The following is a 57,284-nucleotide window of genomic DNA, read 5'->3' as shown; positions in this document are numbered from 1 at the left end:
GGGGTCATCGGTTCACTGGAGCTGATGCAGACAGTACCGATGGACGGCGAGCTGGAGATGTATCAGCAAACGGCCTCTGCCTCCGCTCAGGACATGATGAGCATGATCAACGGCATCCTGACCCTGACCGAGCTTCAGGCCGGTGTGCTGTATGCCGAAAGCGATGCCTTCGATACGTGCGGCCTGTTTGAACAGTTGCGTGACCGTTTTCGCGGCGCAGCCCAGGCCAAGGGGCTGGAGTTGAGCTTTGAACTGGACGAGCAGATGCCGGAAAGCGTACGCGGCGATGTTCACAAGCTGTACCAGTGCCTTGAGTGCCTGCTGGACAATGCGATCAAGTTCACCAAGCGAGGCGCGGTCAAGGTACGCGCCATGTCTCAGCAGCATGACAACGATGTCCTGCTGCTGCGGGTCGAGGTGATGGACACCGGTATAGGCTTCAGCCAACTGGATGAAGCGACGTTGTATCAGCGCTTCTTCCAGGTCGATGGCTCCATGACCCGCGAGTATGGCGGACTGGGAATCGGCCTGGCGATCTGCCGGCAACTGGTCGAATTGCAGGGCGGAAGCCTCAGCCATCGCTCCGAGCCGGGGAAGGGCAGTTGCTTCACCTTGAGCCTGCCTTTGTTGATGGGCATACCGGGCGCCGTGCGCAGGGCTCCAGCCGCCAAGGCTCAATGGGGAATCTGAGGGGCGGAAAAAAGCCCGATCATTGGTCATGAACGGCACTGTTTAAAGCTCTTGTTGCGTGGTTCACTGCTGCAAACGCAGACAGGAGGCCACTCATGAACCTGCATCAATTCGCCGAAACCCATCAGGTGACCAACCAGCCGCCGTCACTGAACGGCGTCAACCTCTACCGCATCGACCTGCCACTGCAAACCTGGGTAAAACGTTTTGGCGCGGATTGGGCCGAGCCCCGCATCGATGTTTATGGTGCCTTGGCGGGCGGACCTCTCATGGAGGCCGGTTTCCTCGCCAATCAGAACAAGCCGACCTTCGCCAGTCATGACAGATATGGCAATCGCATCGATCTGGTCGAGTTTCACCCGGCTTATCACCAGTTGATGAGCACTGCCATCGACCATGGCATTCCCTCTTTGCCATGGACCGATCCGCAACCCGGTGCCCATGTAGCGCGGGCTGCGATGAGTTATCTGCACACCCAGGCCGACCCCGGCAGCGGATGCCCACTGACCATGACCTTTGCCAGCGTCCCGGCCCTCAGGCTGCAGCCTGAACTGGCGCAGATATGGTTGCCGAAAATCCTGTCCACCCGATACGACCCGCGTAATGTCGGTATCGCCCATAAAACCGGTGCAACCATCGGCATGGCCATGACCGAGAAACAGGGCGGCACCGATGTGCGCGCCAACACCACGCGGGCTTATCCGGTCGGGGCAGGCGGGCCGGGACAGGCTTATGAACTGGTGGGCCACAAGTGGTTCTGCTCCGCCCCCATGTGCGATGCGTTCCTGACCCTGGCGCAGACCGACAAGGGCCTGAGCTGTTTCCTGCTGCCACGTCATCGGCCGGATGACACCCGCAACGAGTTCTATATCCAGCGTCTGAAAGACAAACTGGGCAACTGGTCCAACGCCTCCAGCGAAATCGAACTGCGCGGCGCACTGGCCTGGATGGTTGGTGAAGAGGGCCGGGGTGTGCCGACCATCATTGAAATGGTCGCCATGACCCGTTTCGACTGCATGATCGGTTCCAGCGCCCTGATGCGTCAGGCCGTGACCCAGGCCACGCACCACTGCGCCCATCGCAAGGTCGGTGGGCGACTGCTCAGCGAGCAGCCGTTGATGCAGAACGTGCTGGCCGACCTGGCACTGGAAAGCGAAGCCGCGCTGGCGCTGACCCTGCGCATGGGGCGCGCGCTGGACCATCTGGATGACGATCATGAGGCGCGCTTTGTGCGGCTGGTCACGGCGGTGGGCAAGTACTGGATCTGCAAGCGTGCGCCGGCCATGATCAACGAAGCCGCCGAATGCATGGGCGGCGCCGGTTATGTCGAAGACAGCATTCTGCCGCGCCTGTATCGCGAAGCGCCGGTCAACTCGATCTGGGAAGGATCCGGCAATGTGCAGTGTCTGGACGTGTTGCGGGCGCTGTCGAAGGAGTCAGGCGTGCTGGATGCGCTGTTCGCTGAACTGGGCGACGGGCATGGTGACCGGCACCTGAAGGCGCATATCGAAAAACTGAAAGCCGCATTCACGGACACCCGCGATATCCAGTACCGCGCCCGACAGCTGACCGAAGATATCGCGGTGGGCTTGCAGGCCAGACTGCTGCTTGAAGCGGGCAATGCGTCTGTCAGTGATGGTTTCATTGCCGGTCGACTGCTGTCATCCGGACGGGTTTATGGCGCTTTGCCGGTAGGTGTCGATGCAGAAACTTTACTGGCTCGCTCTTCGCCGCAGGTGGCATAAGCACGCGAACCCGTTAGGATGAGGGTCTGCAAGATCAGACAGGACCTAAACCGTGACGCAAGCCTTTGTTGTTGTAGAAAGCGCCGAGCAAGCTGTGGAGCGGCTCGCAGAACTGCATGAACGTGCAACCAGTGCATTGAGCCAGGCGCTCAAGCGCTACCTGAAAGACCGCGTCGAACCCGACGCCGAGCAACGAGCGCTGTTCCGCTACCCGGAATTGCGCCTGACCTACGCCTATCAGGGCGATGTGCCGCTGACCACCCGCGCCTACGCAAAGGTGCAGTTGCCCGGCACCTATAGCGTCACCGTGACCCACCCCAAGGCATTCCGCAAATACCTGCTTGAGCAACTGCGGCCGTTGATGAGTGATTTCACCGTCACTATCGAAGTGGGCGTGAGCGAGCAGAACATTCCTTACCCGTACGTGGTCGAGCAGGGCGATGAACTGGCAGGCTCCGGCGTGACCGCCGCTGCGCTGGCCCGTGTTTTCCCCAGCACCGACTTGTCCGCCGCGACCGACGGCATCGCTGATGGCCTTTATGACTGGGCCAATACCGATCCGCTGCCGCTGGCACTGTTCGACGCGGCGCGGGTGGACTTCTCGCTGCGGCGTCTGGTGCATTACACCGGCAGTGACTGGCGTCATGTGCAGCCCTGGATTCTGCTGACCAACTACCATCGCTACGTTGACCAGTTCATCCTGCATGGCCTGGAAAAACTGCGCGACGACCCGCGTTTCGTGCGCATGGTGTTGCCCGGCAATGTGGTGGTCGACAAGAGCATGGGCGTCGAAGAGGCCCAGGCCATTGTTGCCAGTGTGGTCTGGCACCGTTACCAGATGCCGGCCTATCACCTGATCGCGGAAGATGGTCATGGTGTCACGCTGGTCAATATCGGCGTCGGCCCGTCCAATGCCAAGAACATCACCGATCACCTAGCGGTGCTGCGTCCGCATTGCTGGCTGATGATCGGCCACTGCGGCGGCCTGCGTCAGTCCCAGACCATTGGCGATTATGTGCTGGCTCACGCTTACATGCGCCGTGACGGCATTCTGGATCGCGTGCTGCCTCCGCATATCCCGATCCCGGCCCTGGCCGAAGTGCAACTGGCGTTGCAGGAATCGGCGGCGCAGATCACCGGCGAGCGTGGCGAAGGGCTTAAAAAGCGACTGCGCACCGGCACCGTCCTGACCTACGATGACCGGAACTGGGAGCTGCGCTGGGCACAGGAGCGACCGCTCATCAATCTGTCTCGTGCGGTGGCCGTGGATATGGAAAGCGGCACCATTGCGGCTCAAGGCTATCGTCTGCGCGTGCCTTACGGCACCTTGCTCTGCGTATCGGACAAGCCTCTGCACAGTGAAATCAAATTGCCGGGTTCGGCCAACGCTTTCTACGAGCGTGCCGTCAGCCAGCATTTGAAGATCGGCATTGCGGCCCTGGACTTGCTGCGTACCGAACTCAATTCGCTGCATTCGCGCAAACTGCGCAGCTTCGATGAGCCGCCTTTCCGTTAAGTGATTGGTATTTATGTAAAGGGCCACTAAAGTGGCCCTTTCTGTTTTCAAGTCTCTAAGCTCCCATGTCCCGCACTCAACGTCCTGTGTCTCGTCGTCCAGCCCCCAAGAATGCCAGCGCTGCCCGGCGTGTCGCCAAAGCGCCTCCGGCCGAGCCAAAGCTCATTCTGTTCAACAAACCTTTTGATGTGCTGACGCAATTCAGCGATGGCGAAGGCCGGGCAACGCTCAAGGACTTTATCGACATCCCCGGCGTCTATCCGGCCGGGCGTCTGGACCGCGACAGTGAAGGTTTACTGCTGCTGACCAACGACGGCCAGCTTCAGGCCCGTATTGCCGACCCCAGACACAAACTGCCCAAGACGTATTGGGTGCAGGTCGAAGGCGAGCCGAGCGAGGAGCAATTGCAGCAGTTGCGTAACGGGGTGGAACTCAACGATGGCCCGACCTTGCCTGCCGAGGCTCGTCAGTTGGACGAGCCGCAACTCTGGCCACGCAATCCACCGGTGCGTTTTCGCAAAAGCGTACCGACCAGTTGGCTGGAACTGATTATCAAGGAAGGCCGTAATCGGCAGGTGCGACGCATGACTGCCGCTGTGGGCCTGCCAACCCTGCGGCTGGTGCGGGTCAGGATCGGCGACTGGACACTGGAAGGGCTGGATCAGGGGCAGTACCGGGAGATCAAGCCCTGACCGAATCCGTTAAGGTCATAAATCACTTTGTGGGAGGCAGCTTGCTGGCGACTCAGAATATCTGCCGGTTTTGAGGCCTTTTTCGCCAGCAAGCTGCTTCCTACAAGTTTGTGTGTGCCTTAATTGATCGGGGTGGCTCATGAGCCATTCTCGATATAGGCAATCACCAGGCTTTTGATCACGAATGCCATGATGCCCAGGCCCAGCACGAAGAACAGGATGAAGGTGCCGAATTTGCCCGCTTTGGATTTCTTCGCCAGATCCCAGACGATAAAACCCATGAAACAGATCAGGATGGTGACCAGAATGGTCATCATCCACTCTTCAAAAAGCACGGGGTCCATCGTTTACTCCGTCTAGCTGCGTAGATGAGTCAAGGGCAACTCAGTGCTGGCCAGCACCTGATTGAGCACGAAGCTCGACTTGACGCTGGTGACGCCTTCGATGCGGGTAAGATGGCCCAGCAGCAGTTTCTGGTAGTGATCCATGTCAGGAACCACCACTTTCAGTTGATAATCGGCGTCCATACCGGTCACCAGACTGCATTCCAGTACTTGAGGCAGGCTGCGGATCTGTTGCTCGAAATGCTCGAATCGCTCCGGCGTATGTCGATCCATGCCGATCAGCACATAGGCAGTAAGGTTCAGGCTGAGCTTCTTGCGATCCAGCAAGGCAACCTGTCGCACGATATAGCCGTCGTCTTCCAGTTGTTTGACGCGGCGCGAGCAGGGCGATGGCGATAGCCCGATACGCTCTGCCAGTTCCTGGTTGGAAATGCGTGCGTCGCGTTGCAGTTCAGCCAAAATGCTCAGGTCATATCTGTCGAGCTTGCTCACGATGTTCCCCTTTGTGAGTTTAATTGCGCTGAATTATTGATATGAAGTAAAAAATTGCGCAAGTAATGTTTTTGTAAGTGATCTTCGCAATCTTTTGTCGGTCCGGCAGGCCTATTCTTTTCAACAGAATCACTGCCCGGACATAGCGTCCAGCGCGGCTCGCCCAATCAGGCAGTCGCGGCCTCCCACCCGACAGGGTCGGCGAGGCCCCCGGGCTACATACAGTCCAGAAGACGTATGAGGTGAGCCGATGTCATAAGCGTCGCGCCAGGACGAAGTATCCCAAGGGGGCCAGACAGGTCCCCTTTTCTTTGCGTCCTGATAAAGTGCGCAGAACGGCGCGCCACTATTACAGTCTTAACTACGTCTATCCGCGCCCTAGTGAGGAAAGCATGAAATCTGGCATCTGGAAGCTGACAGGGTTAAGTCTGCTGTGTTTGAGCATCAGCGCCCATGCATTGGCTGAGGATGACTCCTTCAAGGATCAGTATCGCGGCAGTTCCGGCGACAATGGACAGCAGCAGCGCAGAATCCAGCAACAGCAGCAGAACCAGCAGTTTCAGGGCGAACGTCAGCAACAACAGCAGATTCAGCAACAACAGAATCAGCAGCGTCAGGTTGAGCGCCAGCAACAGCAGCAGATCTACCAGCAGCAACAGAATCAACAACGCCAGATCCAGGATCAGTTGCAACAGCAGCGTAACGTCGAGCGCCAGCAGCAACAGCAAATCTACCAGCAACAACAGAATCAGCAGCGCCAGATCCAGGACCAGCAAAACCAGCAACGGCAGATCGAACGCCAGCAGTTTCAACAGCACCAGAACAATCTGCCGATTCAGACCGCACCTCGGGAATCCTGGCAAACCCAGCAACCACGTCAGGGTTATTACCAGGACAACCCGCGTGGCAATCGCAACTGGTCGGCCGGTAATGGCCGTCCCAATGATCGCTGGGAAGGTCGGCCCGACGGGCGCGGCAATGGCTGGGGGCCGGGCCCGCAGTATCGACCCGGTTATACGATAGACCGAGTTCCCGGTGGCTACGCGCGTGTTCCGTATCGCGGACAGGATTACTTCTATTCACAAGGCTATTGGTATCGCCCGCAAGGCCCGCGCTATGTGGTGGTGACGCCGCCTTATGGCTTGCGCGTGCGCAGCCTGCCGTCTTACTCGCAGGAAATCTGGATCGGCAGTTCGTTGCTGTTCCTGGCCGCCGGTACTTACTACGCCTATCAGGCCGACAGTCAGGAGTATGTGGTGGTCAACCCGCCACAGAATCAACCGACCTACAGCCAGGTGCCAGCGCAGAATGCTTATGACCCGGTTTCCTACCCACTCAATGGCCAAAGCCCTGAGCAGGTCGAGCTGGATCGTTACCAATGCTACCGCTGGGCCGTAGAGCAAAGCGGCTTTGATCCGGCGAACATTACTTCCCAGCCGCAGGCCGAGGTGGTGGATCTTTATCGTCGCTCGATGGGCGCCTGCCTTGCGGGGCGAGGCTATAGCGTCAACTAGGTTGTTGATGTTGCCTGAGCCTGTTTCACCACTTCCTGTGGATCGGCATGCACCAGCACTTCCGCTTTTGGATACTGCTGGTGTATGGCGTTTTCCACCTGATCGCACAGCCCATGGGCGACGCTGAGCGTCAGACTCCCCGGTAACTCCAGATGCAACTGCACGAACCAGCGATTGCCGGAAATCCTCGTACGCAGGTCATGTGCGCCCAGAACCCCCGGCACGCCGCACGCGAGCTCCAGCATGTGCTGGCTGACATCGGCTGGTAACTCTTCGTCCATCAGCACCGATACCGTCTCGCGAGCAATTTGAAACGCACTCCAAAGAATGTAGACGGCAATTCCCAGTCCGAAGTAGGCATCCAGCTGTTGCCAGCCGAATAACGTCAGCGTCAGAGCCAGCAGAATGCTGAAATTGAGCAGCAGATCGGAGCGATAGTGCAGCGAGTCGGCGCGGATGGCCGCCGAGCCGGTTTCCTTGATGACCCTGTGTTGCAGCCAGAGCAGGGCCATGGTCAGGATCAGTGACAGCACCATCACCGCGATCCCGAGTCCCGCCGCGCCCAAGGGCTCGGGATACTGGATACGTTTGATGGCCTGAAAGGCGATCAGCCCGGCACTGACGGCAATGAACAGCGCCTGAGCCATGCCCGACAGCGCTTCAGCCTTGCCGTGGCCATAACGATGATCCTCATCTGCCGGGCGCAGCGCGTAATGCACCGCCAGCAGATTGAGGAACGAGGCCGCGCCATCCAGCAGCGAATCGGTCAGCCCGGCCAGCAGGCTCACCGAACCGCTGAACCACCATGCCACGCCCTTGGCGATGATCAGGGTGCTGGCAACCAGCAACGATGCCCGCGTTGCAAGCCGCAGCAGGCGGGCATGTTCGGTGCTGGTGTTCATGGCGCTTCCTTTCTGTGGGCATCAAACTCTATGGGCATCAAGCCGCCGGGTGAAGGCCCAGTGTTGCCAGTTGCTCGACGCTGCCCTTGTACTGGATCAGGCGAGGGTCGTTGAGCGGCAGGGATTGGCCCAGCTCGCTTTCCAGAATGGCTTGCAGCTTGCTGTTGTCGACACTGCCGTCAGCATTGATCGCCGGTTGCAGCTTCTGCGGATCGACCTGCGCATGCCCGGTCGGCGTGTAGTAGATCGCGCCCGTGGTGAAGTCCACAGCCAGGGCAATGACGCCCGGAATCACATAAAACAACAGGCCAACGGCATCCAGAGCAAGAATGGCCGGGTCGATCTTGCCTTCGATCTGTCCGCGACGATCAGGATAGAAAATGCTGCCGCACGCAGAAATCTGAGTCAAAAGCGTGGCGACCAGAACGCCGCCGATAAAACGGGATGGAATGCGCATGGAGAACTCCTGAAGTGAGGTGGCAACTATACAAGGCAAAGGCTACGTCGCTAAGACTATTGCGTGTTCTGCAGGTTCTTCGAGTAAACATATATTCATCACGTTAGCTTGCGCCGCGAAAATGGGGCGATTGCTGTGTGAGAGCGGATTCATCCGCGAAGAAGCCGGAACAAACAACGCTTCCCTGGATAAATCCGCTGCTGCTGACCTTCTGCAAACGCCTGTGCAGCTTATAATCGGTCGCCTGTTCTGGAGCCGCCATGATTTCCTTGCCCATCGATGCTGTCCTGCCGGCCCTGCGCCAGGCGCTGATCTCCCGCCACGAAGCCATCCTCGAAGCACCGCCCGGCGCGGGCAAGACCACACGAGTGCCGTTGGCGATGCTCGATGAGCCGTGGCTGGCCGGGCAGACGATCCTCATGCTGGAGCCGCGCCGCTTGGCCGCCAGGGCTGCGGCCGAGCGGCTGGCCAGTGAGCTGGGGGAGAAGGTCGGGGAAACTGTTGGCTACCGGATCCGGCTGGACAGCAAGGTCGGCCCGAAGACTCGCATCGAAGTGGTCACCGAAGGGATTCTGACCCGCCGCTTGCAGGATGATCCGGCGCTGGAAGGTGTGGGGCTGCTGATTTTCGATGAGTTTCATGAGCGCAGTCTGGATGCCGATCTGGCGCTTGCCCTGAGCCTCAATGGTCGCGACCTGTTCCGTGACGAACAGCCACTGAAGATTCTGTTGATGTCGGCCACTCTGGAAGACGAGCGCCTGTCCGCGCTGCTGGACGGTGCGCCAGTGGTGCGCAGCGAAGGGCGCATGTTTCCGGTAGCGATGCAGTGGGGGCGACCCTTTCAGCCCGGCGAATTCATTGAGCCTCGTGTGGTGCAGGCCGTTCTCGACGCTCTGGGTAATGAGCCCGGCAGCCTGCTGGTGTTTCTGCCGGGGCAAGCCGAGATCCGGCGCGTCAATCAGCAACTGGCCGAGGCCCTGGGCGAACGTGCCGATATTCTGCTTTGCCCGCTGCATGGGGAGTTGGACCTTGCCGCTCAGCGTGCGGCCATAGAGCCCGCGCCCAAGGGCTCACGCAAGGTTGTGCTGGCGACCAATATCGCGGAAACCAGCTTGACCATCGATGGCGTGCGCGTCGTGATCGATGCCGGTCTGGCGCGGGTGCCGCGTTTCGATCCGGGCAGCGGCATGACACGTTTGGACACCCAGCGCATCTCTCGCGCCAGCGCGACCCAGCGAGCCGGTCGGGCGGGGCGTCTGGAGCCAGGTGTCTGCTATCGACTCTGGTCCGAAGCCCAGCATGACCAACTCGCCGCCTATGGCTCGGCGGAAATCCTCCAGGCGGACCTGGCCGGGCTGGCACTGCAACTGGCGCGCTGGGGCGTGATGCCGGCCCAACTGGTCTGGCTCGATAACCCTCCGACAGCGGCTTATGCACAGGCTCAGGATCTGCTGGTCCGGCTGGGTGCCTTGAGTGATTCGCAGGGCCAGTTGACCACCCACGGTCAGGCGATGGCACAAGTCCCGGCGCATCCTCGAATCGCTCATCTGTTGTTGCGCGGTCATGAACTGGGGCTGGGGACTCTGGCTTGTGATGTCGCGGCCTTGCTGGGCGAGCGGGATATCCTGCGCGGCGCCGGAGCCGACGTGCACAGCCGCCTGACCTTGCTGGCCGGAAGCGAGCGCGCCGTCCGTGGTGCTCAAGGCGGTGTGCAGCGGGCCAGACAACTGGCGCGTCAATATCGCGGTTACTTGAAGGGCGCAGCCACAACACCGGTCAGCGATCCCGATCATTCGCGCTGGCTGGGTTGCCTGCTGGCACTGGCCTATCCCGATCGTGTGGCACAGCAACGCCGGACTGGCGGTGCCGAATACAGGCTGGCCAATGGTCGTGCAGCTCTGTTCGCCGAAGTCGATGCGCTGATGAAAAACCCCTGGCTGGTGATCGCCGACCTTGGCAGTCGTCAGGGCCAGCGGGAAGAGCGGATCTATCTGGCGGCGGAATTCGATCCTGCGCTGTTCGATTCCGTGCTCTCTGAACAGGTGACCGAGTTCGATCAACTGGACTGGGATGAACGCGAAGGCGTATTGCGCGCCGAGCGTCAACGCAAGGTCGGAGAACTGATCCTCAGCCGCGAACCACTGACCGGCCTCGATGAGTCTGCCCGAGGCCAGGCCTTGCTGGGGCTGGTTCGACGCAAAGGGCTGGAACTGTTGCCATGGACACCCGAACTTCGCCAATGGCAAGCCCGCGTGACCTTGCTGCGCCAACTGGATCTGGAGAAACAGGACGCCAGCGAGTGGCCGGACGTTTGCGATGCGACCTTGCTCGACACCCTGGAGTCCTGGCTGCTGCCGTACCTGGGCAAAGTCACCCGACTCAGCCATTTCGGCAACCTGGATTTTTCATCGATCCTGCACAACCTCCTGCCATGGCCACTGCCCCAACGCCTGGACGAACAGGCTCCCCATCACCTGAGGGTGCCATCCGGCTCGTCAGTGCGTCTGGACTACAGCGAATACCCGCCAATCCTCGCCGTGCGCCTGCAAGAACTCTTCGGCCTGTCCGACACCCCGCGAATCGCCAATGGACGGCAAATCGTCAAACTGCACCTCCTGTCCCCGGCCCGCCGTCCGGTGCAAGTTACCCAAGACCTGGCCAACTTCTGGCGCAGTACTTATGTGGAAGTGAAGAAGGATTTGAAAGGGCGGTATCCGAAGCATTACTGGCCTGATGATCCGTTGGTGGCGGAGGCGACTGCGCGGGTTAAGCCGAGGAAGAGTTAGGAGGGAGATCAACTCCCGTGCTGAGTAGGAGCGGATTTATCCGCGAGACGTGATTGAAGGCGGTAAATTTCTTTGAGTGTACGGTGAGTTTTTACAGCTGGAGAGTGGCTGCATTATTTAAAGAGGACGATTAACTTACACTTAGAGTTAATACTGTCTCTGGCGGTTGTTGACTGCCGCGTGCGTATCATAAATACTATTTTGGCAGAGCTTGGCAGAGCTTGGCAGAGCTTGGCAGAGCTTGGCAGGGGCAGTGGTGCTGTGGTTTTTAATAAGTTGTTTGGTTTTTTTCTTGCTCAGTGTGTCGCGGAATGTATTGGCTTTGGCGCGGGGATGGCTTTGTGAATTAAAGTGGTTTGTGAAAGTTTGAGAGGCTTTTATAGTGTGTTCACTGGATGGAACAGGGATATGAAGCGTTTTGGGATGGCGTTGTTTTTATTTTTGGCTATTAGCTGCTCAGGCTTGAAGGCAGAAGAGTTTACTTACTGGGAATCGGGGCCGAATGGAAGTATTACTACTTTTTCAAAACCGTGGCAGGGGTGTGAGTACCTTGTTTATGAATATGTGCCTTGGTGGGGGCAGTCATATGCACCGCATTTGAATAGAGATACTCCATGGGGGTATGAGTGTTATTTATTAGTGACTGGAGGGTGGGGGCATCTATTTGCGACGATTGTTAAACGAACAATTTCTTGTGAACGCGGTGCTACTTTAAATTATACGACCGTGCAGTGCGGCTTTAATGGGCAAAAAGGTGCAGAAGACGATGAGTTGTACTGCAAAAGCCCCTCTATGCAAGTGGGTAATCCAATTAATGCCGCGACTGGTAATAAATTCCAATATGAGGAAGACTTTAGGGTTGGGGTCGTTAGTCCAATAGTTGTGGGGCGTTATTATAACAGTATGGATGGGCTTTGGAGGCATAGCTATTCAGGTACTCTAAATGTTGGTGCGGATTTTGTAGTTCTAGTCCGTTCGGATGGCCGAGAGTCTTTGTTTAAACTGGCTGGCGGTAAGTATTCATCTTCTACAGATCTGGGGTCGATGGTTGCTACTGATGCAGGATGGACTTTCAAGTCCCTGGATGGCTCGGTCATGAACTTTTCCGAAAGTGGTCAGCTGACCAAGGTCATCAATCAGCAAGGTTTGGTGCACAACGTTTCGCGTGATAAATATAATGTCACCGTCACTAATGAAGCAGGCCAGTCAGTAAAGTTTTCTGAAGATATTCTCGGTCAGCTAAAAACGCTTGAGTCTGGCGGGACGAAGATACAGTACCTATACCAAGCTCAGCGCTTAACCAGTCTTTCAAAAAATGTAAATGGGGTGGTTTCAACCCGAAGCTATCATTATGAAGATACGCGCAACGCTGGATTGCTGACGGGGATTACCGATGAGCGCGGTGTTCGCTTTGCTACATGGTCCTATGATGAAAGAGGCAGAGCCATTAGTAGCCAGCACAGCGGTGGAGCAGGGCTGACCCAGATTGCTTACAATGCAGATGGTTCCAGCTCGGTAACCAATGAGTTAGGCAAAACTACGGTGTATCGTTATAAGCAGATTGATGGTGTTAAGAGAATCATTGCAATCGAAGGTGAGCCAACTCCAAATTGCCCAGCCAGTAACTCGACCTACACCTATAATTCCCAAGGCCAGATATTGACCAAAACTGACGCCAAGGGACTGATTACAACCTACTCCTACAATGCTCGTGGCCTGGAGGCTAGTCGTACTGAAGCAGCTGGGACTGCTGTGGCTCGAACTACGTCAACTGAGTGGGATCCTGAACGATCATTACCAGTTAAAGTTATTGAACCCAATCGTATTACTGCATATAGCTACGACAATCAAGGACGGGAACTCACTCGGCAGGTCACTTCCCGATGAGTAATTATTGTCTGAAGGACCTGAGTATGTTTGCTTTTTCTTCGCGTCAGCTGATCGCAGGCCTCGCCTGCGCATGGCTTGCATGTTCTGCTCATGCCAGCACTATCAATCACACTTATACATCTTTGGGTCAGGTCGCAAGTGTCGACGGTGCCCGAACGGATGTAAGTGACATTACTTTGTATGCATATGATGCTCAAGGCAATCTTACGACTGTCACCAATGCGCTTGGCCATGTTTATACCCTTGGTAATTTCGACAGTTATGGCAATCCACAGATTGTCACCGATCCTAATGGAGTAGCCACAACACTTGGTTATACCCCGCAAGGATGGCTTGCCAGCCGAACAGTTGACTCATCGACCACGCAGTATAGCTATAATGAAGTCGGCGATATTCTGCAAATCACCATGGCTGATGGTAATTGGATAAAGTACCGCTATGACGACGCGCGACGCCTTATTGGGGTGACGAACCTGCTCGGTGAAAGCATTGACTACACGCTTGACTCGATGGGTAACCGCACTTCGGACACTATAAAAGACAGCAATGGAGCAATTGTTCACCTCCAGCGGCGAGTGTTCGACGAGTTGGGACGCTTGATCAAGGCGGTGGGTGCTGATAACCAGACCCGGCGTTATGATTACGACCTGAATGACAATCAGGCTGGCTCTACCACTGCGCGCGATCACAAAACGCAGCAGGCTTTCGATGCCCTGAATCGTCTCAGTAAGATTGTTGATCCCCTGCAGGGCGTTACTGCCTTGAGTTACAACCCTGATGATAAGGTCACACAAGTTGTCGATCCGCGTGGCGTAACGACACGATACACTTATGACAGCCAAGGCAATCAGACCAGCAGCATAAGTGCAGATTCCGGTACCAGTACTTTCGCTTATGATGAAGCCAATAACCTTATTCGCAGTACCGATGCCCGTGGCGTTGTAACCGACTATAAGTATGACGCGCTGAACCGCTTGGTCAGTAAAAGCTATCCTGCTACTCCTGCTCTTGATATCAAATTTCTCTATGATCAGACGGCGAATGGTAATTACGGTATCGGCCGCCGTACCGGTATTCAAGACAGCGCAGGCGTATTGACGTACACATATGATGCCAAAGGCAATCTGACCAACCAACACCGTTCGGTAGGTGTCAATGCTGGGGATTATTACGAAAATATAAGTTATGGCTATGATGCAGCCAATAATCTTGTTCAGATCGGATACCCGTCGAATATAGCTTTAACGTACACCCGCAACAGCGCAGCCCAAGTGACCGGTATCAAACTAACACTCGGTGGTAGAACAGTCACTCTGGCCAGTAGTATCGCGTATCTGCCTTTTGGCCCGCTGAAGTCCCTGACCTGGGGCAACGGCATCCTGCTGTCGAAAACATACGATCAGGACTATCTACTGACACAGCAACAAGTCGGTAACTGGCAAACGACTTATCGCTATGACGCTGACAGCAATATCAGTGCTACGACCAATAGCCTCTGGGGGGCGGTGCAGTACGAATATGATGCGTTGGGACGTTTGACTCAGGAGCAGACCAACACCACCAGGAAAGGTTATAGCTTCGACGCCACCGGTAACCGGACTCAGCGCATTACCAGCAACCTGAACAGCAGCGATAGCAGTGAAACCCAGTCCCTGGCTTACGCCGACGACAGCAATCGACTGGTCAGCCTCAATGGTTCGACATTAGCAACGGATCTGATCGGTAATCACACTCAACTCAACGGGCGACGCTATACCTATGACAGCCAAGGGCGGCTGAGCCAGGTTCATCAAGCCAGCATTTACCAAGTCGCCGAGTACAAATACAACGCCTTGGGGCAACGCATTACCAAGCGTACTTACGAAATGGGTAGCCAGGCGCTTGTAGGCACTACAGCGTATTTGTATGACCTGAGCGGCAAGCTCATTGGCCAGACGTTTTACGATGCTAACGGCCTGAAAACCAGCGGCCAATACTGGTTCTGGCTGGATGACATGCCTCTTGCTCAGTTGACGGCCAATTTCTCGACGCTGGGAGAGCTGAGCAGCAGCAAGCTAATCTATCTGCACACTGATCATCTGAATACACCACGGCTGGCCACTGATAGTACGCAGACCTTGCTGTGGCGCTGGAACAGCGATGCTTATGGCGTGGGTGCGCCTGAAGAAGATGTTGACGGTGATGGCAAGGCGACGATCGTAGCGCTCCGGTTTCCAGGGCAGATTTACGATGCGCAGACACAACTGAACTATAATTACTATCGTGATTACAATCCGGATACCGGGCGGTATGTGCAGAGTGATCCGATTGGGCTAAAAGGAGGATTAAATACCTATGGATACGCTCTTGGAAACCCACTGAAGTATTCTGATCCTAAAGGGTTAAATCCTCTAGTTTTATGTTTTGTTCCTGGAGTTGGTTGGGCTGCTTGTGGCGCTGCTGCTGAGACAGCTATAGCTGCTTGTACAGCTATTGGTTTTCGAATCGGAGGTTTTTTACTTGGGGGTTATCTAGCGAGTGAGGCTTCTCCAGAAATATCGCCAAGTGATGTGGCAGGAAAAACTCCCGAAGAAATTGATCAGTTGGCGAAAGAAAAAGGTCTAAATCCACAAGGGCCAGATCCTATGTCAGGTAAAGGCTCTTACACTGACCCAGTAACAGGTAAGCAACGTGTTCTGTGTCATACTAATTGTGACTCTCCGCATGCTCACGTAAATAATCCGCAAGGTCAGCGTCTCGATATCAATGGGAACGTTGTTGCGCCAGAGTCGCCAGCGGCACATTTACCAGTTAATTACTAATTGTTTGGTGAAGAAAATGCATGATTGGACCCTACAGTCGATTCACGTTGATTGGGCTCGTGGAGTGGCAAAAATCGAACTTAAGGACTCGATGTCCATGGTTAGATTTATCGAGATCAACGAGCTAAAGAGTGTAACCATACCAAGAAGGAATCCTTGGGGTGAAAGTGTTTCAATTAACGAGGCAATTTACCTTGTTAATGAGGGGGGGGAGCATGCTCTAATTGTTGAAATGCAATCGGGAGATTACATAAAAGTGGAAGCTGGATTTATAAGTAAGTTATAGTTTTTATAAATTTTACAGAGAGGGATTTCTCTGGCACCGGCTTTTTGCCGGTGTTTCCTTCGCTATATGTCTTTTGCCACCGCCTCTATATACTAGCTGTGAAGAGGACTGGAGGCAGAATATTCCAAGTGGTGGAGTTGTATCAGGGGGCCCAGGGCGCGCAGGAGTCTTGGCAGGAGCTCAGTTAAATCCGGACGGAACAGTATGCGGTTGGGGCGGTCTCATGGGAGGTATTCCCGGTCCCAATTGGAGTACTCGCCCAGTGGAGTTGGATAAATGATAGTATATGTTTTCTCGTTTTTTGATTTTTTCAACACAAGTTGTTTTAATATTCATTTAAAAAAGCAATCTCTTTAAAAGGATATTGTTAGACGTTAGAGGGGGGAGCTACACGGAGGCTCTTTTCGCTTGGTGATGTGGGTAAAGTAAGTTTTTACCTGCATATCCATAATGAGGGTAAGCCCAAAAGGGATTATGACCAGCCACACCAAGGCCATGAAACGCCGCACGTTCATGAATGGGAAAACGGGAGTGGAGAGCATCTCCGTCGTAACTACTCACCGTTGCAATAAAAAGGAGCTGATATGAACAGTTGGGGAGTTTTGGTCGAGTCAACTATTGATAGCGTACACGTCAATGCATTGAACAAAGAAATAAGAATCAATGTTACGTGTGCATGCGAAGGCAAAGGTAGACAACAGATTGTCGCAACTGGCGTCGATGATTTCGTTGCGAATGAAATGCGAATTTCTAATATTATTGATCGAGTAAATAGATTTGATGGCGACGATCTTGATAGGAGCAATTCAGATACATCAAAGCGTCTATTTTTTCTGATGAGAGGTAAGGCTCCAAGTTTATCTGAACTTGAATGGGGCGTTCTACAGAAAAAATTATCTTATATTCGTGACGGTAAATTGAGTCTTTTGGAAATTGAGCCAGTTTATGGGGCGACGATAATAATTTTAGCCAAGAGTTTCAGCCTTGAGCTTATAGCTTAGGCTTCGGATGCGGCAAACAATCCAGCAGAGCCGGACGAGAATAACTTAGACAAGATCAAAGGAAACAAAGCCGCAGATGCTGCGGCTCAGGACGCCGGATATAACGATGCTCACGATGCAAATAAGGGGCGAGGTGATGGTCGAGTGAATATCTATAACGATAAGACAACGGGGCAAAAGTGGATATGGGATGGTAAGAATGACTCAGGGAAAGAACAGTTATGAGTTCATTGTCCGTTAGAACGAAATCAGTTTCGTTGACATTCAGAGGCTTTGATCTCACTGCTGAGGAAGTTGTTGCTCTTGTAGGTGTGGCTGCATCAAGACTCGGAAATCGTGGTGAGCCAGTAAAACCTGGTGTCAAAACACGATTAACTCGATCTTACGCAATTTTCTCGTTGGACTTCTTAAATGACTACGAGTTATGCGAGATGCTCCCTGCGTTACTCACGCATCTTGGGGGAATCAATCATCTTTTCCAGATACAAAGTCAGATCCAACCAGAGTTTTCCGAGATTCATTTTGACTTACCGGTTGCTGCGTCCGATGAGTCACAAGAAGGATATTTGTCGACGACTGTTATTGCAGATGTCTCTCAACTTAAGGCCAGCATCTCATTCGGCTTTTTCTAAAGCCGTAAAGCCTTGTAGCGCGGGTCATTTGACCCGCGCTGGACGAAACGTTACGGCTCCCCAGGTCGTAGCGTTCCGTCCACAACCCTTCGCTTAAATGCAGCGGCGATATCCCCAATCCCCTGTTCACCGCTGATAGCGAAAGTTGTCCCAGATCTGTCCTATGTCACCGCCTCACGAACCCCACCTTCAAAACCCTGCACTGAACCCCGATGCTGGTCTCCCGAACTCTTTCAGGAGCCAGCCCCTCATGACGTCGTCCCGACGTTTGTAATTCCCTCGCCTTTATTAGTGCCGGTGGCTTTCACCAACAAAAGTCAGGGATGTAAACAGGCTGCGTTCCGAGATGTCTTTTTCGTCAACTGCCGGCACTCTGGCTTGGGCGGCAATAATGTTCAGCCCGTTGTTACGAATGACGATATTGGCACGCCCCTGCGCATCGGTCTTCGTGCTACTGGCATCCGACATTCCACGATAGTCATCGAGAAGGGCAATGTTGGCGGCTGGCTTGCCATCAATAGTCACTTCAACAGGTAGTGGGTTACCAACACCGACCTCCATTGGGTCTTTCAATGGGCGAATGACCATCGCTAGCTTCAAGTTATCGGGTATACGGGCGTGCGGTTCCAGAATTGCCAGGCTGTATTTGTAGCTGTGGCTGGCACTGACCGCGCCCGGTACTTCCGCCATCGGAGCATTGACGGACTTCCCATCCTTGCCCTTGCTCCATATGCCGTTGTCGAGTGCGACGGTCACGACTGCCGGGCTTGCTATAGGCACCAGGCGAGCGTGATCGCCCAGTCGCTCAACGGTGACGGGCACCCCCTTACCGTTCTGATCGTAGGCCCATACGCCTTTGATCTTCTCCGGTGCGTAGGCTTCATCCTCTGCGCCATGCCCATAAACGACCTCAAGATGGCCATAGCGTGTTTCCGTCCAGATGCCATGGGCAAAGGCTGATCCAGTGCTTAGAGCGCCCATTGCTACAGCCAGTGAAAGTGCAAATCTCATAGGTCTTCCTGATGTCATGAGTGAAGCTTTTCAAACGCCAGGGAAGCAAAAACATGCCTGCTCAGACCTGTGCCCACGCCTTGGTTTGAAAACGTGTCTAAATTGCTATTTGTTATAATGTAACATGTTGGTGGTAGCATGTTACTACATAACATCTTTAAGGAAGATAGCTTCATGTACAGATCTGCACATCGCGCCAGGGTTGGGGTTTTTACAAGTGCAGCGCTGACCGGCATGTTCTCGTGTGTATCGGTTGCGGCAGCGGAATCAGGGGCGGAGAGTCGCACTGAGCTGGATGCGATTGAAGTCGTAGGTGAAGGAAGCAGTTCCGGGCCTATCAAGCCGCTTACACGCAGTAAGGTGAGCAACGCACCGGAAAGCCTGCCGACGGCAGTGTCCACGATTACCCAGGAAGACATTCGCACGCTCAACGTCGACCGTGATATCTCCAACATCTATCGTCGTGTGCCGGGCGTGGTGGCCAACAATATTGACCAGGGTGACACTGGTAATGGTTTTCGTATGCGCGGCTTCACCACCAATGGCACTCACGGTGCTGACGTGGCGGTCACTGTCGACGGCGTACCGCAGAACATTCCATCGAGCCAGGGTGGGGCCGGTCACGGCCCGGTTTTCCTGGAATGGCTGACGCCGCAGATGATCAAGCGTGTCGACGTTATCAAGGGGCCTGTATCAGCGCTGTCTGGAGATCAGAACCGCGCAGGCTCGGTGAACATCGAGACGCTCGATGGCGGTGATGTGGCTTCAAGCATCGGCATGGACATCGCCAGCTTTGATGGCCGCCGTGCGAACCTGGTGCTGGGTGGAGAGCATGACGGCCTTGAATCGCTGTTCATCGCAGACGCCTACAAGACCAACGGCTATCGAAAGGCCGCCGAGACCAACCGCGACAACTACTTCTGGAAGCTCTCCAAGGTCATCGGTGATGCCAAGTACTCGGCCCGCTTCAGCCACTATGAGTCGGACTTCAAGAACGACGGCTATTTGAACCTCCCTGCTCTCAAGGCGGGCACGATCAGCCGTCGCGACACTGATAATTTGTATGGCTTCGGCAACGCCAACCGAAACACCTACGTCTTTAACCGGACCCCCGCAGAAGGAGAGGAAGGCCTGTCTTACACTGCGTACTTTGAAGATTTCAAGCGCGTGCGCGGCATCTCCAATGGCACCAACACCCACAACTATGGCAAGGATGACCGCGATATCTACGGCGGCCGCGTCGCCTACAACTTCGTTTACAAAGACTCGGCGGCGCTGATGGTCGGTGCCGATGTGCGCCGCGACAAGGGAGACGCTTTCCGCCAGCAGTACCGTAACTTCGAACCGACGCAGAACTACTACTTTGACTTCGATCAGGATCTGATCACTTACGGCGTGTTCGCCCAAGGGCAGTACAAGCCGGTCGATTCGTTGAAATTGCTGGCTGGCATTCGCTACGACCGCTTTGATTACGACATCAAGAATCTGAAGTTCCGCGATGCTGATACCGGTTACAACAGTTCAGTCACTACGCCGAAGCTTGGCCTGGTGTGGACGCCGACCGAGCAGTTCGAGCTGTTCACCAACGCGGCTCAAGGCTTCCGGTCACCAGCGGCGGAGTACATCAGTTCAGGAAGCAGCAGCGCATTGCCACTGAGCGAGACTGGAGGCCGGATCAACAGCAGCGTTCGACCAAGCAAAGTCACGTCCTATGACATCGGCTTCACTGTGCGTCCTACCGAGCGCCTCTCCAGTACCACCGAGTTCTATTACATCCAGAACGACAGCGAAACGCTGCAAACCTCGCCCGGTGTCTTTGAACAGGTCAGCGACACCACGCGCAAGGGCGTGGAGACCAGTTTCAACTACCAGGTCACCTCTACAATCAGCACTTACGCCAGCTATGGCCGAATCATCGATGCATCGATCAACAATCCTTCACCTGGCACCGGCGAGCAGTTGGCAGTGCCTGAGCACACCTACAAGGCGGGCGTTCAGCACCGCGACACCTTCATGGCTGGACAACTGACGCTCAACGCCGATGCATACCATCTTGCCGGCATCCCTTACTACGTTGGCACCGAGAAAAAGGAAATGCCGCTCTATACCCGGTATGACCTTCGTGCGTCCTACGACTATGATCAGTACCAATTCAGTGTTTACGGCACCTTTCAGCCCCATCGTTACGGCACTGAAGTCGCCTATGGCACAAGCACCGGGCTAGTGATTGTTCCTCAACCCTCCACGACCTTAGGCGCGTCGGTCAGGTATTTCTTCTGATCATTGAAGCGATGCTGAACATGGTGCGATAGCAGCCCGGTGCCGGCTTTCGGGTCGGCTTCCAGGCTTTGTACAAGATGTATCTGCTCTCGGTGTTCTGCGTTAAACAGGCTCACCTTCGCTCGAAAACATTTCGTACAGAGCCTGTCCCGGCCAGCGCTCGTTTCTGACAGGAGATCTCCGAGTTCATTCTGCTGGAGTGTATATTTCGTTACCCGAAAGGCTCGGAGCAGCACATGACGTTCGATGTCGGGACAGGGATTCTACTGTTAGAGATATTGATGAATACCAAGGCGTTGGTCGAGGATGAATCCGGTCGTCTCCAGTTCGATGCCGAGCGTCTTGGCGAACATATATCGACGGTGCTTGCCGATATCGAAGTCTTGGAGCGTCTGGACGACGAAGCCTATCTGGCCGGCGCCAGAGATTATGTCCACAAGCATTTGGGCGCTCCGCAGAGTTCACAGACACGCTTCAATTTCCCGACTTCGCACTATGCGCGCCGGGTGCTTGAGGAGTTGCCTCGTTGAATGCCTTGAAAGGGCTGCTGTTTTGGTACTGCCTGGCATCACTCGCGCATCGTTGATCAAGCTGGCCCAGAGCCGCTTGGGGCTGAATGCTGTGGAAGAGGATGTCTACATCGATAACCTGGGCGATTACAAGGAGGCAGGCGCTTGTGGAACAGCGGCGGTTATCACACCGATTGGCGGTATCCACCCCAGTTGGGTCAGGCCTCTAAATACTCAACAACTCCGTCACCGGCAACCGATTGGTCGTCTTCAACTCGCGCAATGAAAGATTCGAGCGAATGCTCGACACGCCCGGCAGTTTTCTCAGGACTTTTTCAACGAACCGGCTGTAGCTGTCCAGGTCTTTGGCAACCACCTGAAGCAGGAAGTCCGCCTCGCCGGTTGTGTTGTGGCAACTGAGCACTTGCGGTGCCGATTCAATGATCTTTTCAAACCTGGCTGTAGCTTCCTCGCTATGGTCCGTGCAGGAAATCTGCACGAATGCCATCACCCCAAGCCCCAGTTTCTTGCGGTTCAGGATTGCTTGATAGCCCTCGATCACTCCGTCTTCTTCAAGGCGTTTCTGCTTTCGCCAGCAAGAGGCTTCGCTGAGGGAAAGTTGCTCCGCCAGTTTGACATTCGACAGCCTGCCGTTGCGCTGCAGTCGATCCGAGATTGCAATATCTACCTTATCCAGCTGTTCAATCATGGCGGAATCTTTCATTTTGAATATTTAAATGAAATTTAATTTCAGTTGTTGTGCGGCGTCAATTGCAGCTTGAAAGGTAATTTCACCGGGTTCATTCATACTGGAGGCGCTATTCAGTCGGTGTTTTTTCGTTGTCGTGCCTGTCCCAGCAGAGGTGTTTTTCATGAAAGCTGTAGTCTACGAAGCCTTTTCCCTGCCGCCGCGTCTCATGACCGTCGAAGACCCGACTCCAAAGCGCCATGGCGTTGTCATTAAGGTGCAGGGGACGGGTGTTTGTCGCAGCGATTGGCACGGCTGGAAGGGGCATGATCCGGACATTCAACTGCCGCATGTTCCGGGACACGAACTCGCAGGGGTTGTGGCCGAGGTGGGCAGGGACGTCACTAAATGGAAGGTCGGTGATCGTGTGACTGTGCCGTTCGTGGGTGGTTGCGGTGCTTGTCCTGAGTGCAGCAGCGGCAATCAGCAGGTCTGCCACACTCAGTTTCAGCCGGGTTTCACTCACTGGGGTTCATTTGCCGAATACGTCGGTATCCACAAGGCTGACCTGAACCTGGTCGCGCTTCCCGAGCGCATGGATTTCGCGACGGCGGCCAGCCTGGGTTGCCGCTTCGTTACTTCGTTCCGGGCGGTCGTTGATCAGGGAAGGGTTACGGCGGGTCAGTGGGTTGCTGTTCATGGCTGTGGAGGTGTGGGGCTGTCGGCAGTCATGATTGCTCAAGCCATCGGGGCTAACGTCATTGCCATCGATATCTCGGATGACAAGCTTGAACTGGCCCGCTCGCTCGGTGCTGTTGCGACGGTCAATGCCAGCCGCGTTGCGGATGTCACCGAGGCCGTTCTGGAAATCACCAAGGGTGGCGCTCATGTTTCGCTGGATGCTCTGGGCCATCCGACCACCTGCTTCAACTCCATCAATAATCTGCGTCGTCGTGGCAGGCACGTCCAGGTTGGTTTGATGCTCGCAGACCATGCGAAACCGGCGATTCCGATGAGCAAGGTCATCGCCTATGAGCTGGAAATCTGCGGTAGCCACGGCATGCAGGCGCATCGTTATGACGCGATGATCGAGATGATCAGCTCCGGCAAACTGGCTCCGGAGAAACTCGTCGGCAAAACCATCAGCCTGGAGCAGTCCATCGATGCACTGGTGAACATGGACCGGTTCGAGACGACAGGCGTAACCGTTGTAACGGAGTTCTGATCCCGACCCTGATCGTTCGGGCTAGCGCTCGGGCACAAGATCAGAGGCGTTGGGCTTCTCTTCCAGCACGGGCAACAGGAACCGCCCGATGACCGGCAGGTGATCCGAAATCAGCAGCGTGTCATCCCGGCGGACCCTGGCCCCGATACGCTTCAGTTTCGGGCTGTGGAACAGGTAGTCGACGGTTCTGTCCGGCCCGTTGACTCGCGTGTCGTTGGGAAAGAAGGTCAGCCACTGGCCACGGTCGATACCGCTGGCTTCGCTGTTGCTGGGGATCATCGGGTATTTGTCCCAGAGCGCATGCAATTCGCTGTCGGGGTTATAGGGGGCCTGTTGCTCGGCGGGCAGGCGCCGGTACTGGCCCAGCGGCAGCAGGTTGAAGTCACCGCCGATCAGCCAGGGCGTGCCGCTGCTTTCAAGGGTGTCCAGCAATTTGCCGGTGACCTGGATCTGGCGTTGCAGCGTGTCGTCGTCACGGGTTGGCCTGCTCAGATGGGTGTTGATGACTGCAAGCCGTTCACCATCGCGCAAGGGCAGGTAGCTCACCAGCAAGGCGGGGCGCGGCTTGAACTGTCGGCTGATGATATTGGTTTCAGGCAGCGGCAGTTGCAGCCGCTCGGCATGATCGATGCGATAGCGGCTTAGGGTCGCCAGTTTCATGCCGACGCTGCCGCGGATGTGCAGGTCCGGGATGAAGTCGGCCTTCCAGTAGAACGCCTCGGTGCTGCACGGATACAGGTCCGTGACTCGCTCCTGAAGCAGGGCCAGCTGGTTCTGATAATCGGCATTCTTGGCACCGTCGCTGACTTCCTGCAGCAATACGACATCGGGCTGTTCGTCCCGGATGACGCGTGCCACTTCATCAAGGTCGTAGGCGATATCTTCGTGGGTCGGGCGTTCGTCCTCGCCGCTGCCATCGGCCATGTCGTACCAGAAGACGTAACGCTTGCCCGCCAGATACTGGATGTTCCAGGTCATGATTTTGAGTGCCTGGCCCGGCATCAGCGGTGGTGCCTGGGAGGTGCAGATGGCCGTGACCGGCTCCCGGTCTTCCGGACGCCAGGTCAGGCTATGGATCATTGCCAGCACAAGGCCGGTCAGGGTCAGGGCAATGAGTGTCAGGCGTAAGAGTAAACGGGGCATCGGCTCGGCTTGGAGCGCATGGCGCTCGGTGTCGGGTTCGCGAACGAGCATAGCCGAGCTGCCAGTCCCTGGCAGCCGTTTCGTGGCTCAAGCCTTGTTCGAAGGTTCGCTGATCAGCATGAACAGACGGAATATCACGACAGTAATGAACAGTTGCAGGAAGCTGCCGATGCTGTCGAGTACCAGGGATGCCGCAGGGCTCTGGGGCTCTGGGAACAGGTAAAGCCCCAGGCCTTCGAGCAATGACAGGGGAATGTAGACTCCCAGCACACAGGCCAGAATGCGCATGAAATGGCCGGTGGTCATCAGCATGCTTTCGCGCATCGCCATGAAGGGCGTCAGCTTGCGCATCACCAGCAGGTACTCGCTGAAAGCCAGCTTGACCATCACCCACAGGCCGGGAATGACGAACAGCGACAGCCCGAACAGAATCAGCAGAGTGCTGATGGCCGACAGCACGGCGAAGGTCGGCCACAGGCGTAGGGTCATTGCCAGCAGGTCTCGGGTCGCAGGAGCCTCGCCTCGCGTGCGGGCATCGAGAAACAGGATCAGGGCGCCCGTGTAGAGCGGATAGAACAGCAGGCCGATCAACAGCTCGTAAGCGAAGGGGGCCTCATTGCCAAGGGCCTGCTTGGCCAGGGCTTCGAGTACCACCAGCGGCAGGCACAGCATCAGGATGCTTCCCAGGTTTTGCCGGAAGAAGTACAGCGAGTCCTGGATAACGTTCAGCGGGTTCATGTGGATAAGTCGCAGGCAAAAAAGCAGGCGACACTGTAGCCCATGCCTTTTGTCGAACCAAGAGTGGCAATGACAGGGATGGTGGCTTTCTTAACTTTTTGTTCATCCGGTTGAAGCGCGCTTGTCCAGCCCCATTACCTGAGTGAAGTCCACTCATTCGACTGGACGAAGATTTCCAACGGCAATCCAGCGAGGTCGCCATGAACAGCGAAGAGCAAACCCTGATCGACGAACTTTTCTCCAAGCTGAAAAGTGCCGAAACAGCCTCGACTCCCCGTGACCCAGGGGCCGAAGCGCGGATCAAGGAGCACCTTGCCCACCAGCCCGGCGCTCCTTATTACATGGCGCAGGCGATTCTGGTTCAGGAAGCGGCAGTCAACCAGTTGAATCAGCAGCTCAGGCAACGCGACGAGCAGATCCAGCAGCTTCAGGCCGAACTCCAGCAGGCCAGGGGTCAGGCTTCGTCTGCCCCGGCCAGTGGTGGTTTTCTGTCGAGCATTTTCGGTGGCAGCTCGTCACGTGCTCCGCAGTCCCAGCCTGCCCCGGCTTCCAGCGGCGGTGGCTGGCGTGATGGTGCCGGTTTCAACCCGCCACCTGCGCAGCAAAGTGGCTATGCACCACCCCCTGCTGCGCCCAGAGGCACAGGTTTTCTGGGCGGTGCTCTGCAGACCGCAGCCGGTGTGGCGGGCGGGGTGATGCTGGCGCAAGGTATCAGTAGCCTGTTTGGGCACCACAGCCAGCCTGAGGAAATAGTTGAAGTCATTCACGATCAGCCCATGCAAAGTAATGATTCGGGCAATTGGGGGCAGCAGGATCAGCAATACATGGCTGATGACAACTATGACGATGGCGGTGGCATGTTTTCGGACGATGATTCCTTCGTCTGAGTCGCAATGGTGTCGCGGGCAACCTGCTTCCATGACGTGTAGAGGTGGTTTGCCCGTCGCTGCTTGAGCCGCGGTCTTTTTCATCTCATGGCATACTGCTGCACCGGCTGACGAATTTTGTCCGCGTCATGAGGAATTGCGGTGAAGAAGATCGCGGTGTTTGCTGATGTACAGAACCTCTATTACACCGTGCGCCAGGCGCATGGTTGTCACTTCAATTACGCCGCGTTGTGGGCGGACATCAGCTCGCGCGGGCAGATAGTCGAGGCGTTTGCCTACGCCATCGATCGCGGTGACAGCAAACAGCAACAATTCCAGCAGATCCTTCGCAACCTGGGATTCACCGTCAAACTCAAACCATATATCCAGCGCAGTGATGGTTCGGCCAAAGGCGACTGGGATGTGGGGATCACCATCGATATCATGGACGTCGCGCCGCAGGTGGATGAGGTGGTGCTGGCGTCCGGTGACGGCGATTTCGATCTGCTGCTCGAACGCATCATCGCCAAGCACGGCGTCGAGGCTGTGGCCTACGGGGTTCCGGGGTTGACGGCCAACTCACTGATTCGTGCCGCCAGCCGCTACATTCCCATCGAAGGCGCGTTGTTGCTCAAATGATGGTCATTTTTTAAGGATTGCACCCCGTGTTGGAACGTATCGCTGTCATTGACTTTGAAACCACCGGTATCTCTCCCGGCCATAACTGCCGGGCTACCGAGATTGCCGTGGTGATCATGGAGCAGGGGCGTATCGTCGATCGCTATCAGAGCCTGATGAACGCCGGGGTGCGTATTCCAGCCTTTATCGAAGGCCTGACCGGAATCAGCAACAACATGATCCGCACGGCACCCTCGGCCGATCGGGTAATGAATGATGTCTGTGATTTTGTTGGTGCAACGCCGCTGGTGGCGCACAACGCTTCATTCGACCAGAAGTTCTGGGATTATGAACTCTCGCGCATCCAGCGCACCCGCGAGCAAAGCTTTGCCTGTTCGATGTTGCTGGCGCGCCGCCTGATGCCGGGAGCACCCAACCACAAGCTCGGCACCCTCACGAGCTATGCCCGCCTGCCCAACACCGGCAAGGCTCACCGGGCTATGGCCGATGCCGAGATGGCCGCCAACCTGACGGCTTACCTGACCAACGAACTGCGCCAGACCCACGGTATCGCCGGGGTTTCCCATCAGTTGCTGTGCTCGCTGCAGAAAGTCCCCGCTGCAAAAATCAGTGAAGCGCTCAAGCGTCAGCGTGGGTTTTAGATTTCCGTTGCTGCTTCTTATCTGTCGATCGTTATCGGCACGCGCGAGCTAACCTGCGAGGGCCGGACAGGGTAAACTGCGCGCCTTGCAGTGAATTTCCCTACGGTACCCCCATGACATTCGCCTCTCTCGGCCTGATCGAACCCTTGCTGCGTGCCCTCGATGCACTTGGCTACCAGACCCCGACGCCTGTTCAGGCACAGGCGATTCCTCCGGTGCTGGCTGGCCGTGACCTGATGGCCGCCGCCCAGACCGGCACTGGCAAGACTGCCGGTTTTGCCTTGCCGCTGTTGCAGCGCCTGACCATGGAAGGCCCGAAAGTTGCCCCCAATTCGGTGCGCGCTCTGGTATTGGCCCCGACCCGTGAGCTGGCCGAGCAGGTGCATGAAAGCATTCGCCAATACGCCGAACATCTGCCGTTGAGCACTTATGCGGTGTATGGCGGCGTCAGCATCAACCCGCAAATGATGAAGCTGCGCAAGGGCGTGGATGTTCTGGTCGCCACGCCAGGCCGTCTGCTGGACCTGCACCGTCAGAACGCGGTCAAGTTTTCGCAACTGCAAACCCTGATCCTCGATGAAGCCGATCGCATGCTGGATCTGGGCTTTGCCGAAGAACTGCGCGGGATTTATGCCGCGCTGCCCAAGCGTCGTCAGACTTTGCTGTTCTCCGCCACCTTCTCGGACGAAATCCGCCTGCTGGCCTCGCAGATGCTCGACGATCCTCTGAGCATTGAAGTCAGCCCGCGCAATGTGGCGGCGTCTTCGGTCAAGCAGTGGGTAGTACCGGTAGACAAGAAGCGCAAGAGCGAGCTGTTCATCCATCTGCTGAAAAAGCAGCGCTGGAGCCAGGTGCTGGTGTTCGCCAAGACCCGTGTCGGCGTCGATCAACTGGTCGAGCGTCTGCAAGGGCTGGGCATCAATGCTGACGGCATCCATGGCGACAAGCCCCAGGCGACTCGCCAGCGTGCTCTGGATCGCTTCAAGGCCAGCGAAGTACAGATTCTGGTGGCTACCGACGTGGCAGCCCGTGGTCTGGATATCGATGACCTGCCGACCGTGGTCAACCTGGACTTGCCTATCGTGGCCGAGGATTACGTTCACCGCATCGGGCGTACCGGGCGTGCCGGTCTTACCGGGGAAGCGATTTCGCTGGTCTGCGCCGATGAAGTCGAACTGCTGTCGGCGATTGAAGTGCTGACCCGCCAGACGCTGGTGCGCAAGGAAGAGCAGGATTTCGAGCCCGAGCATCGTGTGCCGACCACCGACGCCAGCGGGCAGATACTCAAGAAACCCAAGAAACCGAAAAAGCCCAAGGTTTCAGGCAGCAAGCGCAATCTGGGCAAGTGGGTCGACAGCGGCGATAGCGAGCCCGCGCCAGTGGTCAAGGCCGTGCGCAAGGTGCCAGTGTTCAACACCGGACCGCGCAAGAAAAAGCCCTGATCTTTCGCGCCCAATGAAGGAGCGACTTCAGTCGCGAAGGCAGCATGAAGACGGTGCACTTCTTCAGCTTTCACTGGCCTCGTCGCGAGCAAGCTCCCTCCCGCGAAGGTTGTGGGAGCTGCTGCACCACTCAATGATTCCAAGCCCCGCAGCCCGACCGCTGGCAAAGCAGGCGGTCAGCAGGTAGCCGCCGGTCGGGGCTTCCCAGTCAAGCATCTCGCCAGCGCAGAACACGCCCGGCAGTTGCTTGAGCATCAACGCCTCGTCCAGCCCCTCGAAGGTCACACCGCCAGCGGTGCTGATCGCCTCATCGAGCGGACGCGGTTTGATCAGGGTCAGAGGCAGTGCCTTGATGGCCTGGCTCAGCAAGGCGGGATCGGCAAAGGCTTCCTTGGTCGCCAGCTCACGCAGTAGTGCGGCCTTGGCACCTTCCAGTCCCAACTGGCTTTGCAGGTGTTTGGACATCGAGCGCGAGCCGCGAGGTTTGCTCAGGGCTTTTTGCACATCGCTGAGCGTCTTGCCGGGCAACAGATCGATCTGCACCGTCGCCGAGCCTGCAAGGTTGATCTGCTCGCGAATCCTCGCCGAAAGTGCATAAATCAGGCTGCCTTCCACACCTGTTTCAGTCAGCACGCATTCGCCAAGCCTGGGCGTGTCGTCTGGCAGGCCGATGGCGATATTCTTCAGCGGCGCGCCCGCGAACTTGCTGCGCAGCAACTCGCTCCAGACTGCAACCTCAAAGCCGCAGTTGGCGGCCTGCAGCGGCGCAACCTCAATGCCGCGCTCTTGCAGCCAGGGCAGCCAGGCGCCATCGGAACCCAGGCGCGCCCAACTGGCGCCGCCCAGAGCGAGCAAGGTTGCATCGGGTTTGAGTGCCAGTTCGCCGTCCACAGAGGCAATACGCAGGCTGCCGTCGGCATTCCAGCCCAACCAGCGATGGCGGTTATGAATCACCACGCCCGCTTCGCGCAAGCGCTTGAGCCAGGCCCGCAGCAGCGGGGCGGCTTTCATGTCGGTCGGGAACACACGGCCCGAACTGCCCACGAACGTTTGAATCCCCAACCCATGAATCCACTTGCACAGTGCATCGGCATCAAAACGGCGCAACAAGGGCGCGATCATCGGCGCACGCTCGGCATAGCGCGACAGAAACGCCGGGTACGGCTCCGAATGCGTGATATTCATCCCGCCCACACCCGCCAGCAGAAACTTGCGTCCCACCGATGGCATGGCGTCATACAGATCGACCTTGATCCCGGCCTGGCTCAACACCTCAGCCGCCATCAACCCCGCAGGCCCGCCTCCAATGATGGCAACGGATGAAGGCGTTGGGGATTTTGAGTTGGTCATGGTGAGCGGGGAGTCAGTGATAAGAGGCTGGGCATTCTACCCGAGATTCAAGTCCTGGCCTTGAGGCATCCATATTGCTGCGGATCTAACCCAACCCCATCTCCACCCAGACCCGCTGCGCGCTGTGATGCAGTATGCCGTGTCGCCTGGCCAGGGCTTCGCGGTCTTTGCTGTAGCCGCCGCCGATAACGCCCATCACGGGGATATCACGGCCCAGGCAATGGCGTATGACGGTTTCGTCCCGTGATGCCAGGCCTTCATCGGTCAGTTGCAGGTAACCGAGGGCGTCGTCCTTGTGCACATCCACTCCCGCGTCATAGAGCACCAGATCCGGCTGGTAGATCGGCAGGAGGTAGTTGAGCAGGTCGTCGACGACTTTCAGGTAGTCCACATCGCCCATACCCATGGGCAGCGGTATGTCCCAGTCGCTTTGGGCCTTGCGGGCCGGGAAGTTCTTTTCGCAGTGCAGCGACACGGTAATGGCGTCGTCGGTGTCGGCGAGGATGCGTGCCGTGCCGTCGCCCTGATGCACGTCGCAGTCGAAGATCAGCACCTTGCCCACGCGGCCGCTGGCCAGCAGGTAATGGCTGATGACGGCCAGATCGTTGAAGATGCAGAACCCGGCCGGGTAGTCGTAGTGCGCATGATGAGTGCCGCCAGCCAGATGGCAGGCCAGACCATGCTTGAGCGCCTGTTCGGCGGTCAGCAATGAACCGCCCACTGCTCGAATGGTGCGTCGCGCCAGGTCTTCGCTCCAGGGCAGGCCCAGTCGGCGTTGGTCCTCGCGTGACAGGTCGCCGCTCAGGTAGCGCTGAATATAAGAAGGGTCATGGGCCAATGCCAGAATATCGGCCGGGCACAGTTCCGGGCGCAGAAGCTGGGTGTCCCGAACCAGGCCGCTGTCGACCAGGTGATCGCGCAGCAGGCGGAACTTGTCCATGGGGAAACGATGGCCAGCCGGGAAGTGCGGGCTGTAATCATCATGATAGATAAGCGGCAGGGACATTTTTCGTCCGGTCTGGGGTCGAAGCCGGATAGTGCCAGTAATGCAGGCCGTCGCACAGCAACCTTGGGCGTCGACAGGCTACACTGGCGCAATCATTTGCGTGGTACCCGGGAGGAATCGATGGAGCCGATACTCAAACTCGACAGCGCTCGGCTGTTGATGCGGCAATGGCGGGACGATGACCTGCCCACGTTTGCCGCCATGTGTGCGGATCCTCAGGTCATGCGCTACTTTCCCGAGCCCATGAGCCGCCTGGAAAGTGCTGCCATGATCGGGCGTGTACGGGGGCATTTCGCTGAGCTGGGCTTTGGCTTGTGGGCTCTTGAGCGTAAGGACAATGGGGCTTTTATCGGCTTTACCGGTCTTGGGGTCGTGGGTTTCGATGAGCATTTCACGCCTGCGGTGGAAATCGGCTGGCGCCTGGCGCGTGAGCATTGGGGCCTGGGTTTTGCCAGCGAGGCGGCCTGGACTGTTCTGGGCTGTGGCTTCGAGCGTCTGGGGCTGGAAGAAATCGTGTCGTTCACGGCGGTCAGCAACGAGCCATCGCAGAAGGTGATGCAAGCCATTGGCATGCAGCACGATGTGGCCGATGACTTCGATCATCCCGGCATCGAGGATGGGCATCCGCTCAAACCCCATGTCTTGTATCGAATAAACCGTGAACAGTGGCTCAACACGCTCAAACCCTGATTCAGCCAGCCGCATTAAATTCTGTATCATTTCAACCCTGCCGCGCAGGCCTTGCGCGCGCGGGTATGTTTTGTGCGAGGAGTGATGAATGAGCCAAGTGTTGGATGATCTGGTCGAGCTGCTGACGCTGGAACCGATCGAGGAAAATCTTTTTCGCGGTCGCAGCCAGGACCTTGGCTTTCGCCAGCTGTTTGGCGGACAGGTATTGGGGCAGTCGCTGTCGGCCGCCAGCCAGACTGTAGAAGAAGATCGCCATGTTCATTCCCTGCACGGCTACTTTCTACGCCCTGGCGATGCCGCCTTGCCTGTGGTCTATCAGGTCGACCGTGTGCGTGATGGCGGTAGCTTCAGCACGCGCCGGGTAACGGCGATCCAGAAGGGCAAGCCGATCTTCACCTGCAGCGCATCGTTCCAGTATGACGAAGAGGGTTTCGAGCATCAGACCACCATGCCACAGATCGCAGGCCCGGAAAACCTGCCTTCGGAGCTGGAACTGCTGACCCAGCGGGCGCACCTGATCCCCGAAGCGATGCGCGACAAGTTTCTGTGCCCCAAGCCCATTCAGTTTCGCCCGGTCACCGCTGAAGACCCTTACAACCCGAAGCCGGGGGAACCGGTGAAGTATGTCTGGTTCCGTGCCGATGGCACCTTGAAGGACGTTCCGGCGCTGCATAAATACTTGCTGGCCTACGCCTCGGACTTCAACCTGCTGACCACCTCTTTGCTGCCCCACGGCAAGACCGTCTGGCAACGCGACATGCAGGTCGCCAGTCTGGACCATTCGCTATGGTTCCACAGCGATCTGCGCGCTGATGACTGGCTTTTGTACGCCATGGACAGTCCATGGGCCGGCAACTCTCGCGGTTTCTCACGCGGCAGCATTTTCAACCGCGCCGGGCAACTGGTCGCCTCGGTCAGTCAGGAAGGCCTGATCCGCCATCGCAAGGACTGGTCATGAGCCTCAGGGATATCCCGAACTGGGTATTCGACATGGACGGCACCCTGACCATCGCCGTGCATGATTTCCCGGCCATCAAGCGGGCACTGGGTATTGCGCTGGAGGACGATATTCTCGGACACCTGGCGGCTTTGCCTGCTGATGTCTCTGCGGCCAAGCATGCCTGGTTGCTGGAGCACGAGCGCGAACTGGCGCTGGCCTCGCGACCGGCCGAAGGTGCTGTCGAACTGGTGCGCGAGCTGGCCGGGCGCGGTTATCGCCTGGGTATCCTGACCCGCAATGCCCGCGAGCTGGCTCATATCACCCTTGAGGCGATTGGTGTTGCGGACTGTTTTGCGATCGAGGATGTGTTGGGCCGTGACGAAGCGACACCCAAGCCGGATCCGGCTGGCCTGCTGAAGCTGGCGGGTGCGTGGGATGTGTCGCCCGGGCAGATGGTCATGATTGGCGACTACCGCCATGACCTGGATTGTGGCCGTGCAGCGGGGGCAAAAACCGTGCTGGTCAACCTGCCCGAGAATCCCTGGCCAGAGCTGACCGACTGGCATGTCGCCGATTGTGTGGCATTGCGGGGGATGCTGGATCTGTGATTTTCGCGAATGAATTCGCTCCTGCGGGAGCGAATTCATTCGCGAACTGTGCGCAATCAAAACGGCTTGAACAAGACTGCCTGCCCTTCAGGCGACGTAAAGATCCCGTCACCGCTGTGCCCGACTTTCGGCACGATGACCAGATGCTGGCTCAGCCCTTCCGGGTGACGTTTTTGCAGGTACTTGAAGTAGTTCTGCCCGCGAGTCAGCCTGTTCGGGCCCTGTGCCTCGGCGGCGCAGGTCTTGTCCAGTGCAGGGTGGTTGATGTCGGTGTCCAGTTCGCCCAGCAGGTAAGTGATATCGCGCTTCACATAGGCTTTTTCGATATCCGCAGGCTTTTCCTTGCCTGAGTAGAACGGCATTTTCTTCAGGCCGTACTTCCAGTCGTCGAAGTTGGGGCAGCTTTGCGCCGATACGGTTTCAGGGCGCTCTGCGTCGAAGTAGGCATAGGAGGACGGGTTGGCGATCACGTAGCGCAGTTTCACGCCTTCACGGTTGAGCAACGCATCTTCCTTGCCGCCAATCATTGCGTAACGCTGCACTACCTGGGCGCCGCCGGAATGGCCCGCGATGACAATTTCCTTGAGGTTGGGGAACAGCTTGCTGTCGCTCAGGCGCTTGAGGATATGGTCAATGACGATAAACGAGCTGATCGGCTTGGGGTCCACAGCCGTGGCGCCTTCCATCCAGCTGTTCTGGCGCCAGCGCAGGATCGAGTCGGACAAGTGGTGGGCAACGATATCTTTTTCGTCCAGAAACTGTGGGGCAATCAGCAGGGTCTTGCTGCGCTCCTTGGACTGGTTGGCCGCCCGCTCGATGCTGCGCAGGTAGGTTTGCGCATTGCGCAGGCGACCGTGCAGCACGATCACGACGCGCTCGATTCGTGGTTTTGGATGCACCCATTCCTGGCTCAGGCCCAGCGTTGCCTGGCTGCCATTGATGATAAGGCGATCCGGGCTGATCGATTTTACCGCTTGATCCTCGGCATGAGCGCCGAGGCTCGCGAAGGCAGTGCTTAACAACAGGACCATAAGCGGTTTAATCATGTGCTCAGAGACTCTTGGCGGCGAACGTATCGCATTGGTTGATTTGACCTTGTGCAAAGCCGGTCTTGAACCAGCGCACGCGCTGGGCTGACGTTCCATGGGTGAAGGAGTCCGGTACGACCCGGCCACGGCCTTGCTGCTGCAAGCGATCATCGCCAATGGCGTTTGCCGCATTCAGTGCCTCTTCAATATCACCCGGCTCAAGCCAGTTCAAACGCTTTTGTGCGTTGTAGGCCCAAACACCCGCAAGACAGTCGGCCTGCAATTCCTGGCGGACCAGCAGACCGTTATTGCCTTCCATGCGTTGGCCTTGTTGGCGAGCCGTCTGGACCTTGGCTGAAATACCCAGCAGGGTCTGCACGTGATGGCCCACTTCATGGGCGATGACGTAAGCCTGGGCGAAATCCCCGGCAGCCGAAAAGCGTTGGGACATTTCCCGGAAGAAATCCAGGTCCAGATAAATCTGCTGGTCGGCCGGGCAATAGAAGGGGCCTGTGGCCGAAGTCGCGAAACCGCACGCGGAGTTCACTTGACCGCGAAACAGCACCAGAACCGGGTCCTTGTACTGTCGGCCACTCTGGGCAAACACGGCCCGCCAGGTATCTTCGGTATCGCCCAGCACGCTGCGCACGAACTCGGCCTGCTGATCGTTGGCGGGCGGAGCCTGGCGTGTCTGGGGTGGGACTTGAGAGGTTTGCTGGGTCATTTCACCGGTGAGCTGCCCGAGAATCTGCATCGGATCCTGGCCGGTCAGCAGGCCGAAGGCGACGATAATCACTATGCCGCCCAGGCTCAGTCCCTTGCCACCGATGCGCATGCCGCCACCGCCGCTACTGCCATCGCGAGCATCGACTACGTTGTCGCTGCGTCGGCCTTTTTTCCACAACATTCTGAAGCCCTCCGCTGAACTCTAGGGAGTGTTGCCGGTGATACGTCATTGCGCCAGTCCGGCGGTCTATCTGGCCAGCATCAGACCGGTTTTGCCCGGTGCTCGTTCTCTACGGGGGGCGCTGCATCGGCAAAGTGATTGACCCGGCGCAGGCTCTTGAACCCGATCATCCAGGCGCCCACGACGCCCAGGGTGCACAGACCGCCCATGATTGCCGCAGGAACCGGGCCGATCAGGGATGCGCTGGTGCCGGCACGGAACTCGCCGAGTTCGTTGGATGAACCGATAAACAGCATGTTGACCGCATTGACCCGGCCACGCATGGCATCCGGTGTCGAGAACTGTACAAGGGCCGAGCGAATATAGACGCTGACCATGTCCGCTGCGCCTGCGATCAACAAGGCAAAGCAGGACAGCCAGAAGAGGGTGGACAGGGCAAACACAAGGTTCGCCACGCCGAACACACCGACGGCCAGAAACATGGTCATGCCGACATTGCGATCCAGAGGCCGCATGCTCAGGTAAACCCCGGTCGCCAGTTCGCCCAGGCTCATGGCGGCGCGCAGTGCTCCCAACCCTTGTGGCCCGAGATGCAGGACCTCATGGGCATAGATCGGCAACAGGGCCACCACGCCACCGAGCAATACGGCGAACAGGTCCAGAGAAATGGTGCCCAGAATGATTGGCCGGGAGCGAATGAAGGCGATGCCAGCAGTAAAGCGCTGCCAGGCCCCGTCACCCAGGTCCACAGGCTTGCCTGCAAAAGGCGTTGCGACCCGGCTCAGGCACAGAATGCCCACCAGGAATGAAAGCACACAGGTCGAATACGTCAGCTCTGCACCACCCAGCGCATACAGACCGCCCCCGATCAACGGCCCGGCCACGGTGGAGCAGCGCATGATGACGCTGTTGGTGGCGATGGCCGATGCGAGTTGTTCCCGGGGCACAATCTGCGGCAGCAGGCTTTGCAGCGCAGGCCCTGTGAATGCACGGGCGCAGCCATAGAGCACGAGAGCCCCGTAGATCAGACGCAGGTCTTGCAGCTTGAGAGCGGAAAACAGCAACAGGATCAGCCCGCACAGTGCTTGCACTGCCCAACTGATGCTCAGGATCAGCTTGCGGTTGTAGCGATCGATCAGATCCCCGGCCGGCATGAGCAGCAGCAACATGGGGATGAACTGGGCAAGACCCACATAGGCCAGCGCCATCGGCTCGCGGGTCATGTCATACACCTGCCAGGCCACGACTATGGCCTGGATCTGCATGGCGAAGACCGCCAGCAGCCGTGCGAAGATGAAATTGACGAAACCTGGTGCGCGGGACAGTTTGACTGATGAGGCGGGGGATTCAGAACTCAAGACAGTTATCCATCGAAGCGGGGGAATACGCGGGTGGCGTTATACCTTAGCCCATGGAGCGCTACACATGAAGTAACTAAATTGTTTTGTGTGGTGTTGTTCGCGAATGAATTCGCCTCCTACGGATTAGGTGTAGGAATTCATTCGCGAAAGGTTGCAGGGTCTGCTTAGGAGCGAATTCATTCGCGAAGGCTATCAACGCCTGACCAGCAGAACCCCTGATTCCATGTGGTGTGTATAGGGAAACTGGTCAAACAGTGCGCAGCGCTCGATCCGGTGGGTATCGTGCAGTTGGGCGATGTTGGCGGCCAGGGTTTCCGGGTTGCAGGAAATGTACAGGATGCGATCGAAGCGGCGGGTCAGCTCGCAGGTGTCCGGGTCCATGCCGGCCCGTGGCGGGTCGACGAACACACTGGCGAACTCATAGCTCTTCAAGTCCACGCCTTGCAGGCGGCGGAAAGGACGTACATCGCTCAGCGCCTGGGTCAGCTCTTCGGCAGACAGACGCACCAGCGTGACGTTATCCACTGCGTTGTCATCCAGGTTGCTCAGCGCAGCATTCACCGATGTCTTGCTGATTTCTGTCGCCAGCACTTTGCGCACGCGGGTGGCCAGCGGCAGGGTGAAGTTGCCGTTGCCGCAATACAGCTCCAGCAAATCGTCAGTACGCTCGCCCAGCGCGTCATAGGCCCAGTTGAGCATTTTCTGGTTCACGGTGCCGTTTGGCTGGGTGAACGCGCCTTCAGGCTGGCGATAGCTGAACGTGCGACCGGCGACTTCCAGCTTTTCTGTCACGTAATCCAGGCCGATCACCAGGCGCTGGCCTTTGGAGCGGCCGATCAGGCTGACATTCAGCTCGCTCGCCAATGACTGCGCTTCGGCTTGCCATTCTTCGTCCAGCGGGCGGTGATAGCACATGGTGATCATGGCATCGCCCGCGAGGGTGGTCAGGAAGTCCACCTGGAACAGCTTGTGGTTCAGCGTCGGGCTGGCTTCCCAGCGCTCTCGTAGCACAGGCATCAGCGCATTGATACGCTCGCTGGCAATCGGCAGGCCTTCGAGCAGGATCGGCGTCTTGTTGTCGCCCGGCGCGAACATGGCGTAGTAACGCTTCTGGTCTTCGCGCCACAGGCGAAATTCCGCACGCAGGCGGTAATGCTCGCGTGGCGAGTCGAATACCTGCGGTTCGGGTGCGTCGAAAGGGGCCAGCAGCTCACGCAACCGGACGGCTTTTTCTTCGAGCTGACGATCGTAGCTCGCGGGATCGAAAGGAACACTCATGCGTTGAACCAGCCCAGCTTGATCACGAACAGAATCGACAGGATCACCAGCGCCGAATTCAGCTCGCGCCCGCGTCCCGAAAGCAGCTTGATTGCTGTCCAGGAAATGAAACCAAAGGCGATGCCGTTGGCGATGGAGTAAGTGAAAGGCATGGCCAGGGCGGTAATCACCACCGGTGCCGCGACTGTGAGGTCTTCCCAGTCGATTTCAGCCATGCCGGAAGCCATCAGCACGGCAACGAACAGCAATGCCGGTGCCGTGGCGAAAGCGGGCACGCTGCTGGCCAAGGGTGCGAAGAACAGTGCCATCAGGAACAGCACGCTGACCACGATGGCGGTCAGGCCGGTGCGGCCACCGGCACTGACGCCGGCTGCGGATTCGATGTAGCTGGTGGTGGTCGAGGTGCCCAGCAGCGAGCCAGCCATGGCCGCAGTACTGTCGGCGATCAGCGCACGGCCCATTTTCGGCATGTGGCCGTCCTTGCCCATCAGGCCCGCACGCTTGGCGACGCCGATGAGGGTGCCGGAGTTATCGAAGATATCCACGAACAGGAAGGCGAAGATGATGCTGACCAGTCCAACGTCCAGCGCGCCCATGATGTCCAGTTGCAGGAAGGTCGGAGCCAGGGAAGGTGGCATCGACACCACGCCTCCGAACGGCGTGAAGCCCAGCAGGATGGAGGCAAGGGTGGTAACCAGAATGCCGATCAGGACTGCGCCGCGGACCTTGAGCTGGTCCAGCGCCACGATCAGGAAGAAGCCCAGGGTCGCCAGTATCGGCGCCGGTTGTTTCAGGTCGCCCATGCCGATCATGGTCGCCGGGTTACTGACCACGATGCCGGCGTTATGCAGGGCGATCAGCGCCAGGAACAGGCCGATGCCTGCTGCAATGGCCGAGCGCAGGGGCAGGGGAATGCTGTTGATGATCCACTCGCGGATCTTGAACAGTGACAGCAGGAAAAACATCACCGCTGAAATGAAGACCGCACCCAGCGCCACCTGCCAGGTATGGCCCATGTGCAGGACCACGGTGTAGGTGAAGAAGGCGTTCAGGCCCATGCCCGGTGCGAGGGCTATCGGGTAGTTGGCGATCAGGCCCATTACGGCCGAGCCGATGGCGGCGGCCAGGCAGGTCGCGACGAACAGCGCGCCCTTGTCCATGCCGGTTTCGCCCAGGATGCTCGGGTTGACGAACAGGATGTATGCCATGGCCAGGAAGGTCGTGACGCCCGCCAGTATCTCGGTCCTCACGTTGGTGTTGTGTGCCTTGAGTTGAAACAGCCTTTCCAGCATGTCTGGCTCTCCGTAACGCGGCCTGCGTCGTAAATGTTTGACTCCAGAAGCAAAGCACAGGCTGACGCAGCAGCCCGCCGTTTCTGCGAGTCGGAAAAAGCCGCGCATCATACCAGCAGGTTGAGGCTGTGGCTGCTTTGTGAAGTGCTCCTTATCGGCTGAACACAAAGACCGTTCTGCAGCATGAGGCAACTCGCCACGCGGCAATAGACCACACAACCTCAAGGGCTGAATGGGACTACTCTTTCATGGTCGGTTGATCTGCATCATTGCACTCACGCATTCGGTGTGAACCGAAAGCATGAAACCAGCATCGAGATACTCATCAGAAGACTTCCGATGCACCGACTCCCTGACCGTGGGGCAATCGCTGATGGCTTTCTGCCAAAGGCTGGTATCACCTGATAGAGAGGAAGAATCATGTTCGGTTTGGAGGCACTAGATCTTGCCCGCATCCAGTTCGCATTCACGATTTCGTTCCATATCCTGTTTCCTGCCATCACCATCGGTCTGGCGAGTTACCTGGCTGTGCTCGAAGGCTTGTGGCTGAAAACCAGCAACGACGTATACCGCGACCTCTACCATTTCTGGTCGAAGATATTTGCCGTCAACTTCGGCATGGGCGTGGTTTCCGGGCTGGTCATGGCCTATCAGTTCGGCACCAACTGGAGCCGCTTTTCCGACTTTGCCGGCGCGGTTACCGGGCCGTTGCTGACCTATGAGGTCCTGACGGCATTCTTCCTTGAAGCAGGCTTCCTGGGTGTAATGCTGTTCGGCTGGAACCGTGTTGGCCGCAAGCTGCACTTCTTCTCGACGGTCATGGTCGCCATCGGCACCCTGATCTCCACCTTCTGGATCCTGTCGTCCAATAGCTGGATGCAGACGCCGCAAGGTTTTGAAATCATCGACGGTCGCGTGATCCCCACCGACTGGTTCGCAGTGGTCTTCAACCCGTCCTTCCCGTATCGCCTGGCGCACATGTCGATTGCCGCCTTTGTGGCGACCGCTTTCTTCGTCGGTTCTTCGGCGGCCTGGCACTTGTTGCGTGGCCGCGATACACCGCAGATCCGCACGATGCTGTCGATGGCCATGTGGATGGCGTTGCTGGTCGCGCCACTGCAGGCCGTTGTCGGTGACTTCCATGGTTTGAACACGCTCAAGCATCAGCCGGCAAAAATCGCCGCCATTGAAGGTCACTGGGAAAACATCGGTGACGAGCCGACGCCTCTGATCCTGTTCGGCTGGCCCGACATGAAGGAAGAACGGACTAAATATGCTGTGGAAATCCCCTATCTGGGCAGTCTGATCCTGACCCACAGCCTGGACAAGCAAGTCCCGGCGCTCAAGGAGTTCAAGCCTGAAGACCGGCCTAATTCGACCATTGTGTTCTGGTCGTTCCGGATCATGGTCGGCCTGGGTTTCCTGATGATCTTTACCGGGTTGTGGAGCCTCTGGCTGCGCAAGCGTGATGCGCTTTATAGCAACCGTGCTTTCCTCTATCTGGCGTTGTGGATGGGGCCCTCGGGTCTGATCGCGATCCTGGCGGGCTGGTTCACCACGGAAATCGGTCGTCAGCCCTGGGTCGTCTACGGCCTGATGCGCACGGCGGATGCTTCGTCCGGCCACAGCGTCACACAAATGAGCATCACCCTGGTGCTGTTCGTGGTCGTCTACTTCCTGCTGTTTGGCGCCGGCCTCAGTTACATGTTGCGTCTGGTGCGCAAAGGACCGAAGAAACACGTCGAACATACACCGACCGGCGGTCCCGGCCAGAAACGCACACCAGCCCGTCCGCTCTCCGCTGCCGAAGAAGGCTCCGAAGACGGCGACAACCTCGACAGCCTGAGCAAGGGGAACTGAGTCATGGGCATCGATCTTCCACTGATCTGGGCGGTCATCATCATCTTCGGCATCATGATGTATGTGGTGATGGACGGTTTTGACCTGGGCATCGGGATTCTCTTCCCGTTCATGAAAGACAGCTCCGACCGCGACGTGATGATGAACACCGTCGCTCCAGTCTGGGACGGCAATGAAACCTGGCTGGTTCTGGGCGGTGCAGCGTTGTTCGGTGCTTTCCCCATGGCCTATGCGGTGGTGCTGTCGGCACTCTATCTGCCGCTGATCTTCATGCTGATGGGGCTGATCTTTCGCGGCGTGGCTTTCGAGTTCCGCTTCAAGGCCACGGAAGAGAAGCGTCACCTGTGGGACAAGGCGTTCATTGGCGGCTCACTGGTTGCGACCTTCTTCCAGGGCGTGGCGCTGGGGGCTTTCATCGAAGGCATTCCGGTGGTCAACCGCGAGTTCGCCGGTGGTTCGCTGGACTGGCTGGCGCCGTTCCCGATGTTCTGTGGCCTGGCCCTGATCGTCGCTTATGCGTTGCTGGGCTGCACCTGGCTGATCATGAAGACCGAAGGGCCGTTGCAGACGGCGATGCACGATCTGGCACGTCCCCTGGCGCTGGCGACGCTGGCGGTCATCGGTATTGTCAGTCTCTGGACGCCGCTGGCTCACCCGGACATCGCTCAGCGCTGGTTCAGCCTGCCAAACCTGTTCTGGTTCATGCCCGTGCCGATTCTGGTGCTGGTCACCCTGTACGGTCTGTTCAAGGCAGTGGCCCGCAATGCCCATTACACGCCGTTCCTGCTGACGCTGCTGCTGATCTTTCTGGGCTACAGCGGCCTTGGGATCAGCTTGTGGCCCAATATCATTCCGCCGTCGGTTTCCATCTGGCAGGCTGCTGCTCCGCCTCAGAGTCAGGGCTTCATGCTGGTGGGCACGCTGTTCATCATCCCGTTCATTCTGGGGTACACCTTCTGGAGCTATTACGTGTTTCGCGGGAAGGTGACTGCTGAAGACGGTTATCACTAGAGGAGATTGGCGATGTCTGGCAAGAACTCCATGCACGACAAGGACCCGGCGCTGAGCAAGCCGCTCTGGCAGCGGCTGGCCTGGCTGGTCGGCATCTGGGCAGGCAGCGTCTTTGCGCTGTTCATCGTGGCCAGCCTGATGCGCATGTTCATGAATGCAGCGGGCTTGACCACCCACTGATCACCCAGCGTTTGATTCCCATCCCGTGTTTTGTGGACACGGCTTCATGACCCTCCTTGCGGAGGGTTTTTTTTGAGGTTTATTTACGGGCTTTGAGAATCACGAACTTGGGCGTTGCGGCGACCTGTTCCACGCCGCGAAACAGTCGTGCCAGTTTGCTGTGATAGCCCAGATGGCGATTGCCGACGATATACAGCGCGCCACCGACCACCAGTGAAGCCCGCGCCTGAAGGAACATGCGCCAGGCCAGGAAATCACCGACCACCTGCTGCTGGTGGAAGGGCGGGTTGCAGAGCACCACATCCAGAGAATCCGGCTCCTGGCCGGCCAGGCCATCGCCGGCACGAATCACTACCTCGCGCGCTCCCAGCGTTGCCTGCCAGTTCTCGGTGGCCGATTGCACGGCCATGAAAGACTCATCCACCAGCGTGTAATGAGCCTCCGGGTTGTCCAGAGCACTGGCAATGGCCAGCACACCATTGCCGCAGCCCAGATCGGCGACCCTGGCCGAGCCGAGGTTCCCGGGTAGATAAGGCAGGAAGGCCCGGGTGCCAATATCCAGGCCGTCGCGACAGAATACGTTGGCGTGGTTGACCAGTTCGATGGCGGGTTGATCGAGTTTGTAACGGGTCGGGTAGGGCGAGCTCAGGACCGGCCTTGATTCTGGTGTGCAGAACAGCAGGCGTGCCTTTTTCACGGCCAGCGATGCCTGTACCGGCCCTACATATTCTTCCAGCAGGTCACCGGCCGAGCGTGGCAGGTGCTTGACCATAGCTGCCGCGATCACTTGGGCGCCCGGCGCCAACTGGCCTTGCAGGCGAATGAGCTGTTCTTCCAGCAGCGCCATGGTCTTGGGAACCCGGATCAGTACCCAGTCGAAAGGGCCGTTCAACGGCTCGCTGGCCGGGATCACGGGGACGGCGTCATAGGGCATGCCGTTGCGGGCAAGGTTCTTTTCCAGGCCTTGTGCCGCCAGATACGAGTCGGTGCTGCTGACCACCGTTGCATGCTGTGCGAGGCTTGCGGCCAATGCGCCAAAGCTGTCGTTGAGTACCAGTACCTTGCTCTGCAGGGTCAGGCCGGTTTCTGCCACATGGTTCAGCAGGTATTCATCCGCCGCATCAAATGCCTGCAACGGCTCATCTTGTTGTTCGGGTTGGCGAATGAGATCAAGTTGAGCGAAAGGACTGGTCAGCACGGGCATGGGCAGGAAAACTCTGGGAATCGACGTATGTCATGCGAGCCCGGCATCTGATGGGCTCGCTGAGATCGGCAAGTTTACGTGCTTTTTGCTGTTTGGCACCCTCCATGTTGGTAGCCGGTTGCTGTTGCCCTCAGAACATTCCGCTCAAGGCTGCCTGTACGGCCGCAGCCGTTTTGTTGCAAACCCCCATTTTCTGTATCGCGCTGGCGATATGAAAATGAATGGTGCGCTCTTTCAGGCTCAGAATGATTGCGATGTCGCCCGCTGTCTTGCCTTCCGCGGACCATTTGAGGATCTCGATTTCTCGATGGGTAAGGTTTTTTGCGTGAGATGGGGATGGTGAGTTGAATTCCATGGATCCCATGATCGCCTCCATGCCTTTGATGGCGAGTTGTTTCTGTATTGTCTAAGTAGTCTAGAAAAGAACCACCGTGTTCAGTTTGCGTGTGAGCCTATCTAGACGAGTGGTGTTATGGCTTTTGTGTATTCAAAAAGATGTTTTTGGGCTGAAACACTGGCGCATGCTGGGTTGTGGCTTTTCAGGGCATACAGGCTTTCAACTAACGAAAGATGGCCTCAAGAACCAAATACTCTAAATTGCCGCTGCTTGATGTCGCTCAAATCACTACAAACAGCCGGTGTTTATCGAGCGCGCTTTGGAGGACACTGGAAACCTTTTCCAGCTCTGGAGCCAGAAGCCTCCCATGACCGCCAGCGAAGACAAGTTCACCCGCCAGACACTGCAGCGTGTGACGCCATTGACCGACAATCTGTTTACTCTGCGCACCACGCGCGACCCCGGTTTTCGTTTTCGTGCCGGGCAGTTCGCTCGCCTTGGCGTGACCAGAGCCGATGGCAGTACGGTATGGCGCCCCTACTCGATGGTTTCTGCGCCCCATGACGAGTTTCTGGAGTTCTTCTCCATCGTGGTGCCGGGCGGGGAGTTCACCGGTGAACTGAGCCGTCTGCGCGAAGGCGACACCTTGCTGGTGGAGAAGCTGGCGACCGGTTATCTGACGCCGGACCGTTTTGTCGACGGGCGAGACTTGTGGCTGTTATCCACAGGCACGGGCGTCGCGCCTTTTCTCTCGATCCTTCAGGACTTTGAGATATGGGATAAATTCGAGCGGATCATCCTGGTCTACAGCGCCCGTGAGGCCAGGGAGCTGGCTTATCAGCAGTTGATTGCCGAGTTGATGCAGCGCGATTATCTGGCCGAGTATGCCGACAAGTTCCTGTTCCTGCCCACCGTAACCCGCGAACAGCATCCCGGCGCCTTGCATGGGCGTATCACAAGCCTGATCGAAAATGGCGCGCTGGAGCGTGCCGCAGGTGTCGAGCTGACGCCCGAGCATTCGCGGGTGATGATCTGCGGCAATCCGCAAATGATCGACGATACGCGGGCCGTGCTCAAACAGCGCAACATGCAACTCAACCTGACCCGTCGGCCAGGGCAGGTTGTGGTGGAGAATTACTGGTAGGCGTTTTCGCGAATCTGTGGGAGGACTTGCTGGCGACTTCTGAAGCTGTCGCCAGCAAGCTGCCTGCCACAGTCTTGCTTCAAACCGGACGACCAGGGTCCACCGTAATCGGTGCCGCTGGCTTGTTCTGCTCTTTGAGCAAATCACGAATCTCGCCCAGCAGGACTTCTTCCTTGGACGGTGTCGGTGGCAGGGTCGGGGCCTTGGCTTCTTCGCGCTTGAGGCGGTTGATGGCCTTGACGCCCATGAAGATGGCGAACGCCACGATGACGAAGTCGAGTACGGTCTGGATGAACTTGCCGTAGGCCAGCAGCACGGCAGGCGTTGTGCCTTCGGCCGCTCGCAGGGTAATGGCCAGGTCACTGAAGTCCACACCGCCGATCAACAGGCCCAGCGGAGGCATGATCACGTCACCGACGAATGATGAAACGATCTTGCCGAATGCTGCACCAATGATGATACCCACGGCCATATCGACCACGTTACCTTTGACGGCGAAGGCCTTGAATTCGCTTAGTACGCTCATGGGTGATTCCTTGTTACAGAGGGAGATGACCGGATTCAGTGTAATGGAGCAATGTGTATCCTGCTGTGTACATGTGCAATCGACCAGGGTGGGTGCGGTAAGTTTTATCCGGATCGGCAAAAACCGAGTTCCGGCGGCGCGGCATTTGCTGCGTTATCATGCTGCTTTTTACGACTGGGGTTGTCATGGCCAAGGCCAAACGCTTGTACGGCTGCACGGAGTGCGGTGCGACTTTTCCCAAATGGGCTGGCCAGTGCAGTGATTGTGGCGCCTGGAACACGCTGGTTGAAACCATGCTGGAAAGCGGCGCAGCCGCCCCTCCCAGCGGACGCACCGGCTGGACGGGCTCGCAGGCCCAGATCAAGACCCTGGCCGAAGTCAGTGTCGAAGAGATTCCGCGCTTCTCAACCAACTCCAACGAACTGGATCGGGTCCTGGGCGGCGGCCTTGTGGATGGCTCTGTCGTCTTGATCGGTGGTGATCCGGGGATCGGTAAATCCACGATTCTGCTGCAAACCCTGTGCAATATCGCCGAGCGCATGCCAGCCCTGTATGTGACGGGCGAAGAATCCCAGCAACAGGTGGCCATGCGCGCCCGTCGCCTTGGCCTGCCTCAGGATAAATTGCGGGTGATGACCGAAACCTGCATCGAGACCATCATCGCCACGGCGCGTGTCGAGCACCCCAAGGTCATGGTGATCGACTCCATCCAGACGATCTTCACCGAACAACTGCAATCCGCTCCCGGCGGCGTGGCGCAAGTGCGGGAAAGCGCCGCCTTGCTGGTGCGTTACGCCAAGCAGAGCGGCACGGCGATTTTCCTGGTCGGCCATGTGACCAAGGAAGGTGCACTGGCCGGGCCTCGGGTCCTGGAGCATATGGTCGATACCGTTCTCTATTTCGAGGGCGAGTCGGATGGACGGCTGCGTCTGCTGCGGGCGGTGAAAAACCGTTTCGGCGCCGTCAACGAACTGGGCGTGTTCGGCATGACGGACAAGGGGCTCAAGGAGGTTTCCAACCCGTCAGCGATTTTTCTGACCCGTGCTCAGGAAGAAGTGCCCGGCAGCGTGGTCATGGCGACCTGGGAAGGTACGCGCCCGATGCTGGTGGAAGTTCAGGCGCTGGTGGATGACAGCCACATGTCCAATCCGCGTCGGGTGACGCTGGGGCTGGATCAGAATCGTCTGGCGATGCTGCTGGCGGTCTTGCATCGCCATGGCGGAATCCCGACCCACGATCAGGACGTGTTCCTCAATGTGGTGGGTGGTGTGAAAGTGCTGGAAACCGCGTCTGACCTGGCGTTGATGGCGGCGGTCATGTCGAGCCTGCGCAACCGGCCATTGCCTCATGATCTGCTGGTGTTCGGGGAAGTGGGGCTTTCCGGCGAGGTCAGACCGGTGCCCAGCGGTCAGGAACGTCTGAAAGAGGCTGCCAAGCATGGCTTCAAGCGAGCCATCGTGCCCAAGGGCAATGCCCCCAAGGAAGCGCCGGCCGGTTTGCAGATCATTGCGGTTACCCGTCTGGAGCAGGCGCTGGATGCGTTGTTTGAATAGAGTTGCGTGCCTCTTCGCGAATGCATGCGCGAAGGCTCAAATCTCGATCAGCGCCGCCAGTTCCCTGTCCAGCTCAGCCGGATCTCCCAGGTTCAGCTCCACCAGCCGCTTCAAATGACTGATCGATTCCAGCCCGATGTGCAGGCAGACAAACCCGAGATGCTGGTTGTCGTCATGTGTCAGCTTCACATCCATCTTCACGTAGGCATCGTCGCTGAGATGAATGTCCACCAGAAAGTGCTCGTCCGGATTACCCGTCCAGGGTTCCGGCCGTTCGATGAGCAGTCCTTTCAGAGAGAGATCGAGCAACTGCACTTTCCAGTTGTGGTTGCCCTGGCTGAGGTCGGTCCTGGCATCGAAAGCGATGCGCTTGAAACGACGGCGATCTGAGGGGGAGTCGGTCATCAGGTGAGCTCTCGTGGTATCGACTGACGCTGGGTCAGCGGACATGCCATGGATAATGGCACCCTTGTTTAGGCACGATAGACCTGAACGGAGTTGCCGAACAGTTCTGTGGATAACTTTTATTGCTTCTGTAGATTCGTTTGCAGGAAGGGGAGGCGTTATTTACGTTTTGACAGGCTATTAAAGCGCTCTAGACCATCGTTGGGGGTGGCCTTTCGCTCCGACAGGGCTAAACTCGGAGTGCTTGCCTTCTAGTCAACTCTGCTGGAATAAGAAAATGAAAAATAACAATAGCCTAATGCGCCACGTGCCTTGGCTGCTTCTCGCAATTATTGGGGCTTGTGCCCTGGGGGTGGTAGCACTGCGTCGTGGCGAGGCAATCAATGCCTTGTGGATCGTGGTCGCTGCTGTAGCTATTTATCTGGTTGCTTATCGTTACTACAGTCTTTTCATCGCCAACCATGTCATGCAGCTTGACCCGCTGCGGGCAACCCCGGCGGTGGTCAACAACGATGGTCTGGACTATGTGCCGACCAACAAGCACATTCTGTTCGGTCACCACTTCGCAGCCATCGCAGGTGCAGGCCCGCTGGTCGGCCCGGTACTGGCCGCGCAGATGGGTTATCTGCCCGGTACGCTCTGGCTGATCGCCGGTGTGGTTCTGGCGGGCGCGGTACAGGATTTCATGATCCTGTTCCTGTCCACGCGCCGTAACGGTCGCTCCCTGGGCGACATTGTCCGCGAAGAAATGGGTCGTATCCCCGGCACCATTGCCTTGTTCGGCTGCTTCCTGATCATGATCATCATCCTTGCGGTGCTGGCGCTGATCGTGGTCAAGGCCCTGGCTGAAAGCCCGTGGGGTATGTTCACCGTCATGGCGACCATCCCGATCGCGATGTTCATGGGCGTTTACATGCGCTACATCCGCCCGGGTCGCATCGGTGAAATCTCCATCATCGGTGTGGTTCTGCTGCTGCTTTCCATCTGGGTAGGCGGCGCGGTGGCTGCGGATCCGGTCTGGGGCCCGATGTTTACCTTCACTGGTGTGCAGATCACCTGGATGCTGGTGGGCTATGGCTTCGTTGCGGCAATGCTGCCGGTATGGCTGCTGCTCGCACCGCGTGACTATCTCTCTACCTTCCTGAAAATCGGCACCATCGTTGCGCTGGCCATCGGCATTCTGATTCTGGCTCCCGAACTGAAAATGCCGGCCCTGACCCAGTTCACCGACGGTACGGGTCCGGTCTGGAAAGGCGCGCTGTTCCCGTTCCTGTTCATCACCATTGCGTGTGGTGCGGTGTCGGGCTTCCATGCACTGATTTCCTCGGGTACCACGCCCAAACTGCTGGATAACGAAAAGAACGCCCGCTACATCGGTTACGGTGGCATGCTCATGGAGTCCTTCGTCGCCATCATGGCCATGGTCGCCGCTTCGGTGATCGAGCCGGGTGTGTACTTCGCCATGAACAGCCCGCCTGCGATTGTGGGCAGTGATGTGGTGACTGTGGCGCAAACCGTCAGCAACTGGGGCTTTACCATTACGCCCGAGCAACTGACTGCCGTGGCCAATGACATCGGCGAGCACACCATCCTGGCCCGTGCCGGTGGTGCTCCAACCCTGGCAGTCGGTATCGCGCAGATCCTGCACCAGGTCCTGCCGGGTGAAAACACCATGGCGTTCTGGTACCACTTCGCGATTCTGTTTGAAGCCCTGTTCATCCTGACCGCTGTCGACGCCGGTACCCGTGCCGGTCGCTTCATGCTTCAAGACCTGCTGGGCAGCTTCGTACCTGCTCTTAAGCGCACCGAGTCCTGGGTTGCAAACGCCATCGGTACCGGTGGTTGCGTCGCGCTTTGGGGATACCTGCTGTATCAAGGCGTGATCGACCCACTGGGTGGCATCAATACCTTGTGGCCGCTGTTCGGTATCTCCAACCAGATGCTCGCCGGTATCGCCCTGATGCTTGCCAGTGTGGTGCTGATCAAGATGAAGCGTCAGCGCTACGTCTGGGTGACCTTGCTGCCTGCGTCCTGGCTGCTGATCTGCACCGTGACCGCGAGCCTGATCAAGCTGTTCGACTCCAACCCTGCCGTTGGTTTCCTGGCCCTGGCCAAGAAGTACAGCACCGCAGCGGATGCTGGCCAGATCCTGGCTCCGGCCAAGAACATGGACCAGATGCAGCACGTGATCTTCAACGCTTACACCAACGCCGGTCTGACCATCCTGTTCCTGTTCGTCGTGTCCAGCATCCTGTTCTACGCGCTGAAAGTCGGCCGTGCGGCGTGGATCAAGAAAGAGCGCAGCGACAAGGAAATGCCCTACCAGGCCATGCCTCCGGGATCGCAGGTGTGATAACGGTCATGAAGAGAGGATCAGCCCATGTTCAATGACCTGAGTCGCCTCGGGAAATACCTCGGTCAGGCCGCACGCCTGATGGTGGGCATGCCGGACTACGACACCTATGTCGAGCACATGCAGACCAAGCACCCGGACAAGCCGTTGATGAGCTACGAGGAGTTCTTTCGCGAACGCCAGGAAGCTCGTTACGGCGGCAAGGGTGGTCCCAAGTGTTGCTGATCCTCTGATCTGCGTTATCGTTTGAATCGACGCGCCACAGGCCAACACCTGTGGAGTTGTCGTTTTTATAGAGCATCTGTACATATTGAACTGCTGGAGTACACATGACTGTTGCGCAACCCATCCCCGTCACCGTATTGACCGGCTTTCTGGGAGCAGGCAAGACCACTCTGCTGCGTCATTTGCTCAAGGCCGAACACGGCCTGAAAATCGCGGTCATCGAAAACGAATTCAGTGATGCCGGCATTGATAGCCAGTTGCTTGGCACAGACCCCGTGCAAATCATGACGCTGTCCAACGGCTGCGTCTGCTGCACCATCCACACCGACCTGACCAAAGCCCTGTACCTGCTGCTGGAGCGACTGGACAGCGGTGAAATCGCCTTTGACCGACTGGTGATCGAATGCACCGGCCTTGCCGATCCGGCTCCCGTTGCGCAAACCTTCTTCATCGATGAAGAGCTGCGCGAGCGCTACATCCTCGACGGCATCATCACGCTGGTGGATGCTGCCCATGCCGACACCCACCTGGCCCAGACCATCGCCCAGGCACAAATCGGCTTTGCCGACCGTTTGCTGGTGAGCAAGCGCGATCTGGTGGACGAAGAAGCCTTCCAGGCTCTCTCGTCCCGCCTGACCCGTATCAACCGGCGCGCGCCGATTCGTATCGTTGAGCACGGCAAGATCGATTTGGCCGAATTGCTGGATGTCAGAGGCTTCAACCTCAACGCCGACCTCGGTGGCGGCGTCACCCTGCGCCCGCTTGCCCCGGCTGGCGCATCCGCCGACCGCATCTCAAGCCTGGTGCTGCGCAGTGAAAAACCGCTGGATATCGACAAGCTCAGCGAGTTCATGAACGAACTGCTCGAAGACCACGGCAAACAACTGCTGCGCTACAAAGGCGTACTCAATATCGCAGGCGAGCCACGGCGCATGGTGTTCCAGGGCGTGCTGAAGCTCTATGGCTTTGACTGGGATACCGAATGGGCAGAAGACGAAAAACGCGAAAGCGTGATCGTGTTCATTGCCGATGAATTGCCGGAAGAGAAGATTCGGGCGGCGTTTGGCGAGATGGTGGGGGGTAACACTAATGTGTGAGCCAGCGACCTGATTTCGTAGGAGCGGATTTATCCGCGAGAAGTCATTGAAGGGGATACATTTTCTTCGGATGTACGGACTTCTCGCGAATAAGCGGAGCACCCTCTGATTGCTCCTGCGGGAATTTTATTTAAATCATGATATTGCGTTTCGTTTTGTGAGAGTAGATATCACTCATTCCAACAGGAATTGAATTTCTCTTCCGCCTCAAGCCGGGTTTCGATACCCAAGCGGTTAAGAGCCGTATGAGTGTCAGGAGGTGTTTTTTCATGCGCTAGGTAGTGCCATAAGTTGAGTGGTTTCTCGGGTGTTTAAAGTCGACTCCATGTTGACGTTGCAGGGGCACTGTTGGCCTGTGATAGAAACGGGAGTCATGGTCAGCCTCAAGAATGCGAGGCATGCATCCTTGCGCATATGACCTTGGTGTTTATGCAGGGCGTTTCTGTGAAGGTTATGAGAAATGGCTGAGAGTTATATCTCCTGTAGGTTTTTTTGAAAGGATAAGGATTAGGCTTAAAAAGCCAGGTAGTGGAGGCCAATTCGTTTGGTGCGTAGCTGATCCCCTGCGAATTCAATAAAGAGCTTTCTTACAGGAAAAACACTGCGACACTGCTTTTGCTCAGAAGTCTCCTACATACATTAATAAGCAGCGTTGCAAAAATGACCGTTCAATCACCGAAAGTACGATTTCAGGCTTTCGTTTCTTTTGGTGCTACCCATCACCAAAAACTCTATGGCTTTAGTGCGTATTGTCATGTCACCCTGTCGTGCAGTGCCGCCAGCGCTGGAATATTGCCTTTGTTAGCCTCTGGAGTTTTTACGAATGGGATGGCTCCCACCATGATTTTCGACAAGCATGCGCATTACTCAATGAACCATATAAAGGCAGCATGCGCAGACGAAACGGATGTCATGACACTGAATCACAACGACATGGATCAACTCGAGACATTATGTAAATCTCACAAAAAGATTGCTTATGTTGCTGATGGTGTCTACAGCATGGGAGGTGTTGCGGATATGGAAAGCCTCATCTATCTGAAAGAGAAATATGGGATGTTTCTGTATCTCGACGACTCTCATGCCATCACGGCTTTGGGAGCAAATGGAATGGGCCATGTGAGATCATGGCTACCCTGCCAGGATGACAGCACTATTGTCGTGGCGTCTCTCGGAAAGGCTTTTGGCGCTGGAGGTGGAATGGCCATGCTGGGTAGTGAGCAGCAGAAAAAACTGATCTACCGGTACGGCGGCCCCAGCAACTGGTCTCAGAGTCTTAATGCTGCCGCTATCGGTGCAGGAAGAGCTTCGATAGCCTTGCATCGCACAGGTGAGATTGATGAGTTGCAAAAAAAGCTGCAGCGCAATATCCAACGCTTTGATTCACTGATTGTTACAGATCAAATAGGAAGCTATTCGCCGATCAGGCTGATACGTTGCCCTGGTGCCAATGTTGCAAATCATATTGCTGCCGAACTCTCCAATAATGGATTTTTTACTTCTGCTGTGTTTTTTCCAGTAGTAGCACAAAATAAGCCTGCGATAAGAATCACGTTCAGAGCAGATATGTCCGCTGGCCTTATTGATGAGTTTTGCGCACGGGTGAAACGTTTTCTTGGCACAACAGAACTCGCCTCCCACACAGCCCAGTATCAACTACCTTAAACCATGAAAATCGACAGCCATATCGTTATCTCATGTATGGCCGTGTTGACGGCACAGTCAGGTATAACGCTCTATCTTCCGTCCTTGCCCTCAATTGCCGAAAGTTTTCATGCCAGCCCCGGTTTTTCGGCGCTGACACTTTCGGCATTTCTGGCGGGGATGGGGTTGCCGATGTTGCTGTGGGGCAGAGTGGCGGCCTTGCTGGGGGGCAGGGCAACGATGATCTGGGCGCTTTTGCTGTTTTCTATCAGCAGCCTGGGGGTTGCGCTATCGGCCGACACTGCCATGTTCATTATCTGTCGCACTGTTCAAGGAGCGGCTGCCGGAGGTATTTCGGTCATGGCTCGTGTGTTGTTACGCGATAATTTCAGTGCGCAGCATTTGGCAAAGGCTCTGAGCTGGCTGTCGATCTGCTTTGTGATATCGCTGGGTTTGGCGCAAGTTGCAGGTGCGTTGATACATACAGCCTGGGGCTGGCGGGCCGTTTTTTTCACAAGTGCAGCTTTGGGCTTTTTATTGATTTTTCCTGTTATGCGATACGCCCCGAGTGGAATGCCTGATCGTCGGGCCTCAAGCCCAGGTCGAAAAATATACGGCACCCTCATTCGAGATGTTCAATTCATGCGGCCAGTATTGGCGGGTGGCTTGGGCTATGGCGTGATTATTCTTTTTGGAGCCAGTGCCCCAGCGCTCTTTCAGCTTCACTTCAACTGGACTTCCATGGAGTATGGCTGGATTGGGTGGCCAGTCAGCGGTGCCTATATGCTTGGCGCTTTGTCGGTCAGTTGGCTGCTTTCAAAGCGCAGCGAGGATCAGAGCCTGATGTTTGGGTTGAAGCTTCTGGCATCGGGGGCTTTGCTTATGGGGGCGGGGCAGTTCTTGTTTCCGGCGGCTGCTTCTTCTTTATGGCTACCTTACTGTTTGCTGCTTGTCGGTCAGGGCATCGTTTATCCGCTGTGCCAATCCCTTGCCAATCAGAGCGCATCCGTCAGCGGTCCCTATGCCATGGCATTGACCGGTTTTATCCATCAGGCGATGGCTGCCTGCTGTGGGTTGATAGCCAGTGTTTTACCCTCGGGCCAGCCAGGGCCATTCACGCTTGTCTGTATCGTGCTTGCAATTCTGGCATGGGGTATTTACACGCAGGGTCGCGTGAAGGTCTCCTCATAAATAAAAAGCCCGGCTCAAAAGCCGGGCTCTTTCATACAGTCAGCAACTACGCTATCAAGCGCCGTAAACCGGCAGCTTGGCGCAGATGGCTTTGACCTTCTCGCGAACGGCGTCGATCACCGCTTCGTTGTTCAGGTCAGCCAGGATGTCGCAGATCCAGCCAGCCAGTTCCTTGCACTCTGCTTCCTTGAAGCCGCGAGTTGTCACTGCCGGGGTGCCGAAGCGCAGGCCGGAGGTGACGAACGGGGAGCGTGGGTCGTTCGGGACGGAGTTCTTGTTCACGGTGATGAAGGCGCGGCCCAGGGCAGCGTCTGCGTCTTTACCGGAGATGTCCTGTTTGATCAGGGACAGCAGGAACAGGTGGTTTTCAGTACCGCCGGAAACCACGTCGAAACCGCGCTCGATGAACACGCCAGCCATGGCCTTGGCGTTCTTGACCACTTGTTGCTGGTAGGCCTTGAACTCCGGTTGCAGTGCTTCCTTGAAGCAGACAGCCTTGGCCGCGATGACGTGCTCCAGCGGGCCGCCCTGTGCGCCAGGGAATACTGCCGAGTTCAGCTTCTTCTCGATGTCGGCATTGGCGCGAGCCAGGATCAGGCCGCCACGTGGACCGCGCAGGGTCTTGTGGGTCGTGGTGGTGACCACGTCAGCGAATGGAACCGGGTTCGGGTAGACACCCGCGGCAACCAGACCGGCTACGTGGGCCATGTCGACGAACAGGTAAGCACCGACCTTGTCAGCGATTTCGCGGAAACGGGCGAAGTCCAGAACCTGCGAGTAGGCAGAGAAACCGGCCACGATCATTTTTGGCTTGTGCTCGACGGCCAGACGCTCGACTTCGTCGTAGTCGATCATGCCATTGGCGTCGATGCCGTATTGAACAGCGTTGTACAGTTTGCCCGAGGAGCTGACGCTGGCGCCGTGGGTCAGGTGACCGCCATGAGCCAGGCTCATGCCCAGAATGGTGTCGCCGCCTTGCAGCAGAGCCAGGTAAACAGCGGAGTTTGCCTGGGAACCGGCGTGTGGCTGTACGTTGGCGTAATCAGCGCCGAACAGTTCCTTGGCGCGGTCGATGGCCAGTTGTTCAACGACGTCGACGTACTCGCAGCCACCGTAGTAGCGCTTGCCCGGATAGCCTTCGGCGTACTTGTTGGTCAGGACCGAGCCCTGAGCCTCCATGACAGCCGGGCTGGTGTAGTTTTCCGAGGCAATCAGTTCGATGTGCTCTTCCTGGCGCAGGGCTTCTTGCTCCATGGCGGCAAAAAGATCGGAGTCGTACTTCGCGAGAGTCAAATCACGGCTGAACATGGCAGTCCTCGAGGGGTTGGAGCGGAAAAGGGGAGCATTCTACCCCATCGCGTTTTATCTGGCATATGAAAGGGGCTCATTTGGTGGATGAGCAGAAGGCAAGTAGGAGGGGAAGCTGCAAGTTACAAGCGGCAAGCTACAAGCAAGAGCGGGGTCGTAGCGTTCGGAAAAAATCTGCTTTTGCTTGAAACTCCCAACTTGCAGCTTGCCGCTTTGTTTCTGTTCGACCTAGTCGAACATGAACAACGCATCATTGCTGAACTGCGCCTCGAACTGCGAAGCCGGCATCGGGCGGCCGAAGAGGTAGCCCTGGACTTCGTCGCAGCCGTGTTCGCGTAGGAACTCCAGCTGTTCGTGGGTTTCGACGCCTTCGGCGATGACCGCAAGGTTCAGGCTGTGAGCCATGGCGATGATGGCGCGGGCAATCTGTGCGTCCTGTTCGCCCGATGGCAGGCCATCGACGAAGGTGCGGTCGATTTTCAGTACGTCAATCGGGAACTGCTTGAGGTAGTTCAACGATGAATAGCCGGTGCCGAAGTCATCGACCGCGATGCTCAGGCCAAGATTCTTCAGGCCGTCGAGCATTTGCATGGCTTCGCTGACTTCGCGCATCAGGATACTTTCGGTCAGTTCCAGCTCCAGGCAAGCCGGTGGCAGACCGGTTTCGCCCAGCATCCGGGCGATACGCTTGCCGAGCTGGCCGTCCGAAAACTGTCTTGCGGAAATATTCACCGATACCTTGGGGACCCGCACTTTTGCCTGATGCCAGCTCTTGAGCTGACGACAGGCTTCGGCCAGTACCCAGTCCCCGACTTCCACCACCAGACCGAGTTCTTCCAGAACCGGGATGAACTCGTTGGGCGGCACCAGGCCGCGGCGTGGATGCCGCCAGCGCAGCAGGGCTTCGGCGCCGGTCAGGCGTTTGCCGTCGCCGCTGAACTGAGGCTGGTAGTAGATCGTGAACTCTTGCTGCTCCAGGGCATGGCGCAGGTCGCTTTCCAGCTCCAGACGTTCCAGGGCGGTGGCGTTCATGTCGGTCTGGTAGAACTGGAAGTTGTTCTTGCCGCGCTCCTTGGCGTGGTACATCGCGGTGTCGGCGTTCTTCATCAACTGGCTCAGTTCGTTGCCGTCCTGCGGGCTCAGGGCGATGCCGATACTGGCGGTCACGAAGAACTCACGGCCTTCCAGCACGAAAGGCGTGATCAGGCTGTTGAGGATCTGCTCGGCCACGTGGATCGCACGATTGAGCGCGATCTCGCGGGTGGCTCCCGGTTGCAGCAGCAGGGTGAACTCATCGCCGCCCATGCGCGCGACCGTGTCATCGTCGGCGACACAGGCCAGCAGCCGGGTGGCCATTTCCTTGAGCATGCGGTCGCCGGCGGCGTGGCCCAGGGAGTCGTTGATCGGCTTGAAGCGATCCAGGTCCAGGAACATGAGAACCACCCAGGCCTGCTGTCTTTCTGCATGTTGCAGGGCCGAATGCAGGCGGTCCTGGAACAGTGTGCGGTTGGGCAGGTGGGTCAGGGCGTCGTAATAGGCCAGGCGGTGAATGCGCTGTTCGCTGGCCTTGCGCTCGCTGATATCGCTGAAGAAGCACACATAGCTGGCCAGGTCGCCTTCATCATCCACCACGGCCGTGATGCCGACCCAGGCCGGGTAATGCTCGCCATTGCGACGCTTGAGCCAGACTTCGCCTTCCCAGGTGCCGCGCTGGTTCAGTTGTTTGAGGATGTAGCGCAGGTGGGCTTCCTGCTCTCGATCCACGGTAAGCATGTTCGGTAATTGATCGAGCACTTGTGACACGTCATAGCCGCTGACCCGAGTGAAGGCGTCGTTGGCCTGGACGATATAACCCG

At 57.3% G+C, this 57,284-nt stretch carries 52 protein-coding genes and 2 pseudogenes (2 of these 54 running past the window's edge); 31 read left to right on the top strand and 23 right to left on the bottom strand.

Translation table 11 applies throughout. The annotated features are described in order from the left end of the window. From CKW23_RS14565 to CKW23_RS14550, 4 genes are all read left to right on the top strand, one after another. Positions 1-690, top strand: the 3' end of a protein-coding gene (locus CKW23_RS14565) for a 7TM diverse intracellular signaling domain-containing protein (RefSeq protein WP_095067781.1). 1,299 nt of this gene lie to the left of the window's left edge; only the last 690 of its 1,989 coding nucleotides appear in the window; the start codon falls outside the window, past its left edge; the stop codon is at positions 688-690. A gap of 95 nt (positions 691-785) precedes the next feature. Then, on the top strand, positions 786-2,435 hold the full coding sequence (locus CKW23_RS14560; protein WP_095067780.1) for an acyl-CoA dehydrogenase family protein: 1,650 nt from the start codon (positions 786-788) through the stop codon (positions 2,433-2,435). 52 nt (positions 2,436-2,487) lie between these two features. After that, positions 2,488-3,951, top strand: a complete 1,464-nt coding sequence (amn, locus tag CKW23_RS14555; protein WP_095067779.1) for an AMP nucleosidase — start codon at positions 2,488-2,490, stop codon at positions 3,949-3,951. Positions 3,952-4,016: 65 nt separating this feature from the next. Further along, entirely contained in the window at positions 4,017-4,643 is a 627-nt protein-coding gene (locus CKW23_RS14550; RefSeq protein ID WP_095067778.1) for an rRNA large subunit pseudouridine synthase E, read from the top strand. 137 nt (positions 4,644-4,780) lie between these two features. Here the strand turns inward: CKW23_RS14550 and CKW23_RS14545 are convergent, their stop codons facing one another. The 3 genes and pseudogenes from CKW23_RS14545 to CKW23_RS27270 form a co-directional block, all read right to left on the bottom strand. Next, positions 4,781-4,987: a DUF2788 domain-containing protein gene (locus CKW23_RS14545; RefSeq protein ID WP_095067777.1), complete on the bottom strand. Its 207-nt coding sequence runs from the start codon at positions 4,985-4,987 to the stop codon at positions 4,781-4,783. A gap of 12 nt (positions 4,988-4,999) precedes the next feature. Further along, on the bottom strand, positions 5,000-5,479 hold the full coding sequence (locus CKW23_RS14540; protein ID WP_095067776.1) for an Lrp/AsnC family transcriptional regulator: 480 nt from the start codon (positions 5,477-5,479) through the stop codon (positions 5,000-5,002). A 350-nt stretch (positions 5,480-5,829) separates the two neighbouring features. Next, a pseudogene (locus tag CKW23_RS27270) lies at positions 5,830-6,342 on the bottom strand (hypothetical protein); the annotation flags it as partial. Between CKW23_RS27270 and CKW23_RS27265 the strand changes: the two are divergent. Further along, positions 6,271-6,993, top strand: a complete 723-nt coding sequence (locus CKW23_RS27265; RefSeq protein ID WP_177434646.1) for a DUF6515 family protein — start codon at positions 6,271-6,273, stop codon at positions 6,991-6,993. The pseudogene CKW23_RS27270 and the gene CKW23_RS27265 sit on opposite strands and share 72 nt — an antisense overlap. Here CKW23_RS27265 and CKW23_RS14530 read toward each other — a convergent pair. From CKW23_RS14530 to CKW23_RS26475, 3 genes are all read right to left on the bottom strand, one after another. Continuing rightward, on the bottom strand, positions 6,990-7,895 hold the full coding sequence (locus CKW23_RS14530) for a cation diffusion facilitator family transporter (RefSeq protein WP_095067774.1): 906 nt from the start codon (positions 7,893-7,895) through the stop codon (positions 6,990-6,992). The two genes, CKW23_RS27265 and CKW23_RS14530, sit on opposite strands and share 4 nt — an antisense overlap. 37 nt (positions 7,896-7,932) lie before the next feature. Beyond that, positions 7,933-8,352 (bottom strand): polyribonucleotide nucleotidyltransferase, encoded by a 420-nt coding sequence (locus tag CKW23_RS14525; protein WP_095067773.1) that lies wholly within the window; start codon positions 8,350-8,352, stop codon positions 7,933-7,935. A gap of 103 nt (positions 8,353-8,455) precedes the next feature. Then, positions 8,456-8,629, bottom strand: a complete 174-nt coding sequence (locus CKW23_RS26475) for a hypothetical protein (RefSeq protein WP_159918429.1) — start codon at positions 8,627-8,629, stop codon at positions 8,456-8,458. Here CKW23_RS26475 and hrpB point away from each other — a divergent pair. From hrpB to CKW23_RS26255, 5 genes are all read left to right on the top strand, one after another. Beyond that, on the top strand, positions 8,613-11,138 hold the full coding sequence (gene hrpB, locus CKW23_RS14520) for an ATP-dependent helicase HrpB (RefSeq protein ID WP_095067772.1): 2,526 nt from the start codon (positions 8,613-8,615) through the stop codon (positions 11,136-11,138). The two genes, CKW23_RS26475 and hrpB, sit on opposite strands and share 17 nt — an antisense overlap. 408 nt (positions 11,139-11,546) lie before the next feature. Next, positions 11,547-13,025 carry a DUF6531 domain-containing protein gene (locus CKW23_RS14515; RefSeq protein ID WP_236249422.1) on the top strand — a complete coding sequence of 493 codons (1,479 nt, stop codon included), beginning with the start codon at positions 11,547-11,549 and terminating at the stop codon, positions 13,023-13,025. Then, on the top strand, positions 13,022-15,829 hold the full coding sequence (locus tag CKW23_RS14510; RefSeq protein ID WP_256590454.1) for an RHS repeat-associated core domain-containing protein: 2,808 nt from the start codon (positions 13,022-13,024) through the stop codon (positions 15,827-15,829). The genes CKW23_RS14515 and CKW23_RS14510 overlap by 4 nt, the downstream gene beginning before the upstream one ends. An 870-nt stretch (positions 15,830-16,699) precedes the next feature. Next, positions 16,700-17,116, top strand: a complete 417-nt coding sequence (locus tag CKW23_RS14500; RefSeq protein ID WP_095067771.1) for a hypothetical protein — start codon at positions 16,700-16,702, stop codon at positions 17,114-17,116. Positions 17,117-17,337: 221 nt separating this feature from the next. Further along, positions 17,338-17,748 (top strand): hypothetical protein, encoded by a 411-nt coding sequence (locus tag CKW23_RS26255; RefSeq protein ID WP_025261928.1) that lies wholly within the window; start codon positions 17,338-17,340, stop codon positions 17,746-17,748. A 288-nt stretch (positions 17,749-18,036) separates the two neighbouring features. Here CKW23_RS26255 and CKW23_RS14490 read toward each other — a convergent pair whose 3' ends face one another. After that, positions 18,037-18,777, bottom strand: a complete 741-nt coding sequence (locus tag CKW23_RS14490; RefSeq protein WP_025261927.1) for a DUF4198 domain-containing protein — start codon at positions 18,775-18,777, stop codon at positions 18,037-18,039. Positions 18,778-18,933: 156 nt separating this feature from the next. Here CKW23_RS14490 and CKW23_RS14485 point away from each other — a divergent pair, with 156 nt between their 5' ends. The 3 genes and pseudogenes from CKW23_RS14485 to CKW23_RS14475 all read left to right on the top strand — a co-directional run. Beyond that, positions 18,934-21,039, top strand: a complete 2,106-nt coding sequence (locus CKW23_RS14485) for a TonB-dependent receptor (RefSeq protein ID WP_025261926.1) — start codon at positions 18,934-18,936, stop codon at positions 21,037-21,039. A 236-nt stretch (positions 21,040-21,275) separates the two neighbouring features. Continuing rightward, the gene (locus CKW23_RS14480; RefSeq protein ID WP_236249424.1) at positions 21,276-21,569 is read left to right on the top strand and encodes a hypothetical protein; all 294 of its coding nucleotides are present in this window, start codon (positions 21,276-21,278) and stop codon (positions 21,567-21,569) included. A gap of 25 nt (positions 21,570-21,594) precedes the next feature. Further along, a pseudogene (locus CKW23_RS14475) lies at positions 21,595-21,753 on the top strand (aminotransferase class IV); the annotation flags it as partial. Between the two features lie 21 nt (positions 21,754-21,774). Here CKW23_RS14475 and CKW23_RS14470 read toward each other — a convergent pair. Beyond that, a complete protein-coding gene (locus tag CKW23_RS14470) occupies positions 21,775-22,257 on the bottom strand; it encodes an Lrp/AsnC family transcriptional regulator (RefSeq protein ID WP_025261924.1) in 483 nt (160 codons plus the stop codon). Positions 22,258-22,420: 163 nt separating this feature from the next. Between CKW23_RS14470 and CKW23_RS14465 the strand changes: the two genes are divergently transcribed. After that, positions 22,421-23,461 (top strand): zinc-dependent alcohol dehydrogenase family protein, encoded by a 1,041-nt coding sequence (locus tag CKW23_RS14465; protein WP_025261923.1) that lies wholly within the window; start codon positions 22,421-22,423, stop codon positions 23,459-23,461. A 21-nt stretch (positions 23,462-23,482) separates the two neighbouring features. Here the strand turns inward: CKW23_RS14465 and CKW23_RS14460 are convergent, their stop codons facing one another. Beyond that, positions 23,483-24,655 (bottom strand): endonuclease/exonuclease/phosphatase family protein, encoded by a 1,173-nt coding sequence (locus tag CKW23_RS14460; protein WP_025261922.1) that lies wholly within the window; start codon positions 24,653-24,655, stop codon positions 23,483-23,485. Between the two features lie 36 nt (positions 24,656-24,691). Then, a complete protein-coding gene (locus CKW23_RS14455; protein WP_025261921.1) occupies positions 24,692-25,342 on the bottom strand; it encodes a YciC family protein in 651 nt (216 codons plus the stop codon). A gap of 200 nt (positions 25,343-25,542) precedes the next feature. Here CKW23_RS14455 and CKW23_RS14450 point away from each other — a divergent pair, with 200 nt between their 5' ends. From CKW23_RS14450 to CKW23_RS14435, 4 genes are all read left to right on the top strand, one after another. Further along, on the top strand, positions 25,543-26,229 hold the full coding sequence (locus CKW23_RS14450) for a DUF2076 domain-containing protein (protein ID WP_025261920.1): 687 nt from the start codon (positions 25,543-25,545) through the stop codon (positions 26,227-26,229). Positions 26,230-26,370: 141 nt separating this feature from the next. After that, a complete protein-coding gene (locus tag CKW23_RS14445) occupies positions 26,371-26,847 on the top strand; it encodes an NYN domain-containing protein (RefSeq protein WP_025261919.1) in 477 nt (158 codons plus the stop codon). Positions 26,848-26,876: 29 nt separating this feature from the next. Then, positions 26,877-27,488: a PolC-type DNA polymerase III gene (locus tag CKW23_RS14440; protein WP_025261918.1), complete on the top strand. Its 612-nt coding sequence runs from the start codon at positions 26,877-26,879 to the stop codon at positions 27,486-27,488. A 113-nt stretch (positions 27,489-27,601) separates the two neighbouring features. After that, on the top strand, positions 27,602-28,930 hold the full coding sequence (locus CKW23_RS14435; RefSeq protein ID WP_025261917.1) for a DEAD/DEAH box helicase: 1,329 nt from the start codon (positions 27,602-27,604) through the stop codon (positions 28,928-28,930). Positions 28,931-28,993: 63 nt separating this feature from the next. Here the strand turns inward: CKW23_RS14435 and CKW23_RS14430 are convergent, their stop codons facing one another. Together CKW23_RS14430 and CKW23_RS14425 are read right to left on the bottom strand one after the other, a co-directional pair. Beyond that, positions 28,994-30,280, bottom strand: a complete 1,287-nt coding sequence (locus CKW23_RS14430) for a TIGR03862 family flavoprotein (protein ID WP_025261916.1) — start codon at positions 30,278-30,280, stop codon at positions 28,994-28,996. A gap of 85 nt (positions 30,281-30,365) precedes the next feature. Then, the gene (locus CKW23_RS14425) at positions 30,366-31,286 is read right to left on the bottom strand and encodes a histone deacetylase (RefSeq protein WP_025261915.1); all 921 of its coding nucleotides are present in this window, start codon (positions 31,284-31,286) and stop codon (positions 30,366-30,368) included. A gap of 120 nt (positions 31,287-31,406) precedes the next feature. Here CKW23_RS14425 and CKW23_RS14420 point away from each other — a divergent pair, with 120 nt between their 5' ends. The 3 genes from CKW23_RS14420 (at position 31,407) to CKW23_RS14410 (ending at position 33,524) form a co-directional block, all read left to right on the top strand. Then, complete coding sequence (locus CKW23_RS14420; RefSeq protein WP_025261914.1) at positions 31,407-31,976, top strand: GNAT family N-acetyltransferase; 570 nt, start codon at positions 31,407-31,409, stop codon at positions 31,974-31,976. An 88-nt stretch (positions 31,977-32,064) separates the two neighbouring features. Next, complete coding sequence (gene tesB / locus CKW23_RS14415; RefSeq protein ID WP_025261913.1) at positions 32,065-32,934, top strand: acyl-CoA thioesterase II; 870 nt, start codon at positions 32,065-32,067, stop codon at positions 32,932-32,934. Beyond that, a complete protein-coding gene (locus tag CKW23_RS14410; RefSeq protein ID WP_025261912.1) occupies positions 32,931-33,524 on the top strand; it encodes an HAD family hydrolase in 594 nt (197 codons plus the stop codon). The genes tesB and CKW23_RS14410 overlap by 4 nt, the downstream gene beginning before the upstream one ends. Positions 33,525-33,580: 56 nt before the next feature. Here CKW23_RS14410 and CKW23_RS14405 read toward each other — a convergent pair whose 3' ends face one another. From CKW23_RS14405 to CKW23_RS14385, 5 genes are all read right to left on the bottom strand, one after another. Next, positions 33,581-34,570, bottom strand: coding sequence for a hypothetical protein (locus tag CKW23_RS14405; protein WP_095067770.1), 990 nt, complete (start codon positions 34,568-34,570; stop codon positions 33,581-33,583). A 4-nt stretch (positions 34,571-34,574) separates the two neighbouring features. After that, positions 34,575-35,459: a neutral zinc metallopeptidase gene (locus tag CKW23_RS14400; protein WP_025261910.1), complete on the bottom strand. Its 885-nt coding sequence runs from the start codon at positions 35,457-35,459 to the stop codon at positions 34,575-34,577. 80 nt (positions 35,460-35,539) lie between these two features. After that, entirely contained in the window at positions 35,540-36,817 is a 1,278-nt protein-coding gene (locus CKW23_RS14395; protein WP_095067769.1) for an MFS transporter, read from the bottom strand. Positions 36,818-37,012: 195 nt separating this feature from the next. Then, on the bottom strand, positions 37,013-38,098 hold the full coding sequence (trmA, locus tag CKW23_RS14390; protein ID WP_025261908.1) for a tRNA (uridine(54)-C5)-methyltransferase TrmA: 1,086 nt from the start codon (positions 38,096-38,098) through the stop codon (positions 37,013-37,015). Continuing rightward, complete coding sequence (locus tag CKW23_RS14385) at positions 38,095-39,390, bottom strand: NCS2 family permease (protein WP_025261907.1); 1,296 nt, start codon at positions 39,388-39,390, stop codon at positions 38,095-38,097. Before CKW23_RS14385 ends, trmA begins: the two co-directional genes overlap by 4 nt. A gap of 420 nt (positions 39,391-39,810) precedes the next feature. Here CKW23_RS14385 and CKW23_RS14380 point away from each other — a divergent pair, with 420 nt between their 5' ends. The 3 genes from CKW23_RS14380 to CKW23_RS14370 are packed head-to-tail and all read left to right on the top strand — an operon-like array spanning position 39,811 to position 42,441. Next, positions 39,811-41,250: a cytochrome ubiquinol oxidase subunit I gene (locus CKW23_RS14380; protein ID WP_025261906.1), complete on the top strand. Its 1,440-nt coding sequence runs from the start codon at positions 39,811-39,813 to the stop codon at positions 41,248-41,250. Positions 41,251-41,253: 3 nt separating this feature from the next. Then, positions 41,254-42,261 carry a cytochrome d ubiquinol oxidase subunit II gene (gene cydB / locus CKW23_RS14375; protein ID WP_025261905.1) on the top strand — a complete coding sequence of 336 codons (1,008 nt, stop codon included), beginning with the start codon at positions 41,254-41,256 and terminating at the stop codon, positions 42,259-42,261. Positions 42,262-42,273: 12 nt separating this feature from the next. Then, positions 42,274-42,441, top strand: coding sequence for a DUF2474 domain-containing protein (locus CKW23_RS14370; RefSeq protein WP_038400044.1), 168 nt, complete (start codon positions 42,274-42,276; stop codon positions 42,439-42,441). 79 nt (positions 42,442-42,520) lie between these two features. Here the strand turns inward: CKW23_RS14370 and CKW23_RS14365 are convergent, their stop codons facing one another. After that, positions 42,521-43,645, bottom strand: coding sequence for a methyltransferase (locus CKW23_RS14365; RefSeq protein WP_025261904.1), 1,125 nt, complete (start codon positions 43,643-43,645; stop codon positions 42,521-42,523). 130 nt (positions 43,646-43,775) lie between these two features. Continuing rightward, positions 43,776-44,009 carry a helix-turn-helix transcriptional regulator gene (locus CKW23_RS14360; protein ID WP_025261903.1) on the bottom strand — a complete coding sequence of 78 codons (234 nt, stop codon included), beginning with the start codon at positions 44,007-44,009 and terminating at the stop codon, positions 43,776-43,778. 340 nt (positions 44,010-44,349) lie between these two features. Between CKW23_RS14360 and CKW23_RS14355 the strand changes: the two genes are divergently transcribed. After that, entirely contained in the window at positions 44,350-45,126 is a 777-nt protein-coding gene (locus tag CKW23_RS14355; protein WP_095067768.1) for a ferredoxin--NADP reductase, read from the top strand. A 79-nt stretch (positions 45,127-45,205) separates the two neighbouring features. Here CKW23_RS14355 and mscL read toward each other — a convergent pair whose 3' ends face one another. After that, a complete protein-coding gene (gene mscL / locus CKW23_RS14350) occupies positions 45,206-45,652 on the bottom strand; it encodes a large-conductance mechanosensitive channel protein MscL (RefSeq protein WP_025261901.1) in 447 nt (148 codons plus the stop codon). A 185-nt stretch (positions 45,653-45,837) separates the two neighbouring features. Here mscL and radA point away from each other — a divergent pair, with 185 nt between their 5' ends. Further along, the gene (gene radA, locus CKW23_RS14345) at positions 45,838-47,205 is read left to right on the top strand and encodes a DNA repair protein RadA (protein WP_025261900.1); all 1,368 of its coding nucleotides are present in this window, start codon (positions 45,838-45,840) and stop codon (positions 47,203-47,205) included. Positions 47,206-47,241: 36 nt separating this feature from the next. On the opposite strand, the gene CKW23_RS14340 is transcribed toward radA, so the two are convergent. Next, entirely contained in the window at positions 47,242-47,610 is a 369-nt protein-coding gene (locus CKW23_RS14340) for a PilZ domain-containing protein (RefSeq protein ID WP_025261899.1), read from the bottom strand. 277 nt (positions 47,611-47,887) lie between these two features. Between CKW23_RS14340 and CKW23_RS14335 the strand changes: the two genes are divergently transcribed. The 5 genes from CKW23_RS14335 (at position 47,888) to CKW23_RS14315 (ending at position 54,120) form a co-directional block, all read left to right on the top strand. Next, complete coding sequence (locus CKW23_RS14335) at positions 47,888-49,963, top strand: carbon starvation CstA family protein (protein ID WP_025261898.1); 2,076 nt, start codon at positions 47,888-47,890, stop codon at positions 49,961-49,963. 27 nt (positions 49,964-49,990) lie between these two features. Beyond that, a complete protein-coding gene (locus CKW23_RS14330; RefSeq protein ID WP_025261897.1) occupies positions 49,991-50,188 on the top strand; it encodes a YbdD/YjiX family protein in 198 nt (65 codons plus the stop codon). Between the two features lie 104 nt (positions 50,189-50,292). Next, entirely contained in the window at positions 50,293-51,285 is a 993-nt protein-coding gene (gene yjiA, locus CKW23_RS14325; protein WP_025261896.1) for a GTPase, read from the top strand. Positions 51,286-51,945: 660 nt separating this feature from the next. Next, a complete protein-coding gene (locus CKW23_RS14320) occupies positions 51,946-52,950 on the top strand; it encodes an aminotransferase class I/II-fold pyridoxal phosphate-dependent enzyme (RefSeq protein WP_074568857.1) in 1,005 nt (334 codons plus the stop codon). A gap of 3 nt (positions 52,951-52,953) precedes the next feature. Next, on the top strand, positions 52,954-54,120 hold the full coding sequence (locus tag CKW23_RS14315) for an MFS transporter (protein ID WP_025261894.1): 1,167 nt from the start codon (positions 52,954-52,956) through the stop codon (positions 54,118-54,120). Between the two features lie 54 nt (positions 54,121-54,174). On the opposite strand, the gene glyA is transcribed toward CKW23_RS14315, so the two are convergent. Both glyA and CKW23_RS14305 read right to left on the bottom strand, forming a co-directional pair. Then, positions 54,175-55,428, bottom strand: coding sequence for a serine hydroxymethyltransferase (glyA, locus tag CKW23_RS14310; RefSeq protein ID WP_095067767.1), 1,254 nt, complete (start codon positions 55,426-55,428; stop codon positions 54,175-54,177). Positions 55,429-55,656: 228 nt separating this feature from the next. Continuing rightward, positions 55,657-57,284: the end of an EAL domain-containing protein gene (locus CKW23_RS14305; protein ID WP_095067766.1), read on the bottom strand. 2,101 nt of this gene lie beyond the right edge of the window; 1,628 of the gene's 3,729 nt are visible here — the last part of the coding sequence; its start codon lies beyond the right edge, outside the window — the gene reads right to left on this strand; its stop codon occupies positions 55,657-55,659.

The sequence above is a fragment of the Pseudomonas sp. Irchel 3A18 genome, assembly GCF_900187465.1.
Lineage (GTDB): Bacteria > Pseudomonadota > Gammaproteobacteria > Pseudomonadales > Pseudomonadaceae > Aquipseudomonas > Aquipseudomonas cichorii.
Note: the sequence above shows the minus strand (reverse complement) of the source record. Positions and strands in the feature narration are given on the sequence as shown.

Bases quoted from the DNA above. Each gene is read 5' to 3' on its own strand.
- CKW23_RS14410 (WP_025261912.1), top strand. From the start codon at position 32,931: ATGAGCCTCAGGGATATCCCGAACTGGGTATTCGACATGGACGGCACC.
- CKW23_RS14330 (WP_025261897.1), top strand. From the start codon at position 49,991: ATGTTCAATGACCTGAGTCGCCTCGGGAAATACCTCGGTCAGGCCGCA.
- glyA (WP_095067767.1), bottom strand. From the start codon at position 55,428: ATGTTCAGCCGTGATTTGACTCTCGCGAAGTACGACTCCGATCTTTTT.
- CKW23_RS14405 (WP_095067770.1), bottom strand. From the start codon at position 34,570: ATGATTAAACCGCTTATGGTCCTGTTGTTAAGCACTGCCTTCGCGAGC.
- CKW23_RS14510 (WP_256590454.1), top strand. From the start codon at position 13,022: ATGAGTAATTATTGTCTGAAGGACCTGAGTATGTTTGCTTTTTCTTCG.
- CKW23_RS14355 (WP_095067768.1), top strand. From the start codon at position 44,350: ATGACCGCCAGCGAAGACAAGTTCACCCGCCAGACACTGCAGCGTGTG.
- CKW23_RS14380 (WP_025261906.1), top strand. From the start codon at position 39,811: ATGTTCGGTTTGGAGGCACTAGATCTTGCCCGCATCCAGTTCGCATTC.
- CKW23_RS14340 (WP_025261899.1), bottom strand. From the start codon at position 47,610: ATGACCGACTCCCCCTCAGATCGCCGTCGTTTCAAGCGCATCGCTTTC.
- CKW23_RS14560 (WP_095067780.1), top strand. From the start codon at position 786: ATGAACCTGCATCAATTCGCCGAAACCCATCAGGTGACCAACCAGCCG.
- CKW23_RS14490 (WP_025261927.1), bottom strand. From the start codon at position 18,777: ATGACATCAGGAAGACCTATGAGATTTGCACTTTCACTGGCTGTAGCA.
- CKW23_RS14425 (WP_025261915.1), bottom strand. From the start codon at position 31,286: ATGTCCCTGCCGCTTATCTATCATGATGATTACAGCCCGCACTTCCCG.
- mscL (WP_025261901.1), bottom strand. From the start codon at position 45,652: ATGAGCGTACTAAGCGAATTCAAGGCCTTCGCCGTCAAAGGTAACGTG.
- CKW23_RS14365 (WP_025261904.1), bottom strand. From the start codon at position 43,645: ATGCCCGTGCTGACCAGTCCTTTCGCTCAACTTGATCTCATTCGCCAA.
- CKW23_RS14360 (WP_025261903.1), bottom strand. From the start codon at position 44,009: ATGGGATCCATGGAATTCAACTCACCATCCCCATCTCACGCAAAAAAC.
- trmA (WP_025261908.1), bottom strand. From the start codon at position 38,098: ATGAGTGTTCCTTTCGATCCCGCGAGCTACGATCGTCAGCTCGAAGAA.
- CKW23_RS14460 (WP_025261922.1), bottom strand. From the start codon at position 24,655: ATGCTCGTTCGCGAACCCGACACCGAGCGCCATGCGCTCCAAGCCGAG.
- CKW23_RS14315 (WP_025261894.1), top strand. From the start codon at position 52,954: ATGAAAATCGACAGCCATATCGTTATCTCATGTATGGCCGTGTTGACG.
- CKW23_RS26475 (WP_159918429.1), bottom strand. From the start codon at position 8,629: ATGGGCAAGGAAATCATGGCGGCTCCAGAACAGGCGACCGATTATAAG.
- CKW23_RS14470 (WP_025261924.1), bottom strand. From the start codon at position 22,257: ATGATTGAACAGCTGGATAAGGTAGATATTGCAATCTCGGATCGACTG.
- CKW23_RS14530 (WP_095067774.1), bottom strand. From the start codon at position 7,895: ATGAACACCAGCACCGAACATGCCCGCCTGCTGCGGCTTGCAACGCGG.
- CKW23_RS14385 (WP_025261907.1), bottom strand. From the start codon at position 39,390: ATGCTGGAAAGGCTGTTTCAACTCAAGGCACACAACACCAACGTGAGG.
- cydB (WP_025261905.1), top strand. From the start codon at position 41,254: ATGGGCATCGATCTTCCACTGATCTGGGCGGTCATCATCATCTTCGGC.
- hrpB (WP_095067772.1), top strand. From the start codon at position 8,613: ATGATTTCCTTGCCCATCGATGCTGTCCTGCCGGCCCTGCGCCAGGCG.
- CKW23_RS14400 (WP_025261910.1), bottom strand. From the start codon at position 35,459: ATGTTGTGGAAAAAAGGCCGACGCAGCGACAACGTAGTCGATGCTCGC.
- CKW23_RS26255 (WP_025261928.1), top strand. From the start codon at position 17,338: ATGAGTTCATTGTCCGTTAGAACGAAATCAGTTTCGTTGACATTCAGA.
- CKW23_RS14430 (WP_025261916.1), bottom strand. From the start codon at position 30,280: ATGACCAACTCAAAATCCCCAACGCCTTCATCCGTTGCCATCATTGGA.
- CKW23_RS14370 (WP_038400044.1), top strand. From the start codon at position 42,274: ATGTCTGGCAAGAACTCCATGCACGACAAGGACCCGGCGCTGAGCAAG.
- CKW23_RS14455 (WP_025261921.1), bottom strand. From the start codon at position 25,342: ATGAACCCGCTGAACGTTATCCAGGACTCGCTGTACTTCTTCCGGCAA.
- CKW23_RS14420 (WP_025261914.1), top strand. From the start codon at position 31,407: ATGGAGCCGATACTCAAACTCGACAGCGCTCGGCTGTTGATGCGGCAA.
- CKW23_RS14525 (WP_095067773.1), bottom strand. From the start codon at position 8,352: ATGCGCATTCCATCCCGTTTTATCGGCGGCGTTCTGGTCGCCACGCTT.
- CKW23_RS14545 (WP_095067777.1), bottom strand. From the start codon at position 4,987: ATGGACCCCGTGCTTTTTGAAGAGTGGATGATGACCATTCTGGTCACC.
- CKW23_RS14485 (WP_025261926.1), top strand. From the start codon at position 18,934: ATGTACAGATCTGCACATCGCGCCAGGGTTGGGGTTTTTACAAGTGCA.
- tesB (WP_025261913.1), top strand. From the start codon at position 32,065: ATGAGCCAAGTGTTGGATGATCTGGTCGAGCTGCTGACGCTGGAACCG.
- CKW23_RS14465 (WP_025261923.1), top strand. From the start codon at position 22,421: ATGAAAGCTGTAGTCTACGAAGCCTTTTCCCTGCCGCCGCGTCTCATG.
- radA (WP_025261900.1), top strand. From the start codon at position 45,838: ATGGCCAAGGCCAAACGCTTGTACGGCTGCACGGAGTGCGGTGCGACT.
- CKW23_RS14450 (WP_025261920.1), top strand. From the start codon at position 25,543: ATGAACAGCGAAGAGCAAACCCTGATCGACGAACTTTTCTCCAAGCTG.
- yjiA (WP_025261896.1), top strand. From the start codon at position 50,293: ATGACTGTTGCGCAACCCATCCCCGTCACCGTATTGACCGGCTTTCTG.
- CKW23_RS14500 (WP_095067771.1), top strand. From the start codon at position 16,700: ATGAACAGTTGGGGAGTTTTGGTCGAGTCAACTATTGATAGCGTACAC.
- CKW23_RS14480 (WP_236249424.1), top strand. From the start codon at position 21,276: ATGACGTTCGATGTCGGGACAGGGATTCTACTGTTAGAGATATTGATG.
- CKW23_RS14550 (WP_095067778.1), top strand. From the start codon at position 4,017: ATGTCCCGCACTCAACGTCCTGTGTCTCGTCGTCCAGCCCCCAAGAAT.
- CKW23_RS14335 (WP_025261898.1), top strand. From the start codon at position 47,888: ATGAAAAATAACAATAGCCTAATGCGCCACGTGCCTTGGCTGCTTCTC.
- CKW23_RS14515 (WP_236249422.1), top strand. From the start codon at position 11,547: ATGAAGCGTTTTGGGATGGCGTTGTTTTTATTTTTGGCTATTAGCTGC.
- CKW23_RS14320 (WP_074568857.1), top strand. From the start codon at position 51,946: ATGACCGTTCAATCACCGAAAGTACGATTTCAGGCTTTCGTTTCTTTT.
- CKW23_RS14435 (WP_025261917.1), top strand. From the start codon at position 27,602: ATGACATTCGCCTCTCTCGGCCTGATCGAACCCTTGCTGCGTGCCCTC.